Origin of the sequence: Pseudomonas sp. Pse79 (assembly GCF_024519615.1) — a bacterium.
Taxonomy (GTDB): domain Bacteria; phylum Pseudomonadota; class Gammaproteobacteria; order Pseudomonadales; family Pseudomonadaceae; genus Aquipseudomonas; species Aquipseudomonas veronii.
Genome location: NZ_JALJRR010000032.1, coordinates 1 through 57,071, shown reverse-complemented (window position 1 = coordinate 57,071; position 57,071 = coordinate 1). Strand labels below are relative to the sequence as shown.

Here is a 57,071-nt window from a genome sequence, read left to right as displayed (position 1 = left end):
ATGGCAGCTCTGGCAGATTCGGTAAAGGCGGGTGGTTTGCAAAGAAAACAGCAAGCGCGCCAGCTTCACACGATCTGTGTGGGCGGCTCTCTGTGGGCGATCTGGGGGGGCTAATACCGAAGCATTAACGATGTTGCGAGGCCCGATCAGGAGACGTCCTTATAATCGGGGGGAGATTGTAGCGAAGAACGCCAAGGAAATGGGCGTGTTTTATGACTTTTATTAGGCGTTCGGTCAGGCGGCCAACGGGTGGCGATGCGGCGACTGCGTCGCGCGTGGGCTGATACGGGCGCTGGCGGGCAGCGGGCGGTGCATCCAGCTCAAGCGGATTTCTTCGATTTCCACCCAGCCAGCGCCGACCGGTGGCTGGCTGCACTCTTTGAAAGCCTGGCAGCGACCTTGCACATCGAGCAGGGCAAATTGGCGAAGGGCGGGCTTGCGGGTAAACAGCGACCAGAGAAAATGCATGAAATCAGCCTCCTGAGATTGAGGCCAAGCATGCCTGCCGGGGATGACGGGCGCGTGTATCGGCTGTGACATATCGGTGACATCGAACCCCTACAATGCCTGCGGGTCTTAGGTTGTAACTGACGCTAGTTCCCGGCGAGGGCCGCCCGCTATACTGCCGGCCTGTCGGTACTCGATTTCTGGAGAGAAGAGCATGTTGCAACGCCTGTTGTTCGGTTTGATCACTGTGACCAGTTTGACCCTGGTTGGCTGCGCCAATAGCCCGCAACAACTTAGCCCGCAACCGAAGCTCACCACGCAGTTGGCCCCGGTGGGTCACGGTCAGCCGGTGTCGGTGCGTGTGGTGGATGGTCGTCCTTCGCCGACCCTGGGCTCCCGTGGTGGCCTGTATCCGGAGACCGCCCTGGTGTCGGTGAGCGGTGCCGATGTGCTCCCCAAGCTGCAAGCCCAGGCTGAAGCAGCAGTGCGGCTGCTCGGCTTTACCCCGGCCAACTCACCGGGCGCGCCGCAGTTGACCATCACCCTGGCCGAGCTGAAATACCAGTCGCCCAAAGAAGGCCTGTACGTGACGGAGGCCACTATCGGCGCGACGTTCAGGTCCGACGTGAGCGCCGGCACCCGTCGCTACAGCGGCCGTTATGGTGCGTCCCTCAACCAGCGCTTCGGCATGTCGCCCAACCAGGAGACCAACACCAAGCTGGTCAGCGACGTCCTGAGCGACGCCTTGACCCGTCTGTTCAAGGACCCGAGCATCGGCCAGCTGCTCAGCTCGCAATAACGCTCAATAACAAGCCGGGCTCAGCGCTGAGCCCGGCTTTTTTGTGCCCGCCGTTTCATGCCGCGGTGTCGATACCGAAGTCGAGCAGGCTTATCCCGGTCAGCAGGTCCGTCTCCGGCAGGTCCGCATGCTGGTGCCCGCCAAGGGCGCAATACACCAGCCAGTGGCGGTCCTGGACGTTGAACGCGAGGCCGCCGATCAGCGCCTCTTGCTCATCGCTTGGGGCTATCAAATACAGTCGATCCTGGTTTTGCGCGTGCAACATGACAAGCTCCCGAGCGTTCGAAGGGCCACAGAGTGAACGGTTAAGGTGACGTTCAGGTGACGCCGTAAATTACTCGATACATTAGCCGTCAATGGGGGAAGGAGCTTTTAGGCGCAGAAGGCGACTTCCGTTCAGGTTTGTATCTGAATGGATACCAAGGCACTGTTTCAACGAGGTGTGTGATGGCGCTGGCCGGACTGCTGATCAATGTTGTTGCTCTATCAGTGGCCTGCTCTGGGGCTGCACTGCTATTCATTACCCGTTTGAAGGAACAGCGCGCCATGGCCAGGCTCGCCGCGCAAAGCGAAGAGCGCGCCATCGACCAACCCATGCTGTTTCTGGATGTACGCACCGAACGGGCGCATCGCCTGGCTTATCGTATTGGTTTCGCCTGCCTGGGGCTGGCGCTGCTGGTTTCATGGATCAGCACGCGTTTTTAGTTGCACCCTGAAACGACGGTGGGAGCGGGCTTGCTCGCGATAGCGAAGTTACAGTCGGTACCTCTGTGACTGAACCACCGCATCGCAGGCAAGCCCGCTCCCACAGGTTTGGCTAGGTGTATTACAGCGGGATTCCCGCCTTGACCCGATATTGATTGCGCACTGGCGTTGCATATTGCACCACCAGGAACGGCCGGTGTTCGACCGGGCACTCGCTCAAGCGCCGCTCCCACTCTGCCTTGGCCTTGGCCAACTCGTCGGCCGGGAAGATATCCGCTGCCTTGGGCACCTGCAGTTGCGGGTCGGCGTCACTCCACTGGGCGTAGGCCAGGTAGTGAACCGGGAACAGGCGATAACCTCCGAGAATCTGCCGGTCCATTTCCACGGCGAGCAGCTTGGTGTCTTCGAAGCGCTCGGTGATCGGCGGCGCAAAGTTCACATGCACCCGGCCCTTGTAGCCGGTAATGCCCAGGGCAATGCTCACATCGTCTTCACCCGGCGCCTTGGTGTAGGTGCCGGTGGTGGCGCGGATGTACAGCTCGCGAGCCTTGGCCAAGTCGCATGGGTCGTATTCGTAGCTGATGGAAACGGGCGTCAGGTTCAGCGACTGGATCACCTCGGCGAACGGCTCGTCCTTGCGGCTGACGTGGAACATCTTGAGGATCGCCGATTCGGTGCGGTCATCCCCATCCTTGGCGCGGCCTTCGGCCTGGGCGATCCAGATCGACTGGCAGTCGTGGCGGATCGAATGGTTGATGTAGGCCGACAGCAACTGGTAAGCCGCCATTTTTTCCTTTCGCCCGGTGATCGAGCGGTGCACGATGAAGCTCTTGTTCAGGCGCATCAGGTCGCTGACAAACGGCTTTTGCAGCAGGTTGTCGCCGATGGCGATACGCGGTGTCGGCAGGCCGGCGTGGTACACGGCGTAGTTGACGAAGGCCGGGTCCATCACGATATCGCGATGGTTGGCCAAAAAGACGTAGGCGGTGCCCGATTTGAGCTGTTCCACGCCGGTATAGGTCACGCCGTCGGTCGCTCGATCAATGGTGTGGTCGACGTAATACTCGACTTTGTCCTGCAGCGTGGCCACGGTGGTGACGCCGGCGAATTCACGGCGCAGTTTGCGGGCGATCATGGGTTTGAGCAGCCAGCCCAGCGCGCCGGCAAAGCGCGGGAAGCGGAAGTGGGTCAGGATGTCCAGAAAGGCCTTGTCACTGAACAGCCGCTCCAGCACTGCCGGGACTTCGCTGTCGTTGTAAGGTCGGATGGTATCGAATTCGCCCATCATGCTCTCTTGTTAGAAACGGCTAGGGTAAGTAGAGGAAATACCAGGGTGCGGCCCGAGTAATGGGCTCGGCCGAAATATAACCCTGTAAATAGACCGGCGATTATACGCACAAGTCACTTGGGAGACTGCGATGCTGGAAACCGCGCTGTACGATTGTCCTTATTGTGGTGAAGTGGTGGAGACAACCGTGGATTTATCCGGCGGCGACCAGACCTATATAGAAGACTGTCAGGTATGTTGCCGACCGATCATTTTCAACCTGCAGGTCCATGGTGAAGAGTGGATGCTCGAAACTCGCAGCGAAAACGAATAGCAGGTACGCCCATGCAGCGAATCTACGAACCGGAAAACCTGATGGAAGGCGAGCTGCTGCAGCAGATGCTCGCCAGCGAAGGGATCGAGGCGCATTTGGTGGGGCGCCATTTGCTCGGCGGTAGCGGCGAGTTACCGATTTTCGGGCTGCTGGGGCTAGAAGTGGACAACGACCAGGCAGCCTGCGCGCGCGAGCTGATCACCGCGTATAACGGTGCGCAACCGTTGCCCGGCGATGAACCCGACAGCTTCCCCGACGTGTTGGTCTGTTAGGCTGTCGGTCGGTTTACCCAAGAGTCGTGTTGCCCCATGTGTGGACGTTATGCCCTGTTTCGCTGGAACCCCACGTTTGCTGCCTTGCCGGGCTTTCCGGCGGATCAGCAGGCCCAGTGGAATATTTCTCCCAATGATTCGGTGCTGATCCAGCGCGCCACCGACGGCCAGCGCACCCTGGCCCGCGCCCGCTGGGGTCTGACACCGCCGTGGCTGACGGACCTTTCCCGTACCCCGGCGCATGCCCGCGCCGAAACCCTGGCTGAGCAACCGATGTTCCGCGAAGCGTTTCGCCAGCGTCGCTGCCTGTTGCCGGCCAACGGGTTCTACGAATGGCGCGGCACCCAGCGCAAGCGGCCGTACTGGTTGACGCCAGGGGAAGGTTCGACGCTGTTTTTTGCGGCCATCTGGGAAGCGTATCCGGTGCAGGAGCAAGTGTGGCTGAGCACCGCGGTGGTGACCCAGGCGGCGCAGAGTCAGCGGCGGCCGTTGATTCTGGATGCGGCGGGGCAGGAAGCCTGGCTGAACCCCGAGACGCCGCTGCCGGTGTTGCAGGGGCTGTTGGCCAGCGAGCCGGTCGCCTTGCGTGAACGGGTGCTGGCCAACATGGTCAACGATCCCAAGCTGAATGGGCCGGAGTGCCTGACTCCGGCTTGAGCCAGAAAATCCGCCACCGTTGTGGGATGTATCCGAAATTTAGCGTCTGCACGTCTGATGTATCTGGCGTCGATACAAATCACCGCCTAGGATACGCGCCATGTTTTCAGGGCGTCTTTTCAGGGAGAGTGTGTTGATGAAGAAATCATTGGCCGTAAGTGTATTGGCGGCAGCAGTGCTGCTGGCCGGGTGTCAGTCCGTCAACACCACCAGCGGCGGTGCCGTTGGGGTGGAGCGCAAGCAGTACATGTTCAGCATGCTGTCGAGCCAGGAAGTCGACCAGATGTATGCGCAGTCCTACCAGCAGACCCTGGGTGAAGCCAGCGGCAAAGGCCTGGTGGACAAGACCAGCGCCAACGCCAAGCGCGTGCAGGCCATCGCCAACCGCCTGATCGCCCAGGCGCCGACCTTCCGTCCGGATGCGGCGCAGTGGAAGTGGGACGTGAACCTGATCAAGAGCGATGAGATGAATGCCAACTGCGGGCCGGGCGGCAAGATCTTCGTGTACAGCGGGCTGATCGATAACCTCAAGCTCAGCGATGACGAGCTGGCGGCGGTGATGGGCCATGAAATCGCCCACGCCTTGCGCGAACATGGCCGTGAAGCCATGTCCAAGGCCTACGGCATCGAGATGGCCAAGCAGGGCGCCGGCGCGTTGCTTGGTCTCGGCCAGGACAGCATGGCGCTGGCCGATACCGTGGCCAACTACGGCATGACCTTGCCCAACAGCCGCAGCAATGAAAACGAAGCGGACCTGATCGGCCTGGAGCTGGCGGCCCGCGCCGGTTACAACCCGAACGCCGCCATCACGTTGTGGAACAAGATGGCCAAGGCTTCGGAAGGCGCGCCTCCGGAGTTCATGAGCACTCACCCGGCCTCCGACAGTCGGATCGCCTCGTTGCAGGCGGCGATTCCGAAGGTGATGCCGTTGTATCAGCAGGCCAAGAAGTCCTGATAATCCAAGCCTCATGAAGATCCAAATGTGGGAGGGGGCAAGCCCCTCCTACATTGGATTGGGTTTGCAGGCTTGGATCCTTAGATCCAACCGCTGCTTTGCATGGCCTTGTACACCGCCACGATCGCCAGGACAAAAAACGCCGTAGCCGCCAGTCGACGAATCAAGGTCAACGGCAATTTCTCCGCGGCAAAATTCCCCGCCAGAACCACCGGTACGTTGGCAATCAACATGCCCAGGGTGGTGCCGATAACCACCAGCCACAGCTCAGGGTATTGCGCCGCCAGCATCACCGTGGCGATCTGCGTCTTGTCGCCGATTTCGGCGAGGAAGAACGCAATCAGGGTGGTCAGGAACGGCCCGAACTTGCGCGTGGTGCTGGCTTCGTCATCGTCGAGTTTGTCCGGCACCAGGGTCCACAGCGCCGTGGCGCAGAAGCTCGCGGCGAGAATCCAGTGCAGCACCGCATCCGAGAAGAAACTGCCGAACCAGGCACCTACGGCACCCGCAGCGGCATGGTTCGCCAGGGTCGCGGCGATGATGCCGGCGATGATCGGCCAGGGTTTGCGAAAGCGTGCGGCAAGGATGAGCGCGAGCAGTTGGGTCTTGTCGCCGATTTCGGCCAAGGCAACGATTGCGGTAGGGACGAGCAGTGAATCCAGCATCAGGTAGGTTTCCAGGGGCGGGTCGACACGGCTATGACACGTACAGCCTTCCCGCCCCGGGTAAGGTGTGCGTGTCATAGGTCTTGTCAAACCCCGGTCCGTCTGAGCGGACTCCTGGGTCGCATACGCCATGGTCTGCTGACCAAGTATGTTGACGTATGCCGGACGAGCGTGGCGCTCGTGGGAGACTACTCCCCTAGGACGGAGCGGATTCTGCCTAGGCAAAATCCATTCGGCAAGTGTTCTTTTGCAAACGCCGATCAGCCGCGCTTGGCGCGATAGATGCGAAAACCATTGCCTTCGGCCTTGACCGCACACACGCCCAAGTGCTCTTCGATCAGCGGCTGGTACTTCAGGAAACTGTTGGCAACCAGTCGGAGTTCGCCGCCTTTTGCCAGGTGTTTCGCGGCTTTTCGCAGCAAGTTCTCCGTGGCGAAGTAATCGGTGTGTACCCCGACATGGAACGGCGGGTTGCTCAGGATCGCGTTCAAGCCCATCGGCGCGGCATCGATGCCGTCTGCGGTCAGCACGTCGGCTTCCAGACCGTTGGCCGCCAGGGTCAGGCGGCTGCTGGCGGTGGCGAAGGCGTCCACATCCAGCATCGTCACCGTATTGTGCGGGTAGCGACGTTTGACCGCCGCGCCCAACACACCGGCGCCGCAACCGAAGTCCAGCAGGTGGCCGCTGGGCAGTTTGTCCAAATGCTCCAGCAACAACTCGGTGCCACGATCCAGGCGGCCATGGCTGAACACGCCCGGCAGGCTCACCACTTTCAGCGGACCTTCGGCCAGCGGCACTTCGAAAACCTGCGCCAGGCTCTCCAGCTCCACCGCTTGCGGCGCGTTGGCCACGGTGACCTGCCACAACTGGCAGTGTCGTGCATTATCGAGTTTGCGCGGCTTGCCGAAGGGGATCATCTGTTTGGCGGCGCTTTCGATCCCGCCTTTTTTCTCCCCCACCAGAAACAGCTCGGCACCGGGCAGGCGTGCGGCCACGGCGTTGAGCAGATAGTCGGTGAGGTCCTTGGACTTGGGCAGGAAGATCACTGCCGCATCAAACGTGCGCTGCGGCACATTCACGCCGAACTGGCTGCGCTCGGGGAAACGTGCGTCGAGCGCAGCCTGGTCACCGGCATGCCAGCACCAGCCATGGGCGTTGGGCAGGCGGCCGAGCAAATCGTCGGCAGGCAACCCCACCAGCAGCAGGTTGCCTTGAAAAAGTTCGGCCTGACGAAGCAGTACTTCACTGCGCGGATCCATGGTCTGCTCCTTGAAAAGGGGCGCAGTTTATCAACTGACGACGCGCAGCGGGGCGCCGCTGAAAAAGCCGCGGGCGTTTTCCGCCAGTTGGCCGACAATCCGCTGCCGCGCTTCGCGACTGCCCCAGGCGTTGTGGGGCGTGACGATCAAGCGCGGGATATCGTCGGCCAGCAACGGGTTGCCATGCACCGGGGGTTCGACGCTCAGCACATCGGTCGCCGCGCCGCCCAGGTGGCCATTGCGCAAGGCGTCGGCCAGGGCCTGTTCGTTGATCAGGCCACCGCGCGCGGTGTTGACGATAAACGCGCCGGGCTTGAGCAACGCCAGCTCGCGAGCGCCGATCAAGTCGCGGGTGTGTTCGTTGAGCGGGCAGTGCAGCGTCAGCGCGTCGACCTGCGCCAGCAGTTCATCCAGCGGCATGCGGTCGGCGCGGGCAGGGCGCCCGGGAATGGCGCCGAGTATGACGCGCATACCGAAGGCCTCGGCCAGCCGTGCGACGGCACTGCCCAGTTCGCCATGCCCGAGCAAACCGAGGGTTTTGCCCTCCAGCTCGACGATCGGGTGGTCCAGCAGGCAGAACTGCTTGGCGGCTTGCCATTTGCCCGCGCTGACATCCCGTTGATAGTCCTTCAGCCGCGTCGCCAGGTTGAGCAGCAGCATGATCGTATGCTGCGCCACCGACGGCGTGCCGTAGCCCTGACAGTTACTGACGGTGACGCCATGGGCGCGGGCGGCTTCAAGGTCGACGTTATTGGTGCCGGTGGCCGACACCAGGATCAGTTTGAGTTCGGGGCAGGCGGCCAGGGTTTCGCTGTTGAGCGCAATCTTGTTGCTGATAGCGACCTGGGCGCCTTGCAGGCGTTCGACCACATTCTGCGGGGTGGTCTGCTCAAACAGCTGCAGCTCGCTGAAACAGTTGTGCAGCTCACTGAGATCGAGATCCCCCAGGTCGAGGGATGGGTGATCTAGGAAGACGGCGCGGCGATTGTTCGTCATCAACTGTACCTTTTGTGACAGGGTTCGAAGGCGTAATCTGCCGAGCCTATCAGATGAAATAATCCGTTACTTAATGGAGTGAGTATGTACGTCGCCGAGTTTTTGACCGTGGCCTTGATTCACCTGCTGGCAGTGGCCAGCCCCGGTCCGGATTTCGCGGTGGTGGTGCGCGAAAGTGTCACCCACGGCCGCCGCGCCGGGACCTGGACCGCATTGGGCGTGGGCTCGGCGATTTTCCTGCACGTGGGGTACTCGTTGCTCGGCATCGGTTTGATCGTGTCCCAGTCCATCGTGCTGTTCAACGCGCTGAAATGGGCGGCGGCGGCCTACCTGCTGTACATCGGCTTCAAGGCCCTGCGCGCGCAGCCGGCCAAGCCAGCCGCCGAGGGCGAACTGCACCGCGAAGTCGGCGAACGCACCCCACGCGGGGCGTTTACCGCAGGCTTTGTGACTAACGGTTTGAACCCCAAGGCCACGTTGTTCTTCCTGTCGCTGTTTACCGTGGTGATCAACCCGCACACACCGCTGGCGGTGCAGGCGGGTTATGGCGTGTACCTGGCGGTAGCGACGGCGGCGTGGTTCTGCCTGGTGGCGATGTTGTTCAGCCAGCAGCGGGTGCGTGCAGGGTTTGCGCGGATGGGGCATTGGTTCGATCGGACGATGGGGGCGGTGTTGATTGCCATCGGCGTAAAACTGGCGTTCACCAGCATGAAATAAATGATCTTCTCTCATTGAGGACAGTCCAAATGTGGGAGGGTGCAAGACCCTCCCACATTTGATCGCTATCGGCTTTGAGTGGTGGCGCAAAGCTAGCATCCAGCAGTCCCTACAAATCATTCCTTTGGCTGATTTGGTCGGCACCTAACGTCTCTACAGTGCAGGTCTTCAAGCCGAGACCGTGCAGTCATAAAAAGGGATTCGTATGTTGCAGACCCGTGTTATCCCGCCCGCCGAAGGTGCGTACCAATATCCGCTGTTGATCAAACGCCTGCTCATGTCCGGGGCCCGTTACGAGAAGACCCGGGAAATCATCTATCGCGACAAGCTGCGCTACACCTATCCAACCCTGATCGAGCGGGTCGCGCGCCTGGCCAATGTGCTCACCGAAGCCGGGGTCAAGGCTGGTGATACCGTTGCCGTGATGGACTGGGACAGCCACCGTTACCTGGAATGCATGTTCGCCATCCCGATGATCGGCGCGGTGATTCATACCATCAACGTGCGCCTGTCGCCGGAACAGATTCTCTACACCATGAACCACGCCGAGGACCGCTTTGTGCTGGTCAACAGTGAGTTCGTGGGGCTTTACCAGGCGATTGCCGGGCAGCTCACCACCGTCGACAAAACCTTGTTGCTGACCGATGCGGCCGAGAAAACCGCTGAACTGCCGAACCTGGTGGGGGAGTACGAAACCCTGCTGGCCGCCGCCAGCCCGAAATACGATTTCGAGGATTTCGACGAAAATTCCGTCGCCACCACCTTCTATACCACCGGCACCACCGGTAACCCCAAGGGTGTGTACTTCACCCATCGCCAATTGGTGCTGCACACCATCGGCGTGGCGACCATCATGGGCAGTGTCGACAGCGTGCGCTTGCTGGGCACCAACGACGTGTACATGCCGATCACGCCGATGTTCCACGTGCATGCCTGGGGCCTGCCGTATGTGGCCACCATGCTGGGCCTGAAACAGGTCTACCCCGGGCGTTACGATCCGGAATACCTGGTGGAGCTGTGGCGCAAGGAGAAGGTCACCTTTTCCCACTGTGTGCCGACCATTCTGCAAATGGTGCTCAACGCCAAGGCCGCCCAGGGCGTGGACTTTGGCGGCTGGAAAATCGTCATCGGCGGCAGCGCCCTCAATCGCACGCTGTATGAAGCGGCCAAGGCCCGTGGGATTCAACTGACCGCCGCGTATGGCATGTCCGAGACCGGGCCGTTGGTGTCCTGCGCCCATCTCAACGATGAGCTGATGGCCGGCACCGAGGACGAGCGCACCACTTACCGCATCAAGGCCGGAGTGCCCGGGCCGTTGGTGGAAGCGGCGATCATCGACAGCGACGGGCATTTCCTGCCCGCCGATGGCGAATCCCAGGGCGAACTGGTGCTACGCGCGCCGTGGCTGACCGAGGGTTACTACAACGAACCGCAAAAGGGCGCCGAGCTGTGGGAAGGCGGCTGGATGCACACCGGCGACGTGGCGACCCTTGATGCGTTTGGGGTGATCGATATCCGCGACCGCATCAAGGACGTGATCAAGACCGGCGGCGAGTGGATCTCGTCCCTGGCTCTCGAAGACCTGGTCAGCCGCCACCCGGCGGTACGCGAAGTAGCGGTGGTGGGCATCGCCGATCCGCAGTGGGGCGAGCGCCCGTTTGCGTTGCTGGTGGTGCGTGATGGCCATGTGATAGGCGCCCGTGAACTCAAGGAGCACCTCAAGCCGTTCGTGGAGTTGGGCCACTTGAGCAAGTGGGCGATTCCAAACCAGATCGCCATTGTTACTGAAATTCCCAAGACCAGTGTCGGCAAGCTCGACAAAAAACGTATCCGCGTCGACATCATTGAGTGGCAGGCCAACAACAGTACGTTCCTCTCTACCCTTTGATACCTTTCGCCGTGCCCGTTCGGGCACGGCAATGCTCTATCTCGCGGCTTCACTTGTGATTTGCCGATTTTCAGCCATCCTTGCCGCGTCGGCCTTCGTCGACGTGGCAAAAGGGCTGTGGCAGACGGGTCGGTGATGCAAATCACACTTTAGAGGGATCAAGCGGTACCCCCTGCTGGCTATAGTCCCTCTCAGAGTTTTTCAAGGATGTTGCGCTTCGAGCCATGGGGGCTCGGTTGCCGGGCGGCATTGGAATCGTTGTATTCCGGCCGTTACATGCATCACCGAAAGAACTCACTGCCATAACAATAATGCACATGGAGTAGCGTCGATGACCTCAGTAAATCAGTTCTGGCGCCGGGCAAGATTGCCCCTGGCCGTCAGTCTCGCTTCTACGCTCGCCGGGCCGGCATTCGGCGTCAGTTTCAATATCGGTGAAATCGAAGGGAATTTTGACTCCTCTCTTTCCGTGGGGGCGAGTTGGTCGACAGCCAAGGCCAACCGCGATCTGATCGGCGTCAACAATGGCGGCAAGGGCTTGTCCCAGACCTCCGATGACGGCCATTTGAACTTCAAGCGCGGCGAGACGTTCTCGAAAATCTTCAAGGGCATCCATGACCTGGAACTGAAATACGGCGACACCGGTGTGTTTGTACGCGGCAAATATTGGTATGACTTTGAACTCAAGGACGAAAATCGTGAGTTCAAGGACATCAGTGACAAAGGCCGTCCTATGGGCGCCCGGTCTTCCGGCGGGGAAATTCTCGACGCCTTCATTTATCACAACTACTCGATTGCCGATGAGCCCGGTTCCGCGCGTTTCGGTAAGCAGGTTGTAAGTTGGGGCGAAAGTACCTTCATCGGCGGCGGCATCAACTCCATCAACCCGATTGACGTAGCGGCGTTCCGTCGCCCGGGTGCCGAGATCAAGGAAGGCCTGATTCCGGTCAACATGTTCTATGTGTCGCAGACACTGACCGAAAACCTGTCGGCGGAAGGCTTCTATCAGTTGGATTGGGAGAAGACCGTCACCGATAACTGCGGGACATTTTTCTCCCAGGCGGACGTCATTACAGGCGGCTGCAATGACAACCTGCGGTTGCTCAGCAAGCGCTCTGTGATAACCGCAGCCGGTGGTTTGCCGCTGATGAATCAGTTTGGCGTCAACATCAACGAAGAAGGTGTGCTGGTCAAGCGCGGCTCTGATCGCGACGCGCGTGATGGCGGGCAGTTCGGTGTAGCCATGCACTATAACTTCGAGCCGCTGGACACTGAGTTCGGCGCTTACTTCATGAACTACCACAGCCGTGCGCCGATTTTCAGCGCCAAGGGCGCATCGGCTGCGACTTACGCTGCGGCTAACGCATTGACGTTCACGCCAGCCAGTAGTCTGCGTCCACTCATCGTGGCCGGTAACTCCAGCTACTTCGTCGAATATCCAGAAGACATTCGCTTGTACGGTTTGAGCTTCTCGACAACCTTGCCTACCGGCACAGCGTGGAGCGGCGAGATCAGCTACCGGCCGAACGCGCCGGTTCAGCTCAACACCACCGACATCTTGTACGCGGGCGTTACGCCGTTGACAGGCTTGAACGGTGCTTCCCCGCTCAAGGGTGCCGCCGGTCAGGATCTGAATGGCTATCGCCGCAAGGAAATCACCCAGCTCCAGACCACCTTTACGCACTTCTTTGATCAGGTCATGGGCGCCAGCCGGCTGACACTGGTGGGCGAAGTGGGGCTGACCCACGTCGGCGGCCTGGAAAGCAGCTCGAAAGCGCGCTACGGGCGTGATCCGGTATTTGGTCCTGGGGAAGGCCCACTGTGTGCGACGCTCAACGCGGGAACCATTGCCGGTGCGGGCGCAGGTACAGACCGCAGTAACCTGACGGCCAACTGCAACAATGACGGCTTTACCACCGCCAACTCCTGGGGCTATCGCGGCCGGGCAATCTGGGAATACCCGGACGTGTTCGCGGGTGTGAACCTCAAGCCCAACGTGGCCTGGTCCCATGACGTCAGCGGTTATTCGCCAGGCCCTGGCGGCAACTTCGAAGAAGGTCGCAAGGCTGTCAGTCTCGGCCTGGATGCTGAATACCAGAATACCTACACCGCGAGCTTGGCCTACACCAACTTCTTCGGCGGTAAGTACTCCACTGTGGACGACCGTGATTTCATCGCCCTCAGCGTCGGCGCCAACTTCTAAGCACACTGCATTTCAGGAAGAACCAGAACATGAAAATAACTAAAAGTCTGTTGCACGTCGGTGTGCTTGGGCTGTCGATCCTGGCGAGTAACGTCATGGCGGCGGTGTCGGCGGATGAGGCCGCCAAGCTGGGCACGACCCTGACTCCGATGGGCGCCGAAATGGCCGGTAACGCCGCAGGCACCATTCCCAAATGGTCGCCGTTGCCGACGAATGCCGGCGCCGTCGACGCCCGTGGTTTCCTGGCCAACCCTTATGCCAGCGAACAACCGCAATTCACCATCACCGCGCAAAACGTCGAGCAATACAAAGACAAGCTGGCGCCGGGGCAGTACGCGATGTTCAAGCGCTACCCGGACACCTTCAAGATGCCGGTCTACCCGACCCATCGCGGCGCCACCGTACCGGCCGAGGTGTTCGCCTCGATCAAGAAGAACGCCACCAACACCAACCTGGTGTCCGGCGGTAACGGCCTGGAAAACTTCGAAACCGCCGTGCCGTTCCCGATTCCGAAAAGTGGCGTTGAAGTCATCTGGAACCACATCACCCGCTATCGCGGCGGCAGCGTGACCCGCCTGGTGACCCAGGCCACGCCGCAGACCAACGGTTCGTTCAGCCTGGTGTATTTCAAAGACCAGTTCGTGTTCCGCGACAAAATGAAGGACTTCGACCCGAAAAACCCCGGCAACGTGCTGTTCTACTTCAAGCAGCAAGTGACCGCGCCGGCACGTCTGGCCGGTGGTGTGCTGCTGGTTCACGAAACCCTCGACCAGGTGAAGGAACCGCGCTCGGCGTGGGTCTACAACGCCGGCCAGCGCCGTGTACGCCGGGCGCCGCAAGTGTCTTATGACGGGCCGGGTACCGCTGCCGACGGCCTGCGTACCTCCGACAACCTCGACATGTACAACGGTGCGCCGGACCGCTACGACTGGAAACTGGAAGGCAAGAAAGAAATCTACATCGCCTCCAACAGCTACAAGATCGACGATCCGAAACTCAAGTATGTCGACATCATCAAGGCCGGCCACATCAACCAGGACCTCGCACGCTACGAGCTGCGCCGCGTGTGGCATGTGGTCGCGACCCTGAAGGAAGGCCAGCGCCATATCTACGCCAAGCGTGACTTCTTCATCGACGAAGACACCTGGCAAGCGGCCGTGATCGACCACTACGACGGTCGCGGCCAACTGTGGCGCGTCGCCGAAGCCCATGCCGAGAACTACTACGACAAACAAGTGCCGTGGTACGCCCTGGAAACCCTCTACGACCTGCAGTCCGGCCGCTACCTGGCCCTGGGCATGAAGAACGAAGAGAAACAGGCGTATGACTTCGGCTTCACCGCCGGCATCAGCGACTTCAGCCCGGCGGCCCTGCGCCAGGACGGTGTTCGCTAAGCTGCACGCATAGCCAAATGTGGGAGGGGGCTTGCCCCCGATAGCGGTCTGACAGCCAAGAATTCTATTGGCTGCCCCAGCGCAATCGGGAGCAAGCCCCCTCTCACATTTCTTGTCGCAGTTCTTTTTCAGGCAAATGTTGCAAAGATCTACAAAACCGCCGCTTTTACCGCTAGTCTGCGGACATCTGCAATGCCGACAACAGCCTTCTACAAGAGCCCGGCGATGACTGATCTGTCCCGAATCCAGGGGCCTGCCAGCGCGGTGATCCCGACCCTGGAAGGTCGCTTCTACAGACCTCCGCTGCCTGACGGCTATGTGCTGCGCCCGCGCCTGTGCGAACGGCTGAGCGCTGGCCTGGAAGGGCGATTGCTGCTGGTCTGCGCGCCGGCGGGGTTCGGCAAGAGTTCGCTGGCGGTCGAGTTCTGCCAGAGTCTGCCCGCCCATTGGCAAAGCCTTTGGCTGGGCCTGAGCCCACGGGATAACGACCCCGGGCGTTTCCTCGAGCGCCTGCTTGACGGCTTGCAGCAATACTTCCCGCAACTGGGTGCGCAATCCCTGGGCCTGCTGAAAATGCGTCAGCGTCATCAACCGTTTGCCTTCGAAGAATGGCTCGATGGCTTGCTCGATGAGCTGGCGCTGCAGTTGTCCACGCGTGCGCCTTTGTTGCTGGTGCTGGATGACTACCATTTGGCCCAGGGCCCGGTGCTTGATCGCTGCCTGCAGTTTTTCCTCAATCATTTGCCCGATGGCCTGCTGGTGCTGGTTACCAGTCGCCAGCGCCCCGACTGGCACCTGGCGCGCTTGCGCCTGTCTCGGCACCTGCTGGAGCTGCATGAGCAAGACCTGCGCCTGACCCACGCCGAATCCCTGGCGGTGTTGGATCGCCACAGCAGTTCGCTGCGCGGCGAGGCGCTGGATAACTTGATCCGGCGCAGTGAAGGCTGGGTCGCCGGCTTGCGTTTCTGGCTGTTGGCGGCCTCCGAAGCGGGGAATGAGGGCGCCTTGCCGCAGAGCCTGCACGGCGGCGAAGGCTTGATACGCGACTATTTGCTGGAAGAAGTGATTGATTGCCTGCCGGCGGAAGTCCAGGCATTCCTCTATGAAACCGCTTCGCAGGAACGCTTTTGCAGTGAACTGTGCGACGCCATACGCGATGCCCACGACAGCGCGGAAATCCTGCGTTACTTGCAGGCTCATCAGGTATTTCTGGTGCCGCTGGACGAGCAGGGGCACTGGTTCCGTTACCACCATTTGTTTTCCGACCTGCTGCGCACCCGGCGCGCGAGCAGCGCCGTGCTGCCGCCTGCCAGCCTGCACCTGCGCGCCTGTCGCTGGTTCAACGCCCAGGGGCTGATCGATGAAGCGGTCGAGCAGGCGTTGCGCGCCGGTCATCTGGATGTGGCGGCGAACCTGGTGCAGAACCTCTCCGAGGAGCAACTGCTGGCCGAGCAGAACGTCGGCATGCTCCTACGCTGGAAAATGGACCTGCCCGATAGTCTGCTGATCAGCACGCCTCGGTTGATCGTGCTGTACAGCTGGGCCTTGGGCCTGGCGTGTCAGCTGGATGCGGCGGAAGAACTGTCGGGCTACCTCAGCCGCTTCCTGCCGGCGCCATCGGCCACCGCGCAGAAGTCGATGCTGGCGCAATGGCTGGCGCTGAGCGGGATCATCGCCCGGGGCCGAGGCGACCGCGAGCTGACCCAGCGCTATTGCAGTGAAGCCTTGGAAAGCCTGCCGCAGCGCCGTTATGGTCAGCGCCTGATGTGCCTGTCGACCCTCTCCAACCTGGCGATCGTCGATGCCGACCTGTGGCGCGCCCGTGGCTTGAACCGCGAATCCCTCGAATTGGCGCAGCGTGTCGGCAACCCCCTGTTCGAGGCCCTGGCCCATTACGACCGCGCACGGGTCTTGCAGGCGCGGGGTGAAATCCTGCGCTCGCTGGATGAAGTACACCAGGGCCTGCAACGCTTGCACGACCTTTCGCCCCAACGGTTGTACGCCGTGCGCGCCCGATTAGCGCTTTACGAAGGCTACCTGCTGCTCGCGCGTTGTCAGCCCGAAGCCGGCCTGGTCCGCCTGCGCGCCGGCCTGGCCGAAGCCCGCGCCTGCCGGGATATCAGCGTGCTGATCGGGCATTGCGTGATTGCCAACTTCGAAGGGCGCCGCGGCGACTTCCCCAAAGCCTTCGCCGAACTGGCCGAGGCCGAACGCCTGATGCACATCTGGGACGTGCCGCCGATTTACTACCTGGCAATGATCACCCTGATCAAATGCGAGCTCTGGTTGGCCCAGGGGCGTACCGACCTGGCCGACGCCTGGCTGACCCGCCTGGGGCAAACCTACAACGGCGCACACGCGGCGGCGGCCCCGGAGTTTCATCCGCACCTGCCGCAGCATATCGAGCTGCAGCAAGCCGCGTTGGATGCGATCCGCCATCAACCGGCGGCGGCCCTGCAGCGCCTCGAAGACCTGGCGCAACACGCTCATGGCAGCGGCCGCCAGATGATTGCCCTGATGGCGCTGACCCAGCAGGCGCAGTTGCTGCTGGAGAGCGGCCAGGAGGCCAAGGCGCGCGAGGTGTTGGTTCGCGCCCTGGAAGCCGGAGCCGGCGGCGCGCTGCAACCCTTCCAGCGCCTGCTTGAAGGGTATCCCGACTGGATGCGCGATCAACTCGGCCAAGACCCCCATGGTTTATTGAACCAGAGCCTGTTGGCGCTGCTGCCGGCCGTTGCTGTCAGCGAGCCGGCGCCCAACCATGAAACCCTGAGCGCCCGCGAGCTGGCGGTGCTGCAACTGATCGCCCAGGGCTGTTCGAACCAGGAGATCAGTAACCGCCTCTTCATCTCCCTGCACACGGTCAAGACCCACGCCAGCCATATCAACAGCAAGCTCGGCGTGGAGCGGCGCACCCAGGCGGTCGCGCGGGCGCAGGAGCTGCGGTTGATTGGTTAAAGCCTGAGTCCGCTGGCGAGCTTGCTTGCGTTGAGGTGCGACGCCGCTCCAGTCTGGTTTAATAGTGCAATCATTCTGGCGACAGTCGCCCGGAAACCCTATGCCGTTTGCACGAGAGGACCGTTCATGGACACCGCAAAGCCGACCCTTATCCGCGAAACCTTCCCCGTCGGCCCGTTGCAGTGCAATTGCACCATCATCGGCGACCCCATCAGTAAACAAGCCATCGTGGTCGACCCCGGCGGCAATCACGAGCTGATCCTGGCGCGGCTCGAGGCGCTGGGCCTCAAGGTGGTGAGCATCATTCACACCCATGCTCACCTGGATCACTTCCTGGCGTCCGGCCAGTTGAAGGAGAAGACCGGCGCGACCCTGCATTTGCACAAGGCCGACCAGTTCCTCTGGGATAACCTGGAGATGCAGTGCCGGACGTTTGGCGTGCCGTATACGCCGGTGCCGTCGCCGGACCGTTGGCTGGCCGACGATGAAGAGCTGGCTTGCGGTTGCGGCGTCGCATTGCATACGCCGGGGCACACGCCGGGGTCGATGAGTTTCTGGTTTGCCGATGCCAAGCTGCTGATCGCTGGAGATACGTTGTTTCGCCGGGGCGTAGGCCGCACGGATTTGTGGGGCGGGGACCAAGCGGCGATTGTGCGCTCGATCAAGCAGCGCCTGTATACGCTGGATGAGGCGGCGACGGTGGTGACCGGTCACGGGCCGGAGACGCGACTCGGTGACGAGATGCGCGAGAACCCCTTTGTGCGTGCATGATTGCAGCTTAGGCGGTCAAGCCCTGTAGCAAAAAACTCAGCGTGTGTTCAGCGTGCGTCTGCTACGGTTTGTGCCGCGACGATAGTCCTGCGTTTTTTGTTACAGGTTAAGATACGTCCACGGAATTTTTACCGTTTGTCGCGTTCAAAACCCGGCAAAGATCCATTGTCCATATCCTCTGCACCCAGAGTGCAAAAGTAGGAGCTTCTCCATGTTCACTCCGCGTCGTCTGCTCGTTGTCGCTACTGCCGTAGCCATGTTATCTGGCTGTGCTTCACCCAATCCGTATGACGGTAGCAGCCAGGGACAGGCGAGTAATGAATCCGGTGGCATGAGCAAGACCGTCAAGTACGGCGGCCTCGGCGCCCTGGCCGGTGCGTTGGCCGGTGCAGCCATCGACCATAACAACCGTGGCAAGGGCGCACTGATCGGTGCCGTCGTCGCGGGTGCAGGTGCGGCGGGTTATGGCTACTACGCCGACCAGCAGGAAAAGAAACTGCGCGAAAGCATGGCCAATACCGGGGTTGAAGTTCAGCGCCAGGGCGATCAGATCAAACTGATCATGCCGGGCAACATCACCTTCGCCACCAACTCGGACGCGATCTCCAGCAGTTTCTATACGCCGCTGAACAACCTGGCCAACTCGCTCAAGCAGTTCAGCCAGAACACCATCCAGATCGTGGGTTACACCGATAGCACCGGCAGCCGCCAGTTGAACATGGACCTGTCCCGGCGTCGTGCGCAGAGCGTGGCCAACTATCTGACCTCCCAAGGCGTCAGCGCTGCCAACCTGAGCGCTCGTGGTGCCGGTCCGGATAATCCGATTGCCAGCAATGCCGACGTCAACGGTCGCGCGCAGAACCGTCGTGTAGAAGTGAACCTGGGCCCAATCCCAGGCCAGCAGTATGGCCAGCCGGCCGCCCAGCAACAGGCGCCGCAGCAGAACAACCAGTTCCAGGGCAACCCGTACTCGCAGTACCAGTAATCTGCAGCCAATAAAAAGGGCGCCGTGCAATCAATGCACGGCGCCCTTTTTTGTGGCCGTCGGTTACATCAATCGATGTACTCGAACACCTTCACGATCTTCTGTACGCCGGACACACCCTGTACCAAGTTCGCCGCACGGGTCGCTTCTGCCTGGGTCAGCAGGCCCATCAGGTAAACGATGCCGTTGTCGGTGACGACTTTGATGCGTGAACCGGGAATGGCGTTGTCGGTCAGCATCTGCGCCTTGATCTTGGTGGTCAGCAGCGCATCGTTGCTGATGGCCAGCAGGGTGATCGGGTCCATTACCTGCAATTCGTTGTGGACCTTCTTGACCCGCTGCACGGCCGAGGCGGCTTGTTCGGCCTGGGCCTTGAGTTCGGCACGTGGCGTTTGGCCGGCGAGCAGCACCACGCCGTTGAAGCTGGTCACGACGATGCGCGACGCGCCATTGCCCAGGTCCGTAGCGGCCTTGGCGACGTTGACCTCGACCTTGGTTTCGATCAGCGAGTCGTCAATCTTGCTGCCGAAGGTGCGGGTGCCCTTGTCGTCCTGGATGGGGGTGTCACGTGTCGCGGTGATTGCCGTGCTGCAGCCGCTGATGCCGAGGCACAGCGCAATCGCCAATAGGCTGAGGCGTTTAACGGTCATTCTTCACTCCCGAACAGTTGGCTGTCGATCAGATCGCACAGGCAGTGGATCGTCAGCAGGTGGACTTCCTGAATACGTGCGGTGACATTGGCCGGGACGCGAATCTCCACGTCTTCGGGCAGCAACAGCGAGGCCATGCCGCCGCCGTCGCGGCCAGTCAATGCTACGACAATCATTTCGCGATCATGTGCGGCCTGGATCGCCTGAATAATATTCGCCGAGTTGCCGCTGGTGGAAATCGCCAGCAGCACGTCACCCGGTTGCCCCAGGGCGCGGATCTGTTTGGAGAAGATTTCGTTGTAGCTGTAGTCGTTGGCGATCGAGGTGATCGTCGACGAATCGGTGGTCAAGGCAATGGCCGGCAAGCTCGGACGCTCGCGCTCGAAGCGGTTGAGCAACTCGGACGAGAAATGCTGGGCATCGCCGGCCGAGCCGCCGTTGCCGCACGAAAGCATTTTGCCCTCGTTGAGCAAGGCATTGACCATGACCTGACTGGCTTGCTCGATGTGCGGTGCAAGTACGTCCATCGCCTGTTGCTTGGTGTCGATGCTGGCCTGGAAAAGCTGGCGAATTCGGGATTGCATGTCCATCTGTGTGACCTTAAGTAGCGCGGCTATTTGGCACAGGAATGTGCAGCCCGCAAAGCAAAGAGCAAAAGTATGTGGTGAAGATGTCCGGCGAATCAGCTGTCGAAGGCATCTTTGAGCCAGTTCAAATCAGCTTTGCCAGACGGTGTGCTTTCAATGGCAACCACATCGAAACGGCAGGGGGAGTCAGCCCAGCGATGCTCCTTGAGCAGGAAAAACTGCGCGGCGAGTATCAGCTTCTGACGCTTGCGCCCGTCGATACTGGCGAGCGCGCCACCCCATTGTGCGTGTTTTCTGTAGCGGACTTCGACGAATACTACTGTATCGCCGTCAAGCATGACCAGATCAAGCTCGCCGCGTTTACACAACCAGTTCTGCGCCAGAAGGCGCAGACCCTGTTGTCGAAGATACTCAAGCGCTTGAAGTTCGGCATCCTTGCCGCTTTGTGCGCTGGACCGCTCGGGCATCAGCGTGGGGTATCGGGCAGACGCTGGACCTCGCCGCCGACGAACTTCGCCCACGGCATCTGGCGGTCAACGCGCTGGTGGGCGCTGATGCCCAGGTTGCCCGAGAGGCCGTCAATGCGCGTATCCGGCAATGCCTTGAGTTGGCCCACGCGTGGCGCCAGTCGGTAGGCATCGACGCCCATCGCGTACAGGCGGCCAAGGCTGCCATTGGCTTGCGGCCATTGTGCAGCGACCTGGTTGCGCAGCGGGTCGGTGGTGTTGAGCAGCCAAGGGGTTTCGCAGAACATCACGTTGGTCATGTCCAGGTACTGGTTCTTGTCGCCGCTGGCGCTGAACACGTGAGACGTCGCATACACCGGCACGTCGCCAGCGTACTGGAAGTTCAGGGTCGGCTTGATCTGCTGGGCCAGTTGCGGGGTGACGGCCAGGAAGATGAACTCGATATCCTGGCGACGCGAAGGTTGTGCGGCGACGTCGGTGCCGACGGCGCTTTGCAGGCTCTTGGCACGGCCTTCGCTTTTACGCAGTTGGAACAGATCGGCAATCTGCTGGGCGAGGGCGACCGGCTGGTCGACGTACTCGACGCCGACAACGGTGCCGCCGTTGGCTTCCCAGTCCTGGCGGAAGGCCTTGTAGACACGCTCACCCCATTCGCCACGGGGCACCATCGCAGCGGCGCGGTGCAGGCCGTCGGCACGGGCGCGGCGCGAGACTTCGCGAGCTTCGTCTTCAGCCGCCAGGCCGAACTGGAACAACTGCGCCGGGTTTTGATCGGTCTCGCTGTAGTTCAACGCCAGGGTGGTAATCGGCAATTGCGGGCGCGCGCTGAGCTGTTTGACCAGCGGCTTTTCCAGCGGCCCGACGACCAATTGCACGCCGGCAGCCTTGGCCTTGGCGTAGAAGTCGTCGAGGGAGGTCAGGCGCGAGCTGTCATAGAACTCGATGACCGGCGGCTTCTGCCCGGCTTGTTCAGCCTGGTAATGCGCGGCCATGAAGCCTTCACGCAGGGCCTTGGCCACGTTGGCCAGTGGACCCTCCTGCGGCAGCAGCAGGGCGATCTTGTTCAGCGGCTGGCTCGCCAGTTCCTTGAGTTTGGTCAGCGGCGTCGGCAGTTGCACGGCGGCCGGATGGCCCGGGTTCTGCGCGCGCCAGGTGTCAATGGCGGCTTGCTGTTGCTCCAGCGTGCCGGCGCCCTTGACCGCCTGGGCCAGGGTGATCCAGCCGTCGAGCGTCGGGTTGCCGCTGGCTTGCAGTTGTTCGGCCGGCAGCGCGGCAATCAGCGCCCAGATGGCTTCATGGTTGCTCTTGGCGGCGTCGCCGGTCAGCAGTGGCGCCATGGTCACACGCTCGCGAGCGGCGGCCAGGGTCTGGCCGTCGGCTTCATAGGCGCGTGCATGTACGGTGCCGGTGCGGACCTGCTGTTCGGCCGGCAGCTCCTTCAGGTTCTGCAGGCTGGGGTGGTTCAACGCCGCCAGCGCGGCCTTGGGCTGGTTACGCGTCATGGCCAGTTCGGCGGCCAGGGTGTTGGCGAACACCTGCGCAGCGGGCTTGAGAACATCCAGCGGCACCTGCGCAAGAATCTGCGACGAGCGGCCAGCGTTGTTCTGGTGGTAGGCCATGTCGGCCGCGCTCAGGCGCAGCAACGCAGCTTTTTCGGGCGTGTTGGCGGTAGTCGCCTGTTCGAGCAGTTGCTCGATACTGGCATCCGGGGTCCGTGGCAGGTCGCCAAGGCGGGACGAGGGCGAGCTGGCACAGGCGCCCAGCAAGGCAGCGAGGCAGAGGGCGGAGAGCAGCCGCAGGCAAGGGATCATGTAAGTGTTCCTGATACCGATCAAATTAGCGTGGAATTGTACCCAAGCACTGGCCCAGGCGCGATGTTACTGGCGTGAAACCGTGAATTTAGGTGGTGCAAATGTTGCGTTTGGGTGGCTAGGGCCGACCGACGGCTGAAACGGCATCCATCTCGATGGCATATTTCCGCGGCGTCGACGCGCTACAATGTGGCTTTTGCCAACCATCGAGGTGTGCGTTTTGACTGCTCCAGGTCCTTTGAATTCCACTGCAGGCTCGCTTTTTGTCGTGGCGACGCCCATTGGCAACCTGGACGACATCAGCGCCCGGGCGCTTAAAGTGTTGCGCGACGTTAAATTGATCGCGGCGGAAGACACTCGGCACTCCCAGCGCTTGATGCAGCATTTCGGCATCAGTACGCCATTGGCGGCCTGCCACGAACATAACGAGCGCGAAGAAGGCAGCCGTTTTATCACGCGCCTGCTGGCCGGTGACGATGTGGCGCTGATTTCCGATGCCGGTACCCCGCTGATTTCCGATCCCGGTTACCACCTGGTCCGTCAGGCGCGTGCCGCGGGTATCAATGTAGTGCCGGTTCCGGGCGCATGCGCGTTGATTGCGGCGTTATCCGCCGCGGGGTTGCCGTCGGATCGTTTCATCTTCGAAGGTTTCCTGCCGGCCAAGGCGGTGGGGCGTCGCGCACGTCTTCAGGCGCTTAAGGAAGAACCGCGCACGCTGATCTTCTATGAAGCCCCGCATCGTATCCTCGAATGCCTGCAGGACATGGAACTGGTGTTCGGTGGCGAGCGCCTGGCGCTGCTGGCCCGCGAGCTGACCAAGACCTTCGAGACGCTCAAGGGGCTGCCGCTGGAAGAACTGCGCGCGTTTGTCGAAGGTGACAGCAATCAGCAGCGTGGCGAGTGCGTGGTGCTGGTGGCGGGTTGGACGGCGCCGGAAAATGAAGACGCCGTCGGTGGCGAAGCCATGCGCGTTCTGGATCTGCTGCTCAAGGAGATGCCCCTTAAGCGAGCGGCGGCGCTGGCAGCGGAAATCACCGGAGTGCGTAAAAATGTGTTGTATCAGGCCGCGCTGGATAAACAGAAAGCCGAATAGTTCCGGGGTTAAACCGGTATTCCGTCTGAACGTGATGGCATTGCTGCACTTTTAATACTTGTCCTAACTCCGTCGTGCCGTTAACCTGCGCGGCGGAGAGTCGATTGGACAGTCGCTGCCCTCTATGAAAATTAGGGGGGGGAGGAAAGTCCGGGCTCCATAGGGCGAAGTGCCAGGTAATGCCTGGGAGGCGTGAGCCTACGGAAAGTGCCACAGAAAATAACCGCCTAAGCACTTCGGTGCCGGTAAGGGTGAAAAGGTGCGGTAAGAGCGCACCGCACGTCTGGCAACAGTTCGTGGCTAGGTAAACCCCACTTGGAGCAAGACCAAATAGGGTCCCAAGGCGTGGCCCGCGCTGGGACCGGGTAGGTTGCTAAAGATGTCCAGTGATGGCCATCGTAGACGAATGACTGTTCAAGACAGAACCCGGCTTATAGATCGACTCTCCACCTTTTTTCCTTCTGTCCGAATCTCGTGCAGAAACCCGGTAGTAACGCAAGAATCCCTCCCTGCCAAATCATTGGCAGATGCATCTTGGTAATACCAAAAAAATCTTACTCTTAATAAATTACTTTAACTTTGAAGCATAGCTCTTTGAGCTATTTGTGCTTATTGAGCCAAAAATACCGCTGAACTCTGATTTCTCCTCCTCTTGCGCTCCTAAATCTCCGTTCTGTAAGGCTTTTCCTTGAATCCGCGCCTTGACGGTGTGGTGGGCGCATTCCTATAGTGTGCGCAAGTGGCGGAAAGTGGCACAAAGTGGGTTTTTTTAACGTAAAGCGCTAAAATTTGGAGAAACGCATCTGTGTTTCGCGGAGCTAACGCTATCAGTCTCGATGCAAAAGGCCGTCTCGCTATGCCGAGCCGGTATCGTGACGAGCTGATTTCGCGAAGTTCCGGGCAGTTAATCATCACGATCGATGCCGTTGACCCTTGTTTGTGCGTTTACCCCCTCGATGAGTGGGAGTTGATTGAAACCAAACTGCGTGCCTTGCCTTCATTGCGTGAAGAAAACCGCCGTCTGCAGCGTTTGCTGATCGGTAATGCCGTCGACCTCGAACTCGATGGCAGTGGTCGTTTCCTGGTGCCTCCGCGTCTGCGCGAGTACGCCAAGCTCGACAAGCGCGCAATGCTGGTGGGCCAACTGAACAAGTTCCAATTGTGGGACGAAGATGCCTGGGATGCTGTTTCTGCAGCTGACCTGGCTGCTATTCAACAACCGGGCGCCATGCCTGATGAACTGCGTGATTTGATCTTGTGACTATTGATAGCGGCTTTAACCACATCACCGTACTGCTTGACGAAGCCGTTGAGGCTCTCGCCGTACGCGCGGATGGCTGCTATCTGGATGGCACCTTCGGCAGGGGCGGGCACAGCCGGTTGATACTCAGCCAGCTCGGGCCCGACGGTAAACTCCTCGGGTTCGACAAAGACCCCCAGGCGATTGCCACCGGGCAAGCGCTAGCGGCCGAAGACGGCCGCTTTGTCGTTGTACAACGCAGCTTTGCCGAGCTGGGTGCCGAAGTCGCCGAGCGCGGCATGGCAGGCAAGGTGGCCGGGGTTTTGCTCGACCTGGGCGTGTCCTCGCCGCAGCTCGATGACCCGGAGCGCGGTTTCAGTTTCATGAACGACGGCCCGCTGGATATGCGTATGGACCCCACCCGTGGTGTCAGTGCCGCCCAGTTCATCGCCACCGCGCCGGTGGAAGAAATCGCCCGTGTGTTCAAGGAATACGGTGAAGAACGCTTCGCCGGTCGCATGGCGCGCGCCGTGGTCGAGCGCCGCGAAATCCAGCCGTTCGAGCGCACCGCCGACCTGGCGGAAGTGCTGAAAGTCGCCAACCCTGCCTGGGAAAAGGGCAAGAACCCGGCGACCCGTGCGTTCCAGGGCCTGCGCATTCACGTCAACAATGAGTTGGGCGATCTGGAAGCCGGCCTCGAAGCCGCGCTGGAAGCCTTGGAAGTGGGCGGGCGCCTGGTGGTGATCAGCTTCCACTCCCTGGAAGACCGCATCGTCAAACTGTTCATGCGTCGCCTGGTCAAGGGTGAATCCGACAACCTGCCACGCAACCTGCCGGTGCGTTTCGAAGCCTTCGTGCCGAAAATCAAAATCCATGGCAAGGCGCAGTTCGCTTCCGAAGCTGAACTCAAGGCCAACCCACGCTCCCGTAGCGCCGTCATGCGCGTCGCGGAGAAGTTGCGGTGAGCAGGCTCTTCGCCAAGCCCCTCCCGGGCGGCAGCTTCTTTATGTTGCTGCTGTTTATCGGCGTGCTGGTGTCCGCGATTGCGGTGTCCTACAGCGCCCATTACAACCGCCAACTGCTCAATACCCTGTACGGCGAATTGAGTGTGCGTGATAAAGCGCAGGCGGAGTGGGGCCGGTTGATCCTCGAGCAAAGCACCTGGACCGCCCACAGCCGCATCGAAATACTGGCCACCGAACAGTTGAAGATGCACATCCCCGGCGCGGCCGAAGTTCGAATGGTGGCGCCATGATGAAACTCGAAGGCGCACTTTACCCGTGGCGCTTCCGCCTGATGCTCGGCTTGCTGGCCTTGATGGTCGGCGCCATCACCTGGCGGATCATCGACCTGCAGGTGGTCGACCGCGACTTCCTGATCGGCCAGGGCGATGCCCGTAGCCTGCGACATATTCCGATTCCTGCACACCGCGGCCTGATCACCGACCGTAACGGCGAGCCCCTGGCCGTCAGTACGCCGGTGACCACGCTGTGGGCCAACGCCAAGGAATTGCAGGTGGCCAAGGACAAGTGGCCACAACTGGCTGCCGCGTTGGGTCAGGACCCGAAAGCCCTGGCCGAGCGCCTGGAAGCCCAGGCCAATAAAGAATTCATCTACCTGGTTCGCGGCCTCACCCCCGAACAGGGCCAGCAAGTGCTCGACCTCAAGGTCCCCGGTGTCTATGGCATCGAGGAATTCCGCCGTTTCTACCCGGCCGGTGAAACCACCGCGCACATGGTTGGCTTTACCGACATCGACGACCATGGTCGCGAAGGGGTTGAGCTGGCCTACGATGAATGGCTGGCCGGCGTGCCCGGCAAGCGACAGGTCATCAAGGATCGGCGCGGCAGACTGATCAAAGACGTCCAAGTCACCAAAAACGCCAAGGCCGGCAAGCCCTTGGCGTTGTCGATTGACCTGCGCCTGCAATACCTGGCCAACCGCGAGCTGCGTAACGCGATCATCGAGAACGGCGCGAAGGCCGGCAGCCTGGTGATCATGGACGTGAAGACCGGCGAGATCCTCGCCATGGTCAACCAGCCGACCTACAACCCGAACAACCGTCGCAACCTGCAACCGGCGATGATGCGCAACCGCGCGATGATCGACGTGTTCGAGCCGGGTTCGACCATGAAAGCCATCTCCATGAGTGCCGCCCTGGAAACCGGGCGCTGGAAGCCCAGCGACAAGGTCGAGGTCTACCCCGGCACCCTGCAGTTGGGCAAATACACCATTCGTGACGTGTCGCGTACCGAAGGCCCGGTGTTGGATCTGACAGGTATCCTGATCAACTCCAGTAACGTGGGCATGAGTAAGGTCGCCTTCGATATCGGCGGCGAAACCATCTACCACCTGGCGCAAAAGATTGGCCTTGGCCAACCCACCGGCCTGGACTTCCCGGGTGAGCGCGTGGGCAACCTGCCGAACTACCGCGACTGGAAAAAAGCCGAGACCGCCACGCTGTCCTACGGCTATGGCCTGTCGGTGACCGCGATCCAGCTGGCCCACGCTTTCTCTGTATTGGCCAATAACGGTCGGATGGTTCCTTTGAGCCTGATCCACGTCGACGAAGCGCCGAAAGCGACCCAGGTGATCCCGGAAAGCGTCGCCAAGACCATGCAAGGCATGCTGCAACAAGTGATCGAAGCACCGCGCGGCGTATTCCGCGCCCAGGTGCCGGCGTATCACGTGGCCGGCAAGTCGGGTACTGCGCGTAAGACCTCGGTCGGCACCAAAGGCTATGCCGAGAACTCCTATCGCTCGCTGTTCGCCGGTTTCGGCCCGATGAGCGACCCGCGCTATGCCATCGTCGTCGTGATCGATGAACCGAGTAAAGCGGGCTACTTCGGTGGCCTGGTGTCGGCGCCGGTGTTCAGCAAAGTGATGTCCGGCACCCTGCGCCTGATGAACATCACGCCGGACAACCTGCCGCCGACCCAACAAGCGAACGCCGGACCACCGGCCGCCGCGGTAAAAGCCAATGGAGGGCGCGGCTGATGTCTCTTAGCCTGAACAAGATTTTTGCCCATGCCGGTCGCGATCTGCTGATCCGCGAGCTGACGCTGGACAGTCGTAATGTACGCGCCGGGGACCTGTTCCTGGCGGTGCCTGGCGGTAAATACGATGGCCGCGCGCACATCGCCGATGCCCTGCAACGCGGCGCCGCCGCCGTGGCGTATGAAGTGGACGGAGCCACCGTGCTGCCGATCACCGACGTGCCGTTGATTCCGGTCAAGGGCCTGGCCGCGCAACTGTCGGACATCGCCGGGCGTTTCTACGGCGATCCGAGCCGCCACCTGAACCTGATTGGCGTGACCGGCACCAACGGCAAGACCAGCGTGACCCAACTGGTCGCCCAGGCGCTTGACCTGTTGGGCCAGCACTGCGGCATCGTCGGCACCCTGGGCACCGGTTTCTATGGCGCGCTGCAAAGCGGCCTGCACACCACGCCGAACCCGATCGCCGTGCAAGCGACCCTGGCCGACCTGAAAAAGGCCGGTGCCAAGGCGGTTGCCATGGAAGTGTCGTCCCACGGTTTGCACCAGGGCCGCGTTGCTGCGCTGGCTTTCGATGTGGCGGTGATGACCAACCTGTCCCGCGATCACCTGGACTACCACGGCACCATGCAAGCCTACGCCGCCGAGAAGGCCAAGCTGTTTGCCTGGAACGACCTGAAGTGCCGCGTGGTGAACCTGGATGACGCGTTCGGCCGCGAGCTGGCTGCCCAAGACAGCGAAGCGCGCCTGATCAGCTACAGCCTGGAAGACTCCCGCGCCTATCTGTATTGCCGCGAAGCCCAATTCAATGACGAGGGCGTGCGCGCCACGTTGGTGACGCCGCAGGGCGAGCACCATTTGCGCAGCACCTTGCTGGGTCGTTTCAACCTGAGCAACGTCCTCGCGGCGATCGGTGCGCTACTCGGCCTGGATTACGCGCTCGATGAAATCCTGCGCGTGCTGCCGAAGCTGGAAGGCCCGGCCGGTCGCATGCAACGTCTGGGCGGCGGTTCGCAGCCGCTGGTGGTGGTCGATTACGCCCACACCCCGGACGCACTGGAAAAAGTCCTGCTGGCCCTGCGCCCACACGCCAAGGGCAAGTTGCTGTGCCTGTTCGGCTGTGGCGGTGATCGCGACCGCGGCAAGCGTCCATTGATGGCCGAGATTGTCGAGCGTCTGGCCGATGGCGTGCTGGTCACCGACGACAACCCGCGCAGCGAAGACCCGAGCCAGATTTTCGACGACATCCGCGTCGGCTTCAAAGACCCATCCAAAGCCAGTTTCATTGCCGGTCGCGGCGCGGCCATTGCCCAATTGATCGCCAGCGCCAGCGTCGACGATGTCGTGGTACTGGCTGGTAAAGGTCACGAGGACTACCAGGAAATCAACGGCGAACGCCACGCTTTCTCCGATCTGGTCGAGGCCGATCATGCCTTGACCGCCTGGGAGGTCGCCCATGCTTAAAGCGATGAAATTCAGCGAGCTGACCCAGGCCCTCTCGGCGCGCATGCTGTCGGGTGATTGCAGTTTCAATGGCGTCAGTATCGATAGCCGTGCGATCAAGCCGGGCCAACTGTTTGTTGCCCTGGCCGGTCCGCGTTTCGACGGCCATGACTACCTGAATGAAGTCGCCGCCAAAGGCGCGGTCGGTGCCCTGGTGCAACGCGAAGTGACGGACTCCACCCTGCCGCAATTGCTGGTGGCCGACACGCGCCTGGCCTTGGGCCAACTGGGTGCGCTGAACCGTGCGGCGTTCACCAAGCCGGTGGCCGCGATCACCGGCTCCAGCGGCAAGACCACGGTCAAGGAACTGCTCGCCGGTGTCCTGCGCACGCGCGGGCCGGTGCTGGCCACCCGTGGCAACCTGAACAACGATTTCGGCGCACCGCTGACCCTGCTCGAACTCGCCCCGGAACACACGGCGGCCGTGATCGAGCTGGGCGCTTCGCGTATTGGCGAAATTGCCTACACCGTGGCGCTGACCAAGCCTCACGTGGCAATTATCAACAACGCCGGGACCGCCCACGTCGGCGAGTTCGGCGGCCCGGAAAAAATCGTCGAAGCCAAGGGCGAAATCCTCGAAGGCCTCGATGCCTCGGGCATAGCTGTGTTGAATCTTGACGACAAGGCCTTCGAGACCTGGCGTGTACGCGCCGCCGGTCGCAAGGTGCTGACGTTCGCCGTGCTGAATGCAGCGGCCGATTTCCACGCGTCGAACATCGCGGTCGACGCCCGTGGTTGCCCGTCCTTTACCTTGCATTCGCCGCAAGGCGAGCAGCATGTGCAGTTGAATCTGCTGGGCAACCATAACATCGCCAATGCCTTGGCGGCCGCGGCTGCGGCTTACGCCCTGGGCGTGTCGCTGTTTGGTATCGCCACCGGCCTGGGCGCGGTGCAACCGGTCAAGGGCCGTACCGTCGCGCAATTGGCCAGCAATGGCATGCGCGTGATCGATGACACTTACAACGCCAACCAGTCCTCGGTCTGCGCCGCCATCGACCTGCTCAAGGGTTTCGATGGGCGCAAGGTGCTGGTGCTGGGTGATATCGCCGAACTGGGCGATTGGGCCGAACAGTCCCATCGGGAAGTCGGCGCTTACGCCAACGGCAAAGTCGACGCGCTCTACGCCGTCGGCCCGAACATGGCTCATGCCGTCAATGCCTTCGGCCCCGGTGCGCGGCATTTCGCCACCCAGGCCGAGTTGATCCAGGCGCTGCGTGCGGGCGAACAAGACAAACACACAACCATTTTGATCAAGGGATCGCGCAGCGCGGTGATGGAAAACGTCGTCGTGGCCTTGTGTGGCTCAAGTACGGAGAAACATTAATGCTGCTGCTGCTGGCTGAGTATCTGCAACAGTTCCACAAAGGCTTCGCGGTCTTCCAGTACCTGACCCTGCGCGGGATTCTGGGCGTGCTGACCGCGCTGTCTCTGTCGCTGTTCCTGGGGCCGTGGATGATCCGCACCCTGCAGAGCCTGCAAATTGGTCAATCGGTTCGCAATGACGGCCCGCAGTCGCACCTGTCCAAATCCGGCACCCCGACCATGGGCGGCGCGCTGATTCTGTCGTCCATCGGCATCAGCACCTTGCTCTGGGCCGACCTGTACAACCGCTACGTCTGGGTGGTGCTGCTGGTGACCTTGTTGTTCGGCGCCATCGGCTGGGTCGATGACTATCGCAAAGTGATCGAGAAAAACTCCAAGGGGCTGCCAAGCCGCTGGAAGTATTTCTGGCAGTCGGTGTTCGGCCTGGCCGCCGCGATCTTCCTCTACATGACGGCTCCAAGCGCGGTCGAGACCACCTTGATCATCCCGATGCTCAAGGATGCGAGCATTCCGCTGGGCATCGGCTTCGTGGTGCTGACCTACTTCGTCATCGTCGGCTCCAGCAACGCGGTGAACCTGACCGACGGCCTCGACGGCCTGGCGATCATGCCGACGGTGATGGTAGGCGGCGCATTGGGCATCTTCTGCTACCTGTCGGGTAACGTGAAATTCGCTGAATACCTGCTGATCCCGTATGTGCCGGGCGCCGGTGAACTGATCGTGTTCTGCGGCGCGCTGATCGGTGCCGGGCTGGGCTTCCTGTGGTTCAACACCTATCCCGCGCAAGTGTTCATGGGCGATGTCGGCGCACTGGCGCTGGGCGCGGCCCTGGGCACCATCGCGGTGATCGTTCGCCAGGAAATCGTGCTGTTCATCATGGGCGGTGTGTTCGTGATGGAAACCCTGTCGGTGGTCATCCAGGTGGCTTCCTTCAAATTGACCGGGCGCCGCGTGTTCCGCATGGCGCCGATCCACCACCACTTTGAACTCAAGGGCTGGCCTGAGCCGCGTGTGATCGTCCGATTCTGGATCATCACCGTGATTCTCGTGCTGGTCGGCCTTGCCACCCTGAAACTGAGGTAGAAACGAGTGTCCCTGATCGCTTCAGACCACTTCCGCATCGTTGTCGGCCTCGGCAAGAGCGGCATGTCCCTGGTTCGCTTCCTGGCGAACCAGGGCACGTCGTTTGCCGTCGCCGATACGCGGGAAAATCCACCGGAGCTGGTCACGCTGCGCCGTGACTACCCGCACGTGGAAGTGCGTTGTGGCGAGTTGGATGTCGAGTTTCTGTGCCGTGCCGACGAGCTCTACGTGAGCCCCGGCCTGGCCCTGGCGACACCGGCCCTGCAAGCCGCGGCGGCGCGTGGCGTGAAGCTGTCCGGCGATATCGACCTGTTCGCGCGCAACGCGAAGGCGCCGATCGTCGCGATCAGCGGTTCCAACGCGAAAAGCACCGTGACCACCCTGGTCGGCGAGATGGCGGCTGCGGCCGGCAAGCGCGTGGCCGTGGGCGGCAACCTCGGCACCCCGGCGCTGGACCTGCTCAGCGACGACGTCGAGCTGTACGTGATGGAACTGTCGAGCTTCCAGCTGGAAACCACCCACGACCTGGGCGCTGAAGTGGCCACCGTATTGAACGTCAGCGAAGACCACATGGACCGCTACAGCGGCCTGCCGGCCTATCACCTGGCCAAGCACCGGATCTTCCGCGGCGCCAAACAAGTGGTGGTCAACCGCCAGGATGCCCTGAGCCGTCCGCTGATGGGTGAAGGCCTGCCGTGCTGGACCTTCGGCCTGGGCAAACCCGACTTCAAGGCCTTCGGTATCCGTGAAGAGAACGGCGAGAAATACCTGGCCTTCGAATTCCAGAACCTGATGCCGGTGCGCGAGCTGAAAATCCGTGGCGCCCACAACCAATCCAACGCCCTGGCGGCCTTGGCGCTGGGGCATGCCGTAGGCTTGCCGTTCGATGCCATGCTCGCGAGCCTGCGCACCTTCGGCGGCCTCGAGCATCGCTGCCAGTGGGTCCGCGACCTGAATGGCGTCAGCTATTACAACGACTCCAAGGCCACCAACGTCGGTGCGGCCCTGGCCGCCATCGAAGGCCTGGGGGCCGATATCGACGGCAAGCTGTTGCTGATCGCCGGTGGCGACGGCAAAGGCGCCGACTTCAAGGACCTCAAGGGGCCGGTGGCCGCCCATTGCCGCGCCGTGGTGCTGATGGGCCGCGATGCCGACTTGATCGCCGCCGCCCTCGGTGATGCGGTGCCGCAAGTGCGCGCCAGCTCCCTCGACGACGCGATTGCCCAGTGCAAAGCCCTGGCCCAGCCGGGTGATGCGGTGCTGCTGTCGCCGGCGTGCGCCAGTTTCGACATGTTCAAGAACTACGAAGAGCGCGGCCAGCTGTTCGCCCGCGCCGTGGAGGCCTTGGCATGAATCTCAACCTCCGTAACATCATCAAGCCGTACCCGTCGCCGATCATTACCGGACGCGGCATCGACCTCGACTTCCCGATGCTCGCCGGTTGCCTGGCTTTGCTCGGCCTGGGGCTGGTGATGATCACGTCGGCGTCCTCCGAAGTGGCGGCCGTGCAGTCGGGCAACACCCTGTACATGATGATCCGTCACCTGGTGTACCTGGTGATCGGCCTCGGCGCGTGCATCGTCACCATGATGATCCCCATCGCCACCTGGCAGCGTCTGGGTTGGCTGATGCTGATCGGTGCGTTTGGCTTGCTGATCATGGTGATCCTGCCCGGCATCGGCCGCGAGGTGAACGGTTCGATGCGCTGGATCGGCTTCGGTGCGTTCAACGTGCAGCCGTCGGAAATCGCCAAGGTGTTCGTGGTGATCTACCTCGCCGGCTACCTGGTGCGGCGTCAGAAAGAAGTGCGTGAAAGCTGGATGGGCTTCTTCAAGCCGTTCATCGTGCTGCTGCCCATGGCCGGCCTGTTGCTGATGGAACCCGACTTCGGGGCCACCGTCGTGATGATGGGCGCCGCTGCGGCGATGCTGTTCCTCGGCGGGGTCGGGCTGTTCCGCTTCACCTTGATGGTGGTGCTGGCGGTGGCTGCCGTGACCGTGCTGGTGCAGGCGCAACCTTATCGGATGGCCCGTCTGATCACCTTTACCGACCCGTGGTCCGACCAGTTCGGCTCCGGCTACCAGTTGACCCAGGCGCTGATCGCCTTCGGTCGCGGCGAGTGGCTGGGCGTGGGCCTGGGCAACAGCGTGCAGAAACAATTCTACCTGCCGGAAGCGCACACCGACTTCGTGTTCTCGGTGCTCGCCGAAGAGCTGGGCGTGGTCGGTTCGCTGTGTACCGTCGCATTGTTCGTGTTCGTGTGTGTGCGCGGCATGTACATCGGCTTGTGGGCCGAGAAGGCCAAACAGTATTTCGCTGCGTATGTGGCGTATGGCTTGTCGTTCCTGTGGATCGGCCAGTTCCTGATCAATATCGGCGTGAACGTCGGCCTGCTGCCGACCAAGGGCCTGACCTTGCCGTTCCTCAGTTACGGCGGCAGTTCGTTGGTGATCTGCTGTGCCTGTCTTGGCTTGTTGCTGCGCATCGAGTGGGAGAGTCGAACCCACCTGGGCAGCGAAGAGATGGAGTTCAGCGAAAGCGACTTCGCCGAGGAGCCGACCCATGGGCGCTAACGTGCTGATCATGGCGGGCGGCACCGGGGGCCACGTGTTCCCGGCCCTGGCCTGTGCGCGCGAATTCCAGAGCCGTGGCTACAGCGTGCATTGGCTGGGAACGCCGCGTGGTATCGAAAACGAACTGGTGCCGAGCGCCGGCTTGCCGCTGCATTTGATCAACGTCACGGGCCTGCGCGGCAAGGGCAAGCTGTCGCTGCTCAAGGCACCGTTCGTGTTGCTCAAGGCGGTGTGGCAGGCGCGCAAGGTCATCCGTGAATTGCAGCCGGTGTGTGTGCTCGGTTTCGGCGGTTACGTGACCGGCCCCGGCGGCGTCGCGGCCAGGCTCGCGGGCGTGCCGGTGATCGTGCATGAGCAGAACGCTGTCGCCGGCACCGCCAACCGCTTGCTGGTGCCGCTGGCGGCGCGGGTGTGCGAAGCGTTCCCGAATACCTTCGGCGCCTCGGACAAACGTCGCACCACCGGCAACCCGGTACGCACCGAGCTGTTTATGGACATTGCCCGGCAGCCCTTGGCCGGGCGCAAGGCGCACCTGCTGATCCTGGGCGGGAGCCTGGGCGCCGAGCCGCTGAATAAATTGCTGCCGCAAGCGCTGGCGCAACTGCCTGTGGACGTGCGCCCGCAGGTCTTTCACCAGGCCGGCAAGAACCACGATGAAGTCACCGCCACGCGTTATCGCGAGGCCGGTGTCGAGGCTGATGTGCAGCCCTTCATCAAAGACATGGCCCAAGCCTATGGCTGGGCCGACCTGGTGGTCTGTCGCGCTGGTGCGCTGACCGTCAGTGAACTGGCCGCCGCCGGTCTGCCGTCCTTGCTGGTGCCTTTGCCCCATGCGATCGACGATCACCAGACCCGCAACGCCGAATATTTGGCCGGGGAGGGCGCTGCCTTCCTACTGCCGCAAAGAACGACTGGCGCCGCCGATTTGGCCGCACGCCTGACCGAGGTTTTGATGCAACCGGAACGACTCAACAGCATGGCGAGCACCGCACGCCGCCTGGCCAAACCTGACGCAACCCGCACCGTGGTCGATATCTGCCTGGAGGTGGCCCATGGTTGAGAATCAGAAAGCCATGCCGCAACCGGAAATGCGCCGCATCCGTCGTATCCACTTCGTCGGGATCGGCGGCGTGGGCATGTGTGGCATTGCCGAAGTATTGTTGAACCTGGGCTACCAGGTGTCCGGCTCCGACTTGAAAGAGTCGCCGGTCACCGAGCGCCTGAAGTCCTTCGGCGCGAAAATCTTCATCGGCCACCGCGCCGAGAACGCCGTCGAGGCCGACGTGCTGGTGGTGTCCAGCGCCGTGAACACCTCGAACCCGGAAGTCGCCAGCGCCCTTGAGCGCCGCATTCCCGTGGTGCCCCGCGCCGAGATGCTGGCCGAGCTGATGCGCTACCGCCATGGCATTGCTGTCGCCGGTACCCACGGCAAGACCACCACCACCAGCCTGATCGCCTCGGTGTTCGCCGCCGGTGGCCTGGACCCGACTTTCGTGATCGGTGGCCGCCTGAATGCAGCCGGCACCAATGCGCAACTGGGCACCAGCCGCTACCTGATCGCCGAAGCCGACGAAAGCGATGCCAGCTTCCTGCACCTGCAACCGCTGGTGGCCGTGGTCACCAACATCGACGCCGACCACATGGCGACCTACGACGGCGACTTCAACAAGTTGAAGAAAACCTTCGTCGAGTTCCTGCATAACCTGCCGTTCTACGGTTTGGCGGTGGTGTGCCTGGATGACCCGGTGGTGCGCGAGATCCTGCCGCTGGTCAAGCGTCCGACCGTGACCTACGGCTTCAGCGAAGACGCCGACGTGCGCGCGATCAATGTGCGCCAGCAAGGCATGCAGACGTTCTTCACCGTGCTGCGCCCGGACCGCGAACCGCTGGACGTGTCGGTGAACATGCCGGGCAACCATAACGTGCTCAATTCCCTGGCGACCATCTGCATTGCCTCCGATGAAGGCGTCAGCGATGAAGCCATTGTCGAGGGCCTGTCGGGCTTTGCCGGCGTGGGCCGGCGCTTCCAGGTCTACGGGCAACTGCCGGTGGAAGGTGGCGAGGTGATGCTGGTGGACGACTACGGTCACCACCCGACCGAAGTCGCCGCCGTGATCAAGGCCGTGCGCGGTGGTTGGCCGGAGCGTCGCCTGGTGATGGTCTACCAGCCGCACCGCTACAGCCGCACCCGCGACCTGTATGACGATTTCGTCAATGTACTGGCCGATGCCAACGTGCTGCTGCTGATGGAAGTCTACCCGGCCGGTGAAGAACCGATCCCCGGGGCGGACAGCCGCAAACTGTGCAACAGCATCCGTCAGCGCGGCCAGTTGGACCCGATCTACATCGAGCGCGGTGTGGACCTGGCGCCGATCGTCAAGCCGCTGCTGCGCGCCGGCGACATCCTGCTGTGCCAGGGTGCCGGTGATATCGGCGGCCTTGCGCCTAAATTGCTGGCGAGCCCCTTGTTCGTAAACAAAGCACTTGCTGCTGAACAGGGGAAGTCGAAATGACCACGAACTACGCCTCCCTGTTCTCCACCATCGCCCCTGCCGACTTCGGCCGCGTGGCCGTGCTGTTCGGCGGTAAGAGCGCTGAGCGTGAAGTGTCGCTCAAGTCCGGCAACGCCGTGCTCGAAGCGCTGCAAAGCGCGGGCGTGAATGCGTTCGGGATCGACGTGGGTGACGACTTCCTCGCACGCCTGCAGGCCGAGAAGATCGACCGCGCCTTCATCATCCTGCACGGCCGTGGTGGTGAAGACGGCAGCATGCAAGGCCTGCTGGAGTGCGCCGGGATTCCTTACACCGGCAGCGGCATCCTCGCCTCGGCGCTGGCCATGGACAAGTTGCGCACCAAGCAGGTGTGGCACAGCCTGGGAATTCCTACCCCGCGTCACAGTGTGCTGTGCAGCGAAGACGATTGTATTTCTGCAGCCAAGGAACTGGGCCTGCCTTTGATCGTCAAACCAGCCCATGAAGGCTCCAGTATCGGCATGGCTAAAGTGAACTCGGCCGCCGAATTGATCGACGCATGGAAAGCGGCAAGTACCTACGATTCGCAAGTGTTGGTGGAACAGTGGATCCAAGGTCCCGAGTACACCATCGCCACCCTGCGTGGCCAGGTATTGCCGCCCATCGCCTTGGGTACGCCCCACACCTTTTACGATTACGACGCCAAGTACCTGGCTTCCGATACCCAGTACCGGATCCCCTGCGGCCTTGACGCAAGCAAAGAACAGGAATTGATGGACCTCACGGCGAAAGCCTGTGAGGCGCTGGGTATCGCCGGTTGGGCGCGGGCAGACGTGATGCAGGACGACCAAGGGAATTTCTGGTTCCTGGAAGTCAACACCGCACCGGGCATGACCGACCACAGCCTGGTCCCTATGGCCGCGCGCGCAGCCGGCCTGGATTTCCAGCAGTTGGTGCTGGCGATCCTGGCGGCCAGCGTTGCCGGTGAAGAAAGGCAGCGAGGCTAAGACATGAAAGGCGCATCGCTTCGTCATCAGCCCCCACCCGCACCCGGCCGCAAGCCGGTGCCACGGGGTGCCAGCCGAATGGTGGCTAAAGAGCCGATGTCGGCGCGCCTGCCGAAAGCCAACTTTGGTTTCCTCAAGGCGCTGTTCTGGCCGGTGTTGCTGGTGGTGTTGGGCTTCGGCACTTACGAAGGCGCGCAGCGTCTATTGCCTTATGCCGACCGGCCGATCACCAAGATCAGCGTGCAGGGCGACTTGAGCTACATCAGCCAGCAAGCGGTGCAGCAGCGCATCGGCCCGTTCCTGGCGGCGAGCTTCTTCACCATCGACCTGGCCGGCATGCGCCGGGAGCTGGAGCAGATGCCGTGGATCGCCCACGCCGAAGTCCGCCGTGTATGGCCGGACCAGGTGACGATCCGCCTGGAAGAACAACTGCCCGTGGCCCGTTGGGGCGATGAGGCGCTGTTGAACAACCAGGGCCAGGCGTTCACCCCGCGTGAGCTGGCCAATTACGAGCACCTGCCGCAGCTGTTCGGGCCGCAGCGGGCGCAGCAGCAAGTGATGCAGCAGTACCAGGCCTTGAGCCAGATGCTGCGGCCGCTGGGCTTCTCCATTGCACGCCTGGAATTGCGTGAACGGGGCAGCTGGTTTTTGACGACCGGGGCAGGCAGTTCCGGCCCGGGCATCGAGTTGTTGCTGGGACGCGACCGCTTGGTGGAAAAGATGCGCCGCTTTATTGCCATCTATGAAAAGACCTTGAAAGAACAGATTACGAACATTGCGAGCGTCGACCTGCGTTACGCCAACGGCCTTGCCGTCGGCTGGCGTGAACCGGCTGCGCCCACGGCAGCGCAACCCGCTGTCGCGAAGAATTAAGAAGAGGCAGGACCCATGGCAAACGTGCAAAGCGGCAAAATGATCGTCGGTCTCGATATCGGCACCTCCAAGGTGGTGGCGCTGGTGGGCGAGGTCGGGGAAGACGGCACGATCGAAATCGTCGGTATTGGCACGCATCCGTCCCGGGGCCTGAAGAAGGGCGTGGTGGTGAACATCGAGTCCACCGTGCAATCGATCCAGCGCGCCATCGAAGAAGCGCAGCTGATGGCCGGTTGCCGGATTCACTCGGCGTTCGTCGGCGTGGCGGGCAATCACATCCGCAGCCTGAACTCCCACGGCATCGTGGCGATCCGCGACCGCGAAGTCAGCGCGGCCGACCTTGAGCGCGTACTCGACGCCGCCCAGGCCGTGGCGATCCCGGCGGACCAGCGCGTGCTGCACACCCTGCCGCAGGACTACGTGATCGACAACCAGGAAGGCGTGCGCGAGCCCCTGGGCATGTCAGGCGTGCGCCTGGAAGCCAAGGTCCACGTGGTGACCTGCGCGGTCAATGCCGCACAGAACATTGAAAAGTGCGTGCGTCGCTGCGGCCTGGAAATCGACGACATCATTCTCGAGCAACTGGCTTCGGCCTACTCGGTACTGACCGACGACGAAAAAGAACTGGGCGTGTGCCTGGTCGACATCGGCGGCGGCACCACCGACATCGCGATCTTCACCGAGGGTGCGATCCGTCACACCGCCGTGATCCCGATTGCCGGCGACCAGGTCACCAACGACATCGCCATGGCGTTGCGCACACCGACGCAGTACGCCGAAGAGATCAAGATCCGCTATGCCTGCGCCCTGGCCAAACTGGCCGGCGCCGGTGAAACCATCAAGGTGCCGAGCGTGGGCGACCGTCCACCGCGCGAGCTGTCGCGCCAGGCCCTGGCCGAAGTGGTCGAGCCGCGCTACGACGAGCTGTTCACCCTGATCCAGGCGGAACTGCGCCGCAGCGGCTACGAAGATTTGATCCCGGCCGGCATCGTGCTGACCGGTGGCACCTCGAAGATGGAAGGCGCGGTCGAACTGGCCGAAGAGATCTTCCACATGCCAGTTCGCCTGGGCGTGCCCCATGGCGTCAAAGGCCTGGGCGACGTGGTGCGCAACCCGATTTATTCCACCGGTGTGGGCTTGCTGTTGTACGGGCTGCAAAAGCAGACCGACGGCATTTCCCTGTCGGGCCCGAGCATCCGCGACAGCTACCGCGGCGACGACGAAGCGAAAGCGCCGTTGTTCGAACGGTTGCAGGCTTGGGTCAAAGGCAATTTCTAACGATTTACCGCAACACCGTAAAAAAGCAGTAGGCGAAAAAACTAGAGAACACGAAAGGAGAGGGAAAATGTTCGAACTCGTAGACAACATCCCCGCAAGCCCGGTCATCAAAGTGATCGGTGTCGGCGGTGGCGGCGGCAACGCTGTCAACCATATGGTCAAGAGCAACATTGAAGGCGTTGAATTCATCTGCGCCAACACTGATGCCCAGGCGCTGAAGAGCATCGGCGCGCGGACCATCCTGCAATTGGGCACCGCCGTGACCAAGGGCCTCGGCGCTGGCGCCAACCCGGAAGTCGGCCGTCAAGCCGCGCTGGAAGACCGCGAGCGTATCGCCGAAGTGCTGCAAGGCACCAACATGGTGTTCATCACCACCGGCATGGGCGGCGGTACCGGTACCGGTGCAGCGCCGATCATCGCCGAAGTGGCCAAGGAAATGGGGATTCTGACGGTCGCCGTCGTGACCCGTCCGTTCCCGTTCGAAGGCCGCAAGCGCATGCAGATCGCCGACGAAGGTATCCGTCTGCTGTCTGAAAGCGTCGACTCGTTGATCACCATCCCCAACGAGAAGCTGCTGACCATCCTGGGCAAGGACGCGAGCCTGCTGTCCGCGTTCGCCAAGGCTGACGATGTACTGGCCGGTGCCGTTCGCGGTATCTCCGACATCATCAAGCGCCCGGGCATGATCAACGTCGACTTTGCCGACGTGCGTACCGTGATGAGCGAAATGGGCATGGCGATGATGGGCACTGGCTGCGCCAGCGGTCCGAACCGTGCGCGTGAAGCCACCGAAGCGGCCATCCGCAACCCGTTGCTCGAAGACGTGAACCTGCAAGGCGCACGCGGCATCCTGGTGAACATCACCGCCGGTCCTGACCTGTCCCTGGGTGAGTACTCCGACGTGGGTAGCATCATCGAAGCCTTCGCTTCCGAGCACGCGATGGTCAAAGTCGGCACCGTGATCGATCCGGACATGCGCGACGAACTGCATGTGACCGTGGTCGCGACCGGCCTGGGCGCAAAAATCGAGAAGCCTGTAAAGGTCATCGACAATACCGTTCATACCGGCCACAACAGCCACGCCAGCCAAGCGGCTGCCGCTCCAGCGCCTGCGCGTCAGGAACTGCCGTCGGTGAACTACCGTGATCTGGACCGTCCGACCGTGATGCGCAATCAGGCTCAGGCCGGTGCTGCAGCGTCCCGTAGCCCGAATCCGCAAGATGATCTGGACTACCTGGACATCCCGGCATTCCTGCGTCGTCAGGCCGATTAATGGAATGTATCAGGGCTATGAAGGTGATTGGTGTTCAGCAAAGGTCTGGTCTGCTATTATCGCCAGCCTTTGTTGATACCAGTTCGCAATTTGCGCTGAAGCGGTCCAAGCCATGATTAAACAACGCACCCTGAAGAATATTATTCGTGCCACAGGTGTAGGTCTGCACTCCGGGGAGAAGGTATACCTGACCCTCAAACCTGCACCTGTCGACACCGGCATCGTGTTTGTTCGTGCCGACCTGGACCCTGTGGTGCAGATTCCTGCTCGCGCGGAAAACGTCGGCGAAACCACGATGTCGACCACATTGGTCAACGGTGACGTCAAGGTGGACACGGTGGAGCACTTGCTCTCGGCCATGGCTGGCCTGGGCATCGATAACGCCTACGTCGAGCTCTCCGCGTCCGAAGTCCCCATCATGGATGGCAGCGCTGGTCCCTTCGTATTCTTGATTCAATCTGCCGGCCTGGAAGAACAGGACGCAGCCAAGAAGTTCATTCGCATTCTGCGGGAAGTGACAGTAGAAGACGGCGACAAGCGCGCCACCTTCGTCCCGTTCGAAGGCTTTAAAGTGAGCTTTGAGATCGATTTCGATCACCCGGTATTTCGCGACCGCACCCAAAGCGCAAGCGTGGATTTTTCCAGTACTTCGTTCGTAAAAGAAGTCAGCCGCGCCCGCACCTTTGGTTTCATGAGTGACATCGAGTACCTGCGCAAGCACAACCTCGCACTCGGCGGCAGCGTTGAAAACGCCATTGTGGTCGACGCGGATGGTGTACTGAACGAAGACGGCCTTCGCTATGAAGACGAATTCGTGAAGCACAAGATCCTCGATGCAATCGGTGACCTCTACCTGCTGGGCAATAGCCTGATAGGCGAGTTCAAAGGCTTCAAGTCGGGCCACGCCCTTAACAACCAGCTGCTGCGCAAGTTGATTGAGCAGACAGATGCTTGGGAAGTCGTGACCTTCGAAGATGCCAGCACCGCACCGATCTCTTACATGCGTCCCGTTGCGGCGGTGTAAGTAACAACTCTCTTTCTTTAGTTTTTAAGGGCTGCCTTCGGGTGGCCCTTTTTATTTTCCGTGGCGAGCGAGCCACAACGGCCTGTTCGCCTCAGTCATCGCGCCGTTGCCTCCACGATGCAATTGCGCCCACTGTGCTTGGCTTCATACAGCGCGCGGTCCGCACTGAGCTGCAAGTCCTCCAGGGACATGCGACTGCGCTTGTCCCACGTACTCAGGCCAATGCTCACGGTAATCGGCCGTTCATCCCCCGCCACCCGTGGCAAGTGCTCGACGCCGCGGCGGATATGCTCGGCGATTAGCCATGCGCCCCTGATATCGGTAGACGGCAACACCACGGCGAACTCTTCACCGCCATAACGTGCGGCCAGGTCGGCCGGGCGACGGATGTTGCCGCCGATCACCTGGGCGACGTTGCGCAACGCTTCATCGCCGCCGTGATGGCCATGACGGTCGTTGAATGCCTTGAAGTGGTCGACGTCGATCATCAACAGCGTCAGCGGTTCGGCGGAGCGCTGGGCGCGGTCCCATTCCAGGCGCAGGCGTTGGTCCAGAATGCGCCGGTTGGCCAGGCCGGTGAGCGCGTCGGTGGCTGCCAGTTCTGACAGCACCTTCTCCGCGCGAAAACGGCGGCGCAGTTCCCGGCGCAGCATCCAGGTCAGCCATAACAGGCCGATACACAGGATGCCGGTGGCGCCGCCGGTCAGCGTCGCCGCGCGCTTCCATGGCGCGAACACGTCCTCACTGGACAACGCCACGACCACAATCAGCGGCAGCTCGCCGACATTGGTGAAGGTATACAGGCGCTCCTTGCCGGTGATGGTCGAGATGGCCCGAAAGCTGCCGCTTCCTTCGCGTAACATGCGCTTGAAGTTGGGGCGATCACTCAGGTCCTTGTTGATCATGTCGCGCTCCAGCAGCGGTTGCTGGGCCAGGAGAATGCCGTGGCTGCTCAACAGGTTGACCGAGCTGCTATTGCCGATGGTCAGGCTGTTGAACAACTGATCGAAGTACGCCAGGCGCATGGTGGCCACCGCGACCCCGAGGAACTCGCCGTTGGCGCCGGTGACGCGGCGGCTGAACGCGATGCGCCAGACTTGCTCGCAATGGCACTGAATCATGAACGGCCGGCTGATGAACAGGTCGCTCTGGTTGGTGATTTTATGCACGAGGAAGTAGTCGCGATCAGCCAAATTACGCGAGGTCGGCTTGAGCGTCGAAGAGTCAGCAACGACGGCGCCATTGGCGTCCAGCAACAGCACTTGGTCTTTGAACAGCGCGGCCGTCGACAGCTCGAATTGCACCAGATGCCGGATATCCCCCGATACCTTGGACAAATCCGTGCGCTGCGTGGCGGCGATCAACCCTTGCAGCGCGAGGTCGTATAGCTCGACGTTACGCAGCACATCGGCGTTGATCAGTTGGGTGATGTTGGTGGTTGAGCGTTTCGCCGCCTGCAGGGTGCTGGCGTGTTCGCGGATCAACAGCACCGCGACGATAATCACAATCAATGCGACGGTGAAGCCGCTGCCTAGCATCAACAATAATTCTGTGCGTTCAGATGGGGTACGAAAAGGGCGTGGACTCATCGGGCAGACTTCAACGGTGAAGATACTGGCAGTTTAGTTCTACCCGATGAAAATTGATTGTTTGGTTGCAAAGAAAGTGCGGCGACTTAGAACACGTTGATCGGATAGTCGACGATCACCCGGTATTCATCCACATCCCGATCCACCGCCGAGTAGCCATTGCTGCCGCGGTTGGTCGCCCATTGCAGGCGCAGGGACAGATCCTTGGCCTTGCCGCCCTGCACCACGTATTTCACGTCGATGTCCCGTTCCCAGTGCTTGGCGTCCTGGCCGTCGGCGCTGTACCAGGCGCTGTAGCCCCGGCTGGTGGGATCGACTTTGCTCAGGTCGGTCTTACCGCTGCTGTAGGACACGGCAGTGGTCAGGCCCGGCATGCCGAGGCCGATGAAGTCGTAGGCGTACTTGAGCTTCCACGACCGCTCGTTGGGGCCGTTGAAGTCCGAGTATTGCTGGGAGTTGTCCAGGTACACGCTGTCGCCCTGGGTGATGTAGTCGAACGGTGTGTTGCCGTTGACCCGCTGGTACGCGGCGGTGACGCTGTGGCTGCCCACGACTACGGTGAAATGCAGGCTGTAGGTGTTGTTGTCGATGTTACCCAGCAACGACTGGCCGCTGTCTTGGGTGTGGTAGTAGTGCAGGCCGGGGTTGAGGCTGACCAGGTCGTTCAGCGCGTAGGTGTAGTCCAGGTCGTAGTAGTACTGGTGCCACACATCCTTGAGTTCGGCGGCGTACAGGTTGCTGGTCAGTCCCGGCACGCCGCTGAACGACACGCCGGCCCAGTCCAGGTGCTGGCTGTCGGTGTGTTCCGGCAGTGTGCCGTAGCTGGTGCCGATGCGCTGGTGGCCGCTCTGGTTGTAGAGCTTGGTGAAGCTGGCCTGGCCGCCTTCGATCATCCAGCCGTCGAGGCTGTGGTTGGTCAGGCTTACGCCGCGAAAGGTCTGGGGCAGCATGCGGGTCAGGCCGCCGGCGATCACCGGGTTGTTGAGGAACAGGTCGCCGGCTTTCAGTTCCGTGTCGAACGCGCGCATCTTCAACGTGCCGCCTGCGGTGGAGAACGACCCCGGCGCCTTGCCGCTGCCTTGACTGTTGCCATACGGGAGGATGCTGGAGCCGTCGGTGCCGCCACCGCCGTCGAGCTTGAGGCCGAGCATGGCGTGGGCATCCAGGCCGAAACCGACGGTGCCCTGGGTGTAGCCGGATTCGAAGATGCCGAGAAAGCCCTGGCCCCATTCTTTGTTGTCATCAGTGTGGATGTCGTGACGGTCGCGGTTCATGTAGTAGTTGCGGGCGTTGAGCTTGAGGCTTGCGCCTTCGACGAAACCGTCGGCGGGGGTGGTGTCTGCTGCGTGGGCGAGGGGGGCGATCGTTGCTGTAATCGCGAGGAATAACGGGGTGAACGTCAGCGAGTTCTTCACCGGTGGAGCTCCTTTGGTCAAACGGAAACGGCCAATGTCGTGGGGGTGTGCCTGGCCTTTTTTGCGGCAAAAAAAAAGCCGCTGAAGTCAGCGGCTTTAAGACAGATTCCCAGTGTAGAGCCCTGGAAAAAAGTCGAGGGAAATTCGGGTAAGCAGGTCAGCTGTCTTTGCCGTCGCGCTCATCGATGCGTCAAATTAACGCAGGCGAGCGCTGCGATACAGAGTGTAACAAGATAATGACTGTTGCCCAAATCGCAACAGTCAGAGATTTGGCGCAATCCAATGTGGGAGGGGGCTTGCCCCCGATGGCGGTGTATCAGTCACTGAAGTACTGACTGATCCGTCGCTATCGGGGGCAAGCCCCCTCCCACATTGGTCTGAAGTGTTCTCAAGCGTTAGACGGGCAGGGTAATACCGAAGGTGTTGCCGCCGGCGTCACTGCGCACGAACACATCGCCGCCATGCATCAGCGCAATCGCCTTGACGATGGCCAGCCCCAGCCCATGGTTGGCGCCACTGTTGCTGCGCGATGCGTCCACTCGATAGAAGCGTTCGAACAGCCGAGGCAGGTGCTCGCTGGCAATCGCGTCGCCGGGGTTGGTCACGGCGATCGCCACCTGATGCTCCCGCACGTCGATGTTCACCGCGATGACCTGCCCTGGCGCGGTGTGCTGCACCGCGTTGCTCAGCAGGTTGATCAGTGCGCGGCGCAGGTGGGCTCTTTCGATCTGCACCTGGGCGTCGCCGTGGACGTGCACCCGGACCTGGGCGTCTTCGAGGATGAAGTCCAGGTAGTCGAGGGTGGTCGCCACTTCGTCGGCCAGGGAGCTTTCGATCAGCTTGGTGGCCTTGCTGCCCTGGTCGGCGCTGGCGAGGAACAGCATGTCGTTGATGATCGAACGCAGGCGCTCCAGTTCTTCCAGGTTCGATTGCAGCACCTCGAAATAATGTTCGGCCGAGCGCCCGCGTGTCAGGGCCACCTGGGTCTGGCCGATCAGGTTGGTCAGGGGCGAGCGCAGTTCATGGGCGACGTCGGCATTGAACGATTCCAGGCGCGAGTAGGCCTGTTCGACGCGGTCCAGGGTGGCGTTGAACGAGTTGACGAACTGACGCAACTCCGGCGGCAGCGGCGACAGTTGCAGGCGCCCGGAGAGTTTCGGCGGTGCGAGTTTCTGCGCTTCGTCCGAGAGTTTACTCAGCGGCTTGAGGCCGATGCGCGAGACCCAGAACCCCAGCAGCGCCGCCAGCACCACGCCGATAAACGCCAGGCTGATCAGCGCCACCAGCAAGTGGTGCTGGGTGGCGCGGAAGTTTTCGGTGTCGATGGCGATCATGAAGCGCAACGGCGGGCGCTGGTCCTGGGCGGGGAACTGGCTCACCAGCACCTTGAACGGTTCGGTGTGATCGGCCAGGCGCAAGTCGCGCTTGCCGGTCGGGCCGGTGGCGAAGGCGCGGATCTGTGCGTCCGGGCTGCCATATTCGTAGTTCGGGTCGCTGCTCACCACCCAGAAACGGATGCGCTTGTCTTCCTCGGCCAACAACTTGAGTTTGGCCTTGATCTTGGTCCAATGCTCCGGCGTGCCGAAGCGCTTCACCGACGACTCCAACACGCTGTAGCGCGCATCCAGTTCGGCCTCGGGTAACAGGCCCAAGCCACGGTCCACCTGCTGATAGAGCGCGCCGCCGATCAACAGGAAGATCAGCAGCGCCACCAGGGTGAACATGCCGCTCAAGCGCAGCGCGATGGAGTTAGTTGACACCGCGGTTCTCCAGCACATAACCCATGCCACGGATGGTGTGCAGCAGCTTCTGTTCGAACGGCCCGTCGAGCTTGGCGCGCAGGCGTTTGATCGCGACTTCGACCACGTTGGCGTCGCTGTCGAAGTTGATGTCCCAGACCATCTCCGCGATGGCGGTCTTGGACAGGATCTCACCCTGGCGCCGCGCCAATACGCTGAGCAGCGAGAACTCCTTGGCGGTCAGGTCCAGGCGCACGCCGTTGCGGCTGGCCTTGCGGCTGATCAGGTCGATCCACAGGTCGGCGACCGTCACCTGCACCGGTTCGTGCCCGCCACTGCGGCGGGTCAGGGCTTGCAGGCGCGCCACCAGCTCCAGGAACGAAAACGGCTTGCCCAGGTAATCGTCGGCGCCTTCACGCAGGCCGCGAATGCGGTCTTCCACGCGCTCGCGGGCGGTGAGCATGATCACCGGCGTTTGCTTGCGCGCGCGCAGGGCACGCAACACGCCGAAGCCGTCGAGACCGGGCAGCATCACGTCGAGCACGATCACCGCGTAATCGTTTTCCAGCGCCAGGTGCAAACCTTCGACGCCTTCACGCGCCACGTCGACGGTGTAGCCTTGCTCCGTCAGGCCGCGATGCAGGTAGTCCGCGGTTTTTTCTTCATCTTCAACGATCAGTACGCGCATGACCCCGCCTTAATGTGTGGTCGCCAACGCGGGCGTTGGTGTGGGCCGGTGGAAAAACCGCTCAAGGTACAAGTATATGATCGGCGTGGTGAACAGCGTCAGCGCCTGGCTCACCAGCAAGCCGCCGACCACCGCGATCCCCAGCGGTTGGCGCAGTTCCGCGCCGGGGCCTGCGCCGAGCATCAGCGGCACGGCGCCGAGCAGGGCGGCGAGGGTGGTCATGATGATCGGCCGGAACCGCGTGACGCAGGCTTCGTAGATCGCTTCCTCCGGCGGCAGGCCTCTGACCCGCTGGGCTTCGAGGGCGAAGTCGATCATCAGGATGCCGTTCTTCTTCACGATGCCGATCAGCAACACCAGGCCGATCAGGGCCATGATCGAAAAGTCCTGGCCCAGCAGCCACAACATGATCAACGCGCCCAAGCCAGCCGAGGGCAGGGTGGAAATGATCGTCAGCGGGTGGACGAAACTTTCGTACAGCACGCCGAGAATGATGTACACCGCCACCAGCGCCGCGAGGATCAGCCACGGCTGGCTGGCCAATGAACTCTGGAACGCCTGGGCCGCGCCCTGGAAGTTGCCGAGGATGGTGGCCGGCATGCCGATTTCGTTCTTGGCCTGGTTGAGCATGATCACCGCATCCCCCAACGCCACGCCGGGCGCCAGGTTGAACGACAGGTTGGCCGCCGGGAACATGCCGTCATGGCTGATGGACAGCGGGCCCACGCTGGGCGGGTCGACCTTGGCCAGGGCCGACAACGGCACCATCTCGTTGGTCAGTGGCGAGCGCAGGTAGAAGTAATTGAGGCTTTCGGCTTTGCCGCGTTGCTGGGTATCGAGTTCCAGCACCACTTGGTATTGGTTGATTTCGGTCTGGAACTCGTTGATCTGGCGCTGGCCGAACGCGTCGTACAACGCCTGGTCGACATCGGTGGCGGTCAGGCCGAAGCGCGCGGCGGCCTGGCGGTCGATGCTGATGTGGGTGATGCTGCCGCCCAGTTGCAGGTCGTTGGACAGGTCGCGAAACGCCGGGTTGGCGCGCAGTTTTTCGGTGAGGCGCTGGGTCCAGGTATTCAGTGTCGCGCCGTCGTTGCTCTTGAGCACGTACTGGTACTGGGCGCGGCTGGGGCCGGAGCTGAGGTTGATGTCCTGGCCGGCGCGCAGGTACAGCACGATGCCCGGCACCTTCGCCAGTTTCGAGCGGATGCGGTCGATGAACTGGCTGGCGGACACGTCGCGATCGCCGCGGTCTTTCAAGGCGATCCAGAAACGGCCGTTGGCGATGGTCTGGTTGCTGCCGGTGACGCCCACCGAATGGGAAAACGTTGCCACTGCCGGGTCAGCCTTGATGATCTCGGCCAGGGCCTTGTGCTTGGCGACCATGTCCGGGAACGACACATCGGCCGCCGCTTCGCTGGTGCCGAGCACGAAGCCGGTGTCCTGCACCGGGAAAAAACCCTTGGGGATGAACACGTAGCCGACCACCGCCAGCGCCAGCGTGACCACGAAGATCGCCAGCATGCTGCGTTGATGGACCAGGGCGCGGCGCAGGTTGCGCGCATAGCCGGCCAGCAGGCGTTCGCTGAAACCGGGCTTGGCGTGGGCCGGATGGGTCGGGGCGCGCATGAACAGCGCCGCGAGGGTCGGCGCCAGGGTCAGCGAAACCACCACCGAAATCAGGATGGTCGAGGTCGCCGTCAGTGCGAATTCCTTGAACAGGCGCCCGACCACGCCGCCCATGAACAGCAGCGGAATGAACGCCGCCACCAGCGAGAAGCTGATGGACACCACGGTAAAGCCAATCTCGCCGGCGCCCTTGATCGCCGCTTCACGCTTGCCCAGCCCGGCTTCGAGATGGCGGTGAATGTTCTCCACCACCACGATCGCATCGTCCACCACAAAGCCCACGGCGATGACGATCGCCACCAGGGTCAGGTTGTTCAGGCTGAAGCCCATCAGGTACATCAGGGCGAAGCTGGCGATCAGCGACACCCCGAGCACGCTCGACACAATCAACGTCGCCGACAGCTGGCGCAGGAACAACGCCATCACCGCCACCACCAGCAGCACGGCGATCAGTAGGGTCACTTCCACTTCATGCAGGGAGGCGCGGATGGTCTTGGTGCGGTCGCTCAACACGCTGACCTGCACCGACGCCGGCAGCATGGCCTGCAGGCGCGGCAGTTGCGCTTGAATGCGGTCGACGGTCTCGACGATGTTCGCGCCGGGCTGGCGCGAGATCACCAGGTTGACCCCCGGGGTGTCGCCGGACCAGGCTTGTACGTAGGCGTTTTCCGAGCCGTTGATGACTTTAGCGATATCGCGCAGTTGAACCGGCGCGCCATTCTTGTAGGACACGATCAGTTGGGCGTAGTCCCCGGGCTGAAACAGCTGGTCGTTGGTCGACAGCGTCGACACGCTGTTCTCCCCGTAGATCGCGCCTTTGGCCAGGTTCAGGCTCGACTGCTGGATCGCCACGCGGATGTCGGCCAGGGTCAGGCCGATGGCCGCGAGCTTGTCGGGCGAAGCCTGCACGCGAATCGCCGGACGTTGCTGGCCGGTGATGTTGATCTGGCCGACGCCGTCGATCTGGCTGATCTGCCGTGCCAGCAGGGTTTCCACGTAATCGCTCAGCTCGGTGCTGGGCATGCTGTCGGAACTGACGCTGAGGATCAGCACCGGGCTGTCTGCCGGGTTGACCTTCTTCCAGGTCGGCAGGGTCGGCATATCCCTGGGTAACTTGCCGGAAGCGGTGTTGATCGCCGCCTGGACTTCCTGGGCGGCGGTGTCGATGCTCTTGTTCAGGGTGAATTGCAGGGTCAAGAGGCTGGAGCCCAAGGCGCTGCTGGAGGTCATCTGGGTCATGCCGGGGATGGCGCTGAATTGCACCTCCAGCGGCGTGGCCACCGAAGAAGCCATGGTGTCCGGGCTGGCGCCGGGCAGTTGCGCGCTGACCTGGATTGTCGGAAATTCCGCTTCCGGCAGCGGGGCGATGGCCAGTTGCGGGAAGGCAATCAGCCCGAGCAACACCAGGGCGAAGGTCAGCAGCAGGGTCGCGACCGGGTGGTCGACGCACCACGCCGACGGCGAGCGGCTGGCGTTCATGGTTGCACCTTGGCGTCGACGGTCTGGATCACTTGCGGCGGTTCTTTGAGCACGTCGACCCGAGCGCCGGCCTTGAGCCGCGACTGGCCATCGCTGACCAGCACATCACCGGCCTGTACGCCTTTGATGAGCGTCACATCGCTGTTCTGGTAGGTGACCTGCACCGGCACCACCTCCACCTTGTCGCCGTTGACCCGGTACACAAAGTGCGCGTCCAGGCCGCGTTGCACCACGGTCGGCGGCACCACCAGGGCGTTTTTGTCGAGGCCGGTCTGGATCTTGATGGTCACCAGTTGCCCCGGCCACAGGCGCTGCGTGGCGTTGTTGAACTCGGCCTTGGCGCGCAGGGTGCCGGTGGTGGAACTGATCTGGTTGTCGATCAGGCTCAGGTGGCCTTCACCGAGCAGGTCGCCGGTCTGGCCGTCGGTGTCGGCGCCCAGGTAGGCGTCGACGCTGGCTGGGGTAGGGGCCGCGATCAGGCTTTGCAGAGTGGGCAGCATCTGTTGCGGCAGGGAAAATTCGACGGCAATCGGGTCGATCTGCGTCACCGAGAACAGCCCCTGGGCATCGCTCGTGCGCAGGAAGTTGCCTTCATCCACCGTGCGAATCCCTACGCGGCCGCTGACCGGCGAGCGAATCTGAGTGTAGGAAAGCTGCACCTTTGCCGCATCGATCGCGGCCTGATTGCCCTGGACGGTGGCATTGAGTTGGTTGACCAATGCCTGTTGCTGGTCATAGGTCTGCTTGGACACGCCGTCGTCGACACTCAATGCCTTGTAGCGCTTGAGGTTGATCAGCGCGACTTGCAACTGCGCCTGGTTTTCCGCCAACAGCGCCTTGGCCTGCTCGAGGCTGGCGCGGATCGAGCGGTCATCGATGGTCGCCAACAGGTCCCCGGCCTTGACCTGCTGGCCTTCCTTGACCAGTAATCGGGTGAGGATGCCGTCGACCTGCGGGCGGATCACCACGCTGTGCAACGACAGCACCGTCCCAATGCCGCTGACGAAACGCGGGATGTCCTGTTGCGCCACGCTCACCACCCGTACCGGGATCGCTGTCGGCGCCGCCAGTTTGGGTTTGGCCGGCCGCGTCAGGGCCCAGGCTGCAATCGCCAGCACCACGAGGACTCCGACGATCAGCGCGGTTTTTCGTTGAATTTGCATGGAAGTGAGGTGCCAGGGCAGAGGAACGGAAGAGTGAGGTGTCTTTATAGCCCGTCAACCCGGTCAGCAAGGTGACTGCTAACTGACAGCGCTGTCAGTAAACGCCGACCATTCCTACAGGCGGTGGTTAAAGATCCTGAGGGCGCAGGTATACTGCGCGCCAGTGTGGCCCGCAAGCTGGCCCCGCATCAATTTTTGCCTGCTCCGGAGCTTCCATGACTTCCCCGACACATCCCCCTGTTGAAGCGGCCGACCTCGTCGATCCGGCCAGCGCTGAAAGCGTTGAAAAAACCGAGATCCCGGCGTTCAAGTTTCCGTTCAAACCGGGTGAACTGGCCGGGGCCAAGAATGCCGCCCAGCCGTGGTACAAGAACGGCGCCAAGAACGGGCATACCAAGTCCCCAGGCATGGCGCCGCCGGGCACCCGTCGTTCGATGGGTAAACGCTGAGAATAATAAGTCGCACGCTGTGTCGACTATTGCCTACAACGTCTGCTGAAATTTCTGATTGTAGGGCCACGACCGTTTCTTGAAAGCTTGCACAGCCTCCGTGCCGCCCCGGCGTTTTCCGTCGGCGCGGGAGGGTGAGGTTGGACTTTCCGGAAAAGGACGTTTCCTGTGGCTCTGATACACATTTGTGCCGTGCTCGCGTTATTGCTGGCGGCCGATAGCGTTGCCGCCGGTGAGTCGCCACGGCGCGAAATCCGTTTCGCCGTCGCTGCGCAATTCTCGCCTTTCCAGAGCCGCAACCCGCAAGGCCAACTGGTCGGCCTGAACATCGACCTGGGTAACGCCCTGTGCGTGCAGTTGAATGTGCGCTGCACCTGGGTCGACCAGGTGCTGGTGGAAAACTTCCCGGCCCTGGAGGCCCGGCAGTTCGACGCAATCATGGGCATGGCGCCTACGTCGATGCGTCGGCGCTGGGTCAACTTCACCGATGAGCTGTATCCGTTCACCACGCGCCTGGTCGCCCGCAGAACATCCGGCCTGCTGCCGACCGTGCGGTCGCTCAAGGGCAAGCGTGTCGGGGTGTTGCTGGGCAGTAATCGCGAAGCCTTCGCCCGAGCGCGGTGGGCGCCCAAGGGCGTTATCGTCAAGAGCTTCTGGCTCAATGACGAACTGATTCGCAGCCTGGTGGCGGGGGATATCGATGCGACCCTGCAAGGCACCGTGGAAATCCGTGAGGTGCTGCTCGATACCGTCGATGGCCAGGACTTTGACTTCCTCGGCCCCGCGATTTCGGCCGAACTCCTGGGCAGCGGCGTGGCGATCGCGGTGCGCAAGCCCGATACCGCCTTGCGCAATGCCCTCAACTGCGCCCTTGAACAACTGATGCAAAGCGGCGAATACCAACGGATCATTCAGCCCTACCGCCTGGATGCCGTTTCCGTCGCGCCCAACGACTAGGCGGCGCGCAGCGGGATAAACGCATAGTTGGCTGGCACCTCGGTGGCAAGCTGTGCCCCCGCGTCCAGCAACTGTTCGGCGATGTCCATCGCGGACACATGAAACACCCACTCATTCGCCACGCCGGGCTGGCTCGCCGCCAGCTCGATCGCCTGGGTAAAGGCATCCATCTGCGGCAGGTACGCCGTAAAGCCATCGCCCTTGAGCGCCGTGGTGCGAATCCCCAACAGGGCACACACCGCCTCTTTGGTCTGCACATCGTCGCGGTCGGCCTGGCGCGAGCGGCGGATCAGTTCAGCCAGTTCCGCGTCCATCAGCTCGCCGCCGGCAATCAATACCGGGCCCTGTTCCCACGACTCCGGCGGGCATTCCTTGGCGGCAGGGTTCAACGGGATGTGCGGGTTGATCTCCATCGGATAGATGCGGCAGACCAACGGTCGGCGTTCATAGATGCGGCACAGGTTGTCTTCGTCAAGATTCCGGCAGCGTCCGGGGTTGTAGGCGGCAAAGGTGATGGCCACGAATGCCTGGGTCGTGCCGCTGGGCACCATCGCCGAACGGCGTTCGGCATGTTCGCGTTGTTGCAGTGGCAGGCCCAGGCCGTTGCCGAGAAAACCTTCCACCAGAACGATCACGCTGCCGCCGTCAGCCGCCCACTGGCGGGCTTCTGCGAGGGTCAGGGGGACATGGTGGTCGGTGCAGCATTTGCCACAACCGACGCAGGAAAAATGAGTGTTCATGGCAGATCTGTCACCAGGCTAGGTCAGAGGGCTCGCGCGAACGGTGACGGGTTTTCACCTCTTTTCAACGTTCGGGAGCACTGAAAGCAAGTTGTGCGCCAGTGCCCGTCAGTCTTCGCTGACCACATCGCGCAGCACGAACACCATGCCCGCGCTTTCATAGAGTTGCCGGGCGCGTCGGTTGCTTTCCAGGACCTTGAGGTCCACGTAGGGTTCGCCGCGCTGCTTGAACACCTGGAAGGTGTGCAGCAACAAGGCGCGGCCCAGCCCCTGGCCCTGGGCGCAGGGGTGTACAGACAGGTTCTTGATGAAGGCGCTGGTCCAGCACTGGGCCACGCCGAGGATGCCCTCGGCATTGCTCGCCACCAGGCACAGCGTGGGGTCGAACTCGGCATCGGTCACGAACTGCCGCTGCCAGGTTTGCAGGTCGGCGACGTGGCCGCCGCCTTGCGCCTGGGTCATGCGCAACACCGCGTGAATCGCCGGGGCCCATGCGTCGCGGTAGTGATCCAACTGCGTACCGGCCGGCCACTGCGGCGCGGGCAGGTCGCGGGTGAGGTCGCGGCGTAGCAGTTGGAAATACTCGGCCACCGCTTACAGGCCCTTTTGCGCCACGGTCTGGGCGGCCACCACCAGGCATTTGGTCAGTTCGGGCGAGGAGAATTTGGTCAGCACCGCGTCGGCCCCGGCCACGCGCGCTTTTTCGCTGTTCATCGCGCTGTCCAGGGAGGTGTGCAACAGCACGTAAAGGTCCTGGAAGTCCGGGGTTTCGCGCAGGGTGCGGGTGAGGGCGTAACCGTCCATTTCGGACATTTCGATGTCCGACACCACCACATTGATCTGCTCGACGGTGCCCTGCAGTTCCAGCAGCACGTCGATCGCTTCCTTGGCGCTGCGCGCCGTGTGGCAGGTCAGACCGAGGTTGCGCAGGGTGTGTACTGATTGTTGCAGGGCGACCTGGCTGTCATCCACCACCAGGATTCGCGCGTTGCCCAACACTTCGGCCTCTTCCATGGTCAAGTCGGTCGGCGCCATTTCAATCGGTGCCGGGGCGATGCCGTGGATGACTTTTTCGATGTCCAGCACCTGCACCAGCCCACCTTCCACCTGGGTGACCCCGGTGATAAACGAGCGATTGCCGCCGGCGCCGAAGGGCGGCGGACGGATATCGGTGGTCAGGCAATGCACGATCTTGCTCACCGCCTGCACATGCAGGCCCTGCTTGGAGCGGCTGACATCGGTGACGATCAGGCAGCCGCCGTCCGGGTCTTCCAACGGCATTTCGCCGAGGGCGCGGCTCAGGTCGATCACCGACAGTGAGGTGCCGCGCAGCATGGCGATACCTTTGACGTGCGGATGGGACTCCGGCAGCTTGGTCAGCGGCGGGCACGGGATGATTTCGCTGACTTTCAGCAGGTTAATGGCCATCAACTTGCCGCTGCGCAAGGTAAAGAGCAGAAGCGAGAGTGAGTCTGCGCGGGCTTTAGACGTGGACATAAAAACCTTCTGTGGATCAGGGTTGATCATCTATGGAGGGTTATCGACTTCATCGGCCCAGGCTTTAGGGGAATGGGCCGATGAAGTTGACTTATCTCAGCCCTTCCATACCTGCGGGTTGACCAGATCCTGCGGGCGGTGGCCGAGCAGGGCGCTGCGCAGGTTGTCGAGGGCGCGGTTGGCCATGGCTGTGCGGGTTTCGTGGGTCGCCGAGCCGATGTGCGGCAGGGTCACCGCATTGCTCAATTGGAACAGTGGCGACTCGGCCAGCGGTTCCTTTTCATACACGTCCAGCCCCGCCCCGCGAATACGCTGGGTTTGCAGGGCTTCGATCAACGCCGGTTCGTCGACCACCGGGCCGCGGGAAATATTGATCAGGATCGCGCTGGATTTCATCAGTCCCAGCTCGCGATGACTGATCAGGTGCCGGGTCTTTTCGCTCAACGGCACCACCAGGCAGACGAAGTCCGCTTCGGCGAGTAACTGATCCAGGCTGCAGAACTGTGCGCCCAGTTCCTGCTCCAGTGCGGGCTTGCGGCTGTTGCCGCTGTACACAATCGGCATATTGAAGCCCAGGCGCCCGCGCCGGGCCACGGCGGCGCCGATATTGCCCATGCCGACGATGCCCAGTGTCTTGCCATGCACGTCGCAGCCGAACAACGACGCGCCCACGCTGGCTTTCCACTCGCCGGCCTTGGTCCATGCGTCCAGCTCGGCCACCCGGCGTGCGCTGCTCATCAGCAGGGCGAAGGCGAGGTCGGCGGTGCTTTCGGTGAGGACGTCGGGGGTGTTGGTGAGCATGACCCCGCGTTCGCTGAGGTAGGCCACGTCATAGTTGTCATAGCCTACCGAGATGCTGGACACCACTTCCAGCCGGCTCGCGCCTTCGAGTTGCGCGCGGCCCAGCTTGCGCCCCACGCCGATCAGGCCGTGGGCATGGGGCAGGGCTTCATTGAACTGTGCATTGATGTCGCCCAGCTTGGGGTTGGGGGCGATCACCTCGAAATCCTGTTGCAGGCGTTCGATCATTTCCGGGGTGATACGGCTGAAGGCGAGGACAGTCTTTTTCATTGCAGGCGGGCTCATCGACTACGGAAGAATGCCAAGCAAGCTAACATTCCTGCCGGTAATTGTCAGGACACCGTTGAACCTCTGTGGGAGGGGGCTTGCCCCCGATAGCAGTGTGTCAGCCAATACATGCATGACTT

The 57,071-nt window shown here is 61.9% G+C and carries 52 protein-coding genes, 1 other RNA gene and 1 riboswitch; of the genes, 33 read left to right on the top strand and 20 right to left on the bottom strand.

Annotation, left to right across the window (positions count from 1 at the left end; translation table 11 throughout):
• Positions 1-234: 234 nt before the first annotated feature.
• Positions 235-468 carry a hypothetical protein gene (locus tag NR164_RS27365; RefSeq protein ID WP_046384669.1) on the bottom strand — a complete coding sequence of 78 codons (234 nt, stop codon included), beginning with the start codon at positions 466-468 and terminating at the stop codon, positions 235-237.
• 193 nt (positions 469-661) lie between these two features.
• On the opposite strand from NR164_RS27365, the gene NR164_RS27360 reads away from it, so the two are divergent.
• The gene (locus tag NR164_RS27360; RefSeq protein WP_126587543.1) at positions 662-1,246 is read left to right on the top strand and encodes a YajG family lipoprotein; all 585 of its coding nucleotides are present in this window, start codon (positions 662-664) and stop codon (positions 1,244-1,246) included.
• Between the two features lie 55 nt (positions 1,247-1,301).
• Here the strand turns inward: NR164_RS27360 and NR164_RS27355 are convergent, their stop codons facing one another.
• A complete protein-coding gene (locus tag NR164_RS27355; protein ID WP_017845958.1) occupies positions 1,302-1,511 on the bottom strand; it encodes a hypothetical protein in 210 nt (69 codons plus the stop codon).
• Positions 1,512-1,693: 182 nt separating this feature from the next.
• On the opposite strand from NR164_RS27355, the gene NR164_RS27350 reads away from it, so the two are divergent.
• Complete coding sequence (locus NR164_RS27350; protein WP_046384667.1) at positions 1,694-1,951, top strand: hypothetical protein; 258 nt, start codon at positions 1,694-1,696, stop codon at positions 1,949-1,951.
• 121 nt (positions 1,952-2,072) lie between these two features.
• Here the strand turns inward: NR164_RS27350 and NR164_RS27345 are convergent, their stop codons facing one another.
• Positions 2,073-3,236, bottom strand: a complete 1,164-nt coding sequence (locus NR164_RS27345; protein ID WP_169850554.1) for a 1-acyl-sn-glycerol-3-phosphate acyltransferase — start codon at positions 3,234-3,236, stop codon at positions 2,073-2,075.
• A gap of 133 nt (positions 3,237-3,369) precedes the next feature.
• Between NR164_RS27345 and NR164_RS27340 the strand changes: the two genes are divergently transcribed.
• The 4 genes from NR164_RS27340 (at position 3,370) to NR164_RS27325 (ending at position 5,436) form a co-directional block, all read left to right on the top strand.
• Complete coding sequence (locus NR164_RS27340; protein WP_017845955.1) at positions 3,370-3,552, top strand: CPXCG motif-containing cysteine-rich protein; 183 nt, start codon at positions 3,370-3,372, stop codon at positions 3,550-3,552.
• Between the two features lie 11 nt (positions 3,553-3,563).
• The gene (locus NR164_RS27335; RefSeq protein ID WP_017845954.1) at positions 3,564-3,824 is read left to right on the top strand and encodes a putative signal transducing protein; all 261 of its coding nucleotides are present in this window, start codon (positions 3,564-3,566) and stop codon (positions 3,822-3,824) included.
• 36 nt (positions 3,825-3,860) lie between these two features.
• Positions 3,861-4,481 carry an SOS response-associated peptidase gene (locus tag NR164_RS27330; RefSeq protein WP_057004262.1) on the top strand — a complete coding sequence of 207 codons (621 nt, stop codon included), beginning with the start codon at positions 3,861-3,863 and terminating at the stop codon, positions 4,479-4,481.
• Positions 4,482-4,617: 136 nt separating this feature from the next.
• Entirely contained in the window at positions 4,618-5,436 is an 819-nt protein-coding gene (locus tag NR164_RS27325) for a M48 family metallopeptidase (RefSeq protein ID WP_256823513.1), read from the top strand.
• 80 nt (positions 5,437-5,516) lie between these two features.
• Here the strand turns inward: NR164_RS27325 and NR164_RS27320 are convergent, their stop codons facing one another.
• From NR164_RS27320 to NR164_RS27310, 3 genes are all read right to left on the bottom strand, one after another.
• Positions 5,517-6,101, bottom strand: a complete 585-nt coding sequence (locus NR164_RS27320; RefSeq protein WP_017845951.1) for a TMEM165/GDT1 family protein — start codon at positions 6,099-6,101, stop codon at positions 5,517-5,519.
• 89 nt (positions 6,102-6,190) lie between these two features.
• Positions 6,191-6,310: riboswitch (yybP-ykoY riboswitch) on the bottom strand.
• A gap of 51 nt (positions 6,311-6,361) precedes the next feature.
• Entirely contained in the window at positions 6,362-7,360 is a 999-nt protein-coding gene (locus NR164_RS27315; RefSeq protein WP_017845950.1) for a class I SAM-dependent methyltransferase, read from the bottom strand.
• A 30-nt stretch (positions 7,361-7,390) separates the two neighbouring features.
• Positions 7,391-8,356, bottom strand: a complete 966-nt coding sequence (locus NR164_RS27310) for a 2-hydroxyacid dehydrogenase (RefSeq protein ID WP_017845949.1) — start codon at positions 8,354-8,356, stop codon at positions 7,391-7,393.
• Positions 8,357-8,440: 84 nt separating this feature from the next.
• Here NR164_RS27310 and NR164_RS27305 point away from each other — a divergent pair, with 84 nt between their 5' ends.
• The 7 genes from NR164_RS27305 to NR164_RS27275 all read left to right on the top strand — a co-directional run bounded on the left by NR164_RS27305 (position 8,441) and on the right by NR164_RS27275 (position 19,269).
• On the top strand, positions 8,441-9,073 hold the full coding sequence (locus NR164_RS27305) for a LysE family translocator (protein WP_017845948.1): 633 nt from the start codon (positions 8,441-8,443) through the stop codon (positions 9,071-9,073).
• A gap of 205 nt (positions 9,074-9,278) precedes the next feature.
• Entirely contained in the window at positions 9,279-10,961 is a 1,683-nt protein-coding gene (locus NR164_RS27300; protein WP_017845945.1) for a fatty acid--CoA ligase, read from the top strand.
• 331 nt (positions 10,962-11,292) lie between these two features.
• A complete protein-coding gene (locus NR164_RS27295) occupies positions 11,293-13,164 on the top strand; it encodes a DUF1302 domain-containing protein (protein ID WP_079442872.1) in 1,872 nt (623 codons plus the stop codon).
• Positions 13,165-13,193: 29 nt separating this feature from the next.
• Entirely contained in the window at positions 13,194-14,558 is a 1,365-nt protein-coding gene (locus NR164_RS27290) for a DUF1329 domain-containing protein (protein WP_046384660.1), read from the top strand.
• Between the two features lie 225 nt (positions 14,559-14,783).
• A complete protein-coding gene (locus NR164_RS27285) occupies positions 14,784-17,513 on the top strand; it encodes a LuxR C-terminal-related transcriptional regulator (RefSeq protein WP_057004263.1) in 2,730 nt (909 codons plus the stop codon).
• 126 nt (positions 17,514-17,639) lie between these two features.
• The gene (locus NR164_RS27280; RefSeq protein ID WP_256823512.1) at positions 17,640-18,284 is read left to right on the top strand and encodes an MBL fold metallo-hydrolase; all 645 of its coding nucleotides are present in this window, start codon (positions 17,640-17,642) and stop codon (positions 18,282-18,284) included.
• Positions 18,285-18,495: 211 nt separating this feature from the next.
• The gene (locus NR164_RS27275) at positions 18,496-19,269 is read left to right on the top strand and encodes an OmpA family protein (RefSeq protein WP_079442875.1); all 774 of its coding nucleotides are present in this window, start codon (positions 18,496-18,498) and stop codon (positions 19,267-19,269) included.
• 68 nt (positions 19,270-19,337) lie between these two features.
• Here the strand turns inward: NR164_RS27275 and NR164_RS27270 are convergent, their stop codons facing one another.
• The 4 genes from NR164_RS27270 to NR164_RS27255 all read right to left on the bottom strand — a co-directional run bounded on the left by NR164_RS27270 (position 19,338) and on the right by NR164_RS27255 (position 22,784).
• Complete coding sequence (locus NR164_RS27270; RefSeq protein ID WP_017845939.1) at positions 19,338-19,919, bottom strand: BON domain-containing protein; 582 nt, start codon at positions 19,917-19,919, stop codon at positions 19,338-19,340.
• The gene (locus tag NR164_RS27265; RefSeq protein ID WP_003171862.1) at positions 19,916-20,509 is read right to left on the bottom strand and encodes a phosphoheptose isomerase; all 594 of its coding nucleotides are present in this window, start codon (positions 20,507-20,509) and stop codon (positions 19,916-19,918) included. The genes NR164_RS27270 and NR164_RS27265 overlap by 4 nt, the downstream gene beginning before the upstream one ends.
• Before the next feature lie 92 nt (positions 20,510-20,601).
• On the bottom strand, positions 20,602-20,973 hold the full coding sequence (locus NR164_RS27260) for a YraN family protein (protein WP_017845938.1): 372 nt from the start codon (positions 20,971-20,973) through the stop codon (positions 20,602-20,604).
• Positions 20,973-22,784, bottom strand: coding sequence for a penicillin-binding protein activator (locus NR164_RS27255; protein ID WP_169885243.1), 1,812 nt, complete (start codon positions 22,782-22,784; stop codon positions 20,973-20,975). Before NR164_RS27255 ends, NR164_RS27260 begins: the two co-directional genes overlap by 1 nt.
• 187 nt (positions 22,785-22,971) lie before the next feature.
• Here NR164_RS27255 and rsmI point away from each other — a divergent pair, with 187 nt between their 5' ends.
• The 18 genes from rsmI (at position 22,972) to lpxC (ending at position 42,521) form a co-directional block, all read left to right on the top strand.
• Entirely contained in the window at positions 22,972-23,877 is a 906-nt protein-coding gene (rsmI, locus tag NR164_RS27250) for a 16S rRNA (cytidine(1402)-2'-O)-methyltransferase (protein ID WP_162231502.1), read from the top strand.
• A gap of 96 nt (positions 23,878-23,973) precedes the next feature.
• Positions 23,974-24,327, top strand: an RNA gene (rnpB, locus tag NR164_RS27245) — RNase P RNA component class A.
• 355 nt (positions 24,328-24,682) lie between these two features.
• On the top strand, positions 24,683-25,138 hold the full coding sequence (mraZ, locus tag NR164_RS27240) for a division/cell wall cluster transcriptional repressor MraZ (protein WP_003171868.1): 456 nt from the start codon (positions 24,683-24,685) through the stop codon (positions 25,136-25,138).
• Entirely contained in the window at positions 25,135-26,082 is a 948-nt protein-coding gene (gene rsmH / locus NR164_RS27235) for a 16S rRNA (cytosine(1402)-N(4))-methyltransferase RsmH (RefSeq protein ID WP_010213048.1), read from the top strand. The genes mraZ and rsmH overlap by 4 nt, the downstream gene beginning before the upstream one ends.
• Positions 26,079-26,372 (top strand): cell division protein FtsL, encoded by a 294-nt coding sequence (gene ftsL / locus NR164_RS27230; RefSeq protein WP_017845934.1) that lies wholly within the window; start codon positions 26,079-26,081, stop codon positions 26,370-26,372. Before rsmH ends, ftsL begins: the two co-directional genes overlap by 4 nt.
• Positions 26,372-28,114 (top strand): penicillin-binding protein 2, encoded by a 1,743-nt coding sequence (locus NR164_RS27225; protein ID WP_185833586.1) that lies wholly within the window; start codon positions 26,372-26,374, stop codon positions 28,112-28,114. Before ftsL ends, NR164_RS27225 begins: the two co-directional genes overlap by 1 nt.
• Positions 28,114-29,577: a UDP-N-acetylmuramoyl-L-alanyl-D-glutamate--2,6-diaminopimelate ligase gene (locus NR164_RS27220; RefSeq protein ID WP_017845932.1), complete on the top strand. Its 1,464-nt coding sequence runs from the start codon at positions 28,114-28,116 to the stop codon at positions 29,575-29,577. Before NR164_RS27225 ends, NR164_RS27220 begins: the two co-directional genes overlap by 1 nt.
• Complete coding sequence (gene murF / locus NR164_RS27215; RefSeq protein WP_057004266.1) at positions 29,570-30,940, top strand: UDP-N-acetylmuramoyl-tripeptide--D-alanyl-D-alanine ligase; 1,371 nt, start codon at positions 29,570-29,572, stop codon at positions 30,938-30,940. Before NR164_RS27220 ends, murF begins: the two co-directional genes overlap by 8 nt.
• Complete coding sequence (gene mraY / locus NR164_RS27210; RefSeq protein ID WP_017845930.1) at positions 30,940-32,022, top strand: phospho-N-acetylmuramoyl-pentapeptide-transferase; 1,083 nt, start codon at positions 30,940-30,942, stop codon at positions 32,020-32,022. The genes murF and mraY overlap by 1 nt, the downstream gene beginning before the upstream one ends.
• A gap of 6 nt (positions 32,023-32,028) precedes the next feature.
• On the top strand, positions 32,029-33,375 hold the full coding sequence (gene murD, locus NR164_RS27205) for a UDP-N-acetylmuramoyl-L-alanine--D-glutamate ligase (protein ID WP_017845929.1): 1,347 nt from the start codon (positions 32,029-32,031) through the stop codon (positions 33,373-33,375).
• Positions 33,372-34,595: a putative lipid II flippase FtsW gene (gene ftsW, locus NR164_RS27200; protein WP_017845928.1), complete on the top strand. Its 1,224-nt coding sequence runs from the start codon at positions 33,372-33,374 to the stop codon at positions 34,593-34,595. The genes murD and ftsW overlap by 4 nt, the downstream gene beginning before the upstream one ends.
• On the top strand, positions 34,585-35,655 hold the full coding sequence (gene murG, locus NR164_RS27195) for an undecaprenyldiphospho-muramoylpentapeptide beta-N-acetylglucosaminyltransferase (RefSeq protein WP_046384652.1): 1,071 nt from the start codon (positions 34,585-34,587) through the stop codon (positions 35,653-35,655). The genes ftsW and murG overlap by 11 nt, the downstream gene beginning before the upstream one ends.
• Positions 35,648-37,108: a UDP-N-acetylmuramate--L-alanine ligase gene (gene murC, locus NR164_RS27190; protein ID WP_046384651.1), complete on the top strand. Its 1,461-nt coding sequence runs from the start codon at positions 35,648-35,650 to the stop codon at positions 37,106-37,108. The genes murG and murC overlap by 8 nt, the downstream gene beginning before the upstream one ends.
• Positions 37,105-38,073: a D-alanine--D-alanine ligase gene (locus tag NR164_RS27185; protein ID WP_017845925.1), complete on the top strand. Its 969-nt coding sequence runs from the start codon at positions 37,105-37,107 to the stop codon at positions 38,071-38,073. Before murC ends, NR164_RS27185 begins: the two co-directional genes overlap by 4 nt.
• Before the next feature lie 3 nt (positions 38,074-38,076).
• Positions 38,077-38,946 (top strand): cell division protein FtsQ/DivIB, encoded by an 870-nt coding sequence (locus tag NR164_RS27180; protein WP_026139894.1) that lies wholly within the window; start codon positions 38,077-38,079, stop codon positions 38,944-38,946.
• Between the two features lie 15 nt (positions 38,947-38,961).
• Positions 38,962-40,224 carry a cell division protein FtsA gene (gene ftsA, locus NR164_RS27175; protein WP_017845923.1) on the top strand — a complete coding sequence of 421 codons (1,263 nt, stop codon included), beginning with the start codon at positions 38,962-38,964 and terminating at the stop codon, positions 40,222-40,224.
• A gap of 67 nt (positions 40,225-40,291) precedes the next feature.
• A complete protein-coding gene (ftsZ, locus tag NR164_RS27170) occupies positions 40,292-41,497 on the top strand; it encodes a cell division protein FtsZ (RefSeq protein ID WP_017845922.1) in 1,206 nt (401 codons plus the stop codon).
• Between the two features lie 112 nt (positions 41,498-41,609).
• Entirely contained in the window at positions 41,610-42,521 is a 912-nt protein-coding gene (lpxC, locus tag NR164_RS27165; RefSeq protein ID WP_003171886.1) for a UDP-3-O-acyl-N-acetylglucosamine deacetylase, read from the top strand.
• Between the two features lie 95 nt (positions 42,522-42,616).
• On the opposite strand, the gene NR164_RS27160 is transcribed toward lpxC, so the two are convergent.
• The 6 genes from NR164_RS27160 to NR164_RS27135 form a co-directional block, all read right to left on the bottom strand.
• Positions 42,617-44,110, bottom strand: coding sequence for a sensor domain-containing diguanylate cyclase (locus tag NR164_RS27160; protein ID WP_079442879.1), 1,494 nt, complete (start codon positions 44,108-44,110; stop codon positions 42,617-42,619).
• An 86-nt stretch (positions 44,111-44,196) separates the two neighbouring features.
• The gene (locus NR164_RS27155) at positions 44,197-45,525 is read right to left on the bottom strand and encodes an OprD family porin (RefSeq protein WP_256823510.1); all 1,329 of its coding nucleotides are present in this window, start codon (positions 45,523-45,525) and stop codon (positions 44,197-44,199) included.
• 395 nt (positions 45,526-45,920) lie between these two features.
• The gene (locus NR164_RS27150) at positions 45,921-47,285 is read right to left on the bottom strand and encodes a heavy metal sensor histidine kinase (protein ID WP_256823509.1); all 1,365 of its coding nucleotides are present in this window, start codon (positions 47,283-47,285) and stop codon (positions 45,921-45,923) included.
• Complete coding sequence (locus NR164_RS27145; protein ID WP_017845918.1) at positions 47,275-47,952, bottom strand: heavy metal response regulator transcription factor; 678 nt, start codon at positions 47,950-47,952, stop codon at positions 47,275-47,277. Before NR164_RS27145 ends, NR164_RS27150 begins: the two co-directional genes overlap by 11 nt.
• Before the next feature lie 9 nt (positions 47,953-47,961).
• Complete coding sequence (locus NR164_RS27140; protein ID WP_057004271.1) at positions 47,962-51,057, bottom strand: multidrug efflux RND transporter permease subunit; 3,096 nt, start codon at positions 51,055-51,057, stop codon at positions 47,962-47,964.
• Entirely contained in the window at positions 51,054-52,220 is a 1,167-nt protein-coding gene (locus NR164_RS27135) for an efflux RND transporter periplasmic adaptor subunit (RefSeq protein ID WP_046384646.1), read from the bottom strand. The genes NR164_RS27140 and NR164_RS27135 overlap by 4 nt, the downstream gene beginning before the upstream one ends.
• 215 nt (positions 52,221-52,435) lie before the next feature.
• Here NR164_RS27135 and NR164_RS27130 point away from each other — a divergent pair, with 215 nt between their 5' ends.
• Entirely contained in the window at positions 52,436-52,669 is a 234-nt protein-coding gene (locus NR164_RS27130; RefSeq protein WP_017845915.1) for a hypothetical protein, read from the top strand.
• A gap of 168 nt (positions 52,670-52,837) precedes the next feature.
• Positions 52,838-53,626, top strand: a complete 789-nt coding sequence (locus NR164_RS27125; protein ID WP_046384645.1) for a transporter substrate-binding domain-containing protein — start codon at positions 52,838-52,840, stop codon at positions 53,624-53,626.
• Here the strand turns inward: NR164_RS27125 and NR164_RS27120 are convergent.
• The 4 genes from NR164_RS27120 to NR164_RS27105 all read right to left on the bottom strand — a co-directional run bounded on the left by NR164_RS27120 (position 53,623) and on the right by NR164_RS27105 (position 56,934).
• On the bottom strand, positions 53,623-54,366 hold the full coding sequence (locus NR164_RS27120) for a YkgJ family cysteine cluster protein (RefSeq protein WP_046384644.1): 744 nt from the start codon (positions 54,364-54,366) through the stop codon (positions 53,623-53,625). The genes NR164_RS27125 and NR164_RS27120 overlap by 4 nt on opposite strands.
• Positions 54,367-54,474: 108 nt before the next feature.
• Positions 54,475-54,957 (bottom strand): N-acetyltransferase, encoded by a 483-nt coding sequence (locus NR164_RS27115; protein WP_046384643.1) that lies wholly within the window; start codon positions 54,955-54,957, stop codon positions 54,475-54,477.
• A 3-nt stretch (positions 54,958-54,960) separates the two neighbouring features.
• The gene (locus NR164_RS27110) at positions 54,961-55,863 is read right to left on the bottom strand and encodes a chemotaxis protein (RefSeq protein ID WP_017845911.1); all 903 of its coding nucleotides are present in this window, start codon (positions 55,861-55,863) and stop codon (positions 54,961-54,963) included.
• A 96-nt stretch (positions 55,864-55,959) separates the two neighbouring features.
• Complete coding sequence (locus tag NR164_RS27105) at positions 55,960-56,934, bottom strand: D-glycerate dehydrogenase (RefSeq protein ID WP_108525404.1); 975 nt, start codon at positions 56,932-56,934, stop codon at positions 55,960-55,962.
• Between the last annotated feature and the right edge of the window lie 137 nt (positions 56,935-57,071).

Excerpts from the sequence above, each read along its gene's own strand:
- NR164_RS27365 (WP_046384669.1), bottom strand. The coding sequence starts at position 468 with ATGCATTTTCTCTGGTCGCTGTTTACCCGCAAGCCCGCCCTTCGCCAA.
- NR164_RS27360 (WP_126587543.1), top strand. The coding sequence starts at position 662 with ATGTTGCAACGCCTGTTGTTCGGTTTGATCACTGTGACCAGTTTGACC.
- NR164_RS27355 (WP_017845958.1), bottom strand. The coding sequence starts at position 1,511 with ATGTTGCACGCGCAAAACCAGGATCGACTGTATTTGATAGCCCCAAGC.
- NR164_RS27350 (WP_046384667.1), top strand. The coding sequence starts at position 1,694 with ATGGCGCTGGCCGGACTGCTGATCAATGTTGTTGCTCTATCAGTGGCC.
- NR164_RS27345 (WP_169850554.1), bottom strand. The coding sequence starts at position 3,236 with ATGGGCGAATTCGATACCATCCGACCTTACAACGACAGCGAAGTCCCG.
- NR164_RS27340 (WP_017845955.1), top strand. The coding sequence starts at position 3,370 with ATGCTGGAAACCGCGCTGTACGATTGTCCTTATTGTGGTGAAGTGGTG.
- NR164_RS27335 (WP_017845954.1), top strand. The coding sequence starts at position 3,564 with ATGCAGCGAATCTACGAACCGGAAAACCTGATGGAAGGCGAGCTGCTG.
- NR164_RS27330 (WP_057004262.1), top strand. The coding sequence starts at position 3,861 with ATGTGTGGACGTTATGCCCTGTTTCGCTGGAACCCCACGTTTGCTGCC.
- NR164_RS27325 (WP_256823513.1), top strand. The coding sequence starts at position 4,618 with ATGAAGAAATCATTGGCCGTAAGTGTATTGGCGGCAGCAGTGCTGCTG.
- NR164_RS27320 (WP_017845951.1), bottom strand. The coding sequence starts at position 6,101 with ATGCTGGATTCACTGCTCGTCCCTACCGCAATCGTTGCCTTGGCCGAA.
- NR164_RS27315 (WP_017845950.1), bottom strand. The coding sequence starts at position 7,360 with ATGGATCCGCGCAGTGAAGTACTGCTTCGTCAGGCCGAACTTTTTCAA.
- NR164_RS27310 (WP_017845949.1), bottom strand. The coding sequence starts at position 8,356 with ATGACGAACAATCGCCGCGCCGTCTTCCTAGATCACCCATCCCTCGAC.
- NR164_RS27305 (WP_017845948.1), top strand. The coding sequence starts at position 8,441 with ATGTACGTCGCCGAGTTTTTGACCGTGGCCTTGATTCACCTGCTGGCA.
- NR164_RS27300 (WP_017845945.1), top strand. The coding sequence starts at position 9,279 with ATGTTGCAGACCCGTGTTATCCCGCCCGCCGAAGGTGCGTACCAATAT.
- NR164_RS27295 (WP_079442872.1), top strand. The coding sequence starts at position 11,293 with ATGACCTCAGTAAATCAGTTCTGGCGCCGGGCAAGATTGCCCCTGGCC.
- NR164_RS27290 (WP_046384660.1), top strand. The coding sequence starts at position 13,194 with ATGAAAATAACTAAAAGTCTGTTGCACGTCGGTGTGCTTGGGCTGTCG.
- NR164_RS27285 (WP_057004263.1), top strand. The coding sequence starts at position 14,784 with ATGACTGATCTGTCCCGAATCCAGGGGCCTGCCAGCGCGGTGATCCCG.
- NR164_RS27280 (WP_256823512.1), top strand. The coding sequence starts at position 17,640 with ATGGACACCGCAAAGCCGACCCTTATCCGCGAAACCTTCCCCGTCGGC.
- NR164_RS27275 (WP_079442875.1), top strand. The coding sequence starts at position 18,496 with ATGTTCACTCCGCGTCGTCTGCTCGTTGTCGCTACTGCCGTAGCCATG.
- NR164_RS27270 (WP_017845939.1), bottom strand. The coding sequence starts at position 19,919 with ATGACCGTTAAACGCCTCAGCCTATTGGCGATTGCGCTGTGCCTCGGC.
- NR164_RS27265 (WP_003171862.1), bottom strand. The coding sequence starts at position 20,509 with ATGGACATGCAATCCCGAATTCGCCAGCTTTTCCAGGCCAGCATCGAC.
- NR164_RS27260 (WP_017845938.1), bottom strand. The coding sequence starts at position 20,973 with ATGCCCGAGCGGTCCAGCGCACAAAGCGGCAAGGATGCCGAACTTCAA.
- NR164_RS27255 (WP_169885243.1), bottom strand. The coding sequence starts at position 22,784 with ATGATCCCTTGCCTGCGGCTGCTCTCCGCCCTCTGCCTCGCTGCCTTG.
- rsmI (WP_162231502.1), top strand. The coding sequence starts at position 22,972 with ATGTGGCTTTTGCCAACCATCGAGGTGTGCGTTTTGACTGCTCCAGGT.
- NR164_RS27225 (WP_185833586.1), top strand. The coding sequence starts at position 26,372 with ATGAAACTCGAAGGCGCACTTTACCCGTGGCGCTTCCGCCTGATGCTC.
- NR164_RS27220 (WP_017845932.1), top strand. The coding sequence starts at position 28,114 with ATGTCTCTTAGCCTGAACAAGATTTTTGCCCATGCCGGTCGCGATCTG.
- murF (WP_057004266.1), top strand. The coding sequence starts at position 29,570 with ATGCTTAAAGCGATGAAATTCAGCGAGCTGACCCAGGCCCTCTCGGCG.
- mraY (WP_017845930.1), top strand. The coding sequence starts at position 30,940 with ATGCTGCTGCTGCTGGCTGAGTATCTGCAACAGTTCCACAAAGGCTTC.
- ftsW (WP_017845928.1), top strand. The coding sequence starts at position 33,372 with ATGAATCTCAACCTCCGTAACATCATCAAGCCGTACCCGTCGCCGATC.
- murG (WP_046384652.1), top strand. The coding sequence starts at position 34,585 with ATGGGCGCTAACGTGCTGATCATGGCGGGCGGCACCGGGGGCCACGTG.
- murC (WP_046384651.1), top strand. The coding sequence starts at position 35,648 with ATGGTTGAGAATCAGAAAGCCATGCCGCAACCGGAAATGCGCCGCATC.
- NR164_RS27185 (WP_017845925.1), top strand. The coding sequence starts at position 37,105 with ATGACCACGAACTACGCCTCCCTGTTCTCCACCATCGCCCCTGCCGAC.
- NR164_RS27180 (WP_026139894.1), top strand. The coding sequence starts at position 38,077 with ATGAAAGGCGCATCGCTTCGTCATCAGCCCCCACCCGCACCCGGCCGC.
- ftsA (WP_017845923.1), top strand. The coding sequence starts at position 38,962 with ATGGCAAACGTGCAAAGCGGCAAAATGATCGTCGGTCTCGATATCGGC.
- ftsZ (WP_017845922.1), top strand. The coding sequence starts at position 40,292 with ATGTTCGAACTCGTAGACAACATCCCCGCAAGCCCGGTCATCAAAGTG.
- lpxC (WP_003171886.1), top strand. The coding sequence starts at position 41,610 with ATGATTAAACAACGCACCCTGAAGAATATTATTCGTGCCACAGGTGTA.
- NR164_RS27160 (WP_079442879.1), bottom strand. The coding sequence starts at position 44,110 with ATGAGTCCACGCCCTTTTCGTACCCCATCTGAACGCACAGAATTATTG.
- NR164_RS27145 (WP_017845918.1), bottom strand. The coding sequence starts at position 47,952 with ATGCGCGTACTGATCGTTGAAGATGAAGAAAAAACCGCGGACTACCTG.
- NR164_RS27140 (WP_057004271.1), bottom strand. The coding sequence starts at position 51,057 with ATGAACGCCAGCCGCTCGCCGTCGGCGTGGTGCGTCGACCACCCGGTC.
- NR164_RS27135 (WP_046384646.1), bottom strand. The coding sequence starts at position 52,220 with ATGCAAATTCAACGAAAAACCGCGCTGATCGTCGGAGTCCTCGTGGTG.
- NR164_RS27130 (WP_017845915.1), top strand. The coding sequence starts at position 52,436 with ATGACTTCCCCGACACATCCCCCTGTTGAAGCGGCCGACCTCGTCGAT.
- NR164_RS27120 (WP_046384644.1), bottom strand. The coding sequence starts at position 54,366 with ATGAACACTCATTTTTCCTGCGTCGGTTGTGGCAAATGCTGCACCGAC.
- NR164_RS27110 (WP_017845911.1), bottom strand. The coding sequence starts at position 55,863 with ATGTCCACGTCTAAAGCCCGCGCAGACTCACTCTCGCTTCTGCTCTTT.
- NR164_RS27105 (WP_108525404.1), bottom strand. The coding sequence starts at position 56,934 with ATGAAAAAGACTGTCCTCGCCTTCAGCCGTATCACCCCGGAAATGATC.